Here is a 47775-nt window from a genome sequence, read left to right as displayed (position 1 = left end):
CACACGCCGCAACGACGCGCACAGAAAAGCCGATCACGGCCACTGTCAACCATCAGCTGGGACCGAAGTGTCAAGCATCTACCGGGACCGGACACATCCCAGACGACACCTGAGTAACAACTTTCTTCACGGGTTCAAGGCGGCTCGCTCCGCTCACCGCGCGCGGCCCGGCCCCCGGCCGGGCCTGCGCTCCTGCCTCCGTCCCGCTCCAGCCCGGCCGGCGCCCGTGCCGCGCTCAGAGCAATCAATTACCCCTGATATCAGCGAAGAGCTTCAACACTGAATCTCAAGTAGAGCGTCAGAGGTCTCGCTAACCACTCACTATCCATTGGTCGCCGCCGTCCACCGGAGTCATGCACTGGCGGAAGGACTCGACGACGGGCCCGAAGTCAACATGCTGCAGAAGCTCCTGAAGAGGCCGAACCCCCGGCCACGAGACCCCATCTGCGCCGCCCGGGATTCGCCGCAAATTGCCCTCCTCCACAATCAGTTGACTCGGAAGAGCGGAATCACCCGGAAGGAATTCAAACAAGGAGTATTTCAACCCAAGAGACCTCAACAGGTCCATATCCGTCTCGTAGGCTCCCACAAGCGCCCTTGCCATTCCCCAGTGAGTTACGGTGGGATAGGCAATATGAATGGCTTGCCACAAGTCGTTGATTGGCCTCCCGTCCCATGTCAGAAGGCCATGAATCAGCTTGCCCTCGTCTCCCGTGGCGTCAACAGCCCCAGAAATTTCGGGAACCAATGAGCGCAAATCTCCGCCAAAGCCATGAATGAGGGAGGTCAAGAAGTCGGCGGGATTATACACTTGCAAAACTACGTCAAGGCTCTTCCCTTGCTGTTCCACTTCGTCAAGCCATAGGCTCAACACCTGTGTCCAATCTGGGTTACCTTCAAGGACATAATCGATGCGCGCACGGAACCGCCCCCATGCGAGAGAATGAGAAGTGTTAGCGGACGACCGCAAGAGCACTTGATTCCAACCAGCAGCGTGCTGAGCCATTGCAGCCGCTTCGGAATCATCAATGAGATCACGCCACTCTTCAAAGCTTCCCGCGCGATATACGTGAGCGACCTCCAGTGAGTTTGTTTGCATGTATCGAGTTAGCTTCTCGGGGACTGTAACTTCAGCCTCTGGATGCTCAAACCCGGCAGCGCAAGCTGCACGATACTCAGCCGCATGCAATTCCGGCTCCTCAAGCCCTTCGTCCTCATCGGAATCCGGCAACCTGGGGTCATTAGCATCCGCCACACCAAGGGCTACATGGAGGATTCCCGTCTCATCATGAGGCCTCACAGCAAGGACACCAATTAGATCCTCGATCCCCACCTTCACCAATGACCTAGTAAGTGAATCCCATTTCTCGTCAGCATCAGATCGGTTTACGATGGGCATTCGGATTGCGGCTACAGAGAGATCCCTTTCGTTCGGCACTGGCAACGGCGTGACAGGCTCTACTGTCATAGAGGCAGGGAAATCTGACCCGACATCAATCTTCACCCCCGTAATGGGGTACACACTCGATCGACTTATCTCGCTAAACGGAACGATGAGCTCTTTCCAGTCGGTACTGGCAATCACCGCTCTGACTTGATCGACCCGCATCCCGCGCTCCCGTCGCAGGAGTTCACAGTATTTCAAAACTTCGTGAATTGCCTCCCGGGCGGTGTTGTCGGATTTTTTCACTTCGATCGGAACGAAGATGCCGTGACGATCGCGAGCGAGGATATCCACGAAGCCACGCGTACCGGCACTGTTCTGAAGGTGATAGTTCTCCTTAATCAGCCTCATTCCGGGCTCGATGGCTCCCAAGCGGTCGGCCAGAGCGTTCTGGATTGCCAACTCGGTCTGCTTAGTAGACACCGATAACCCTCCATAAGCGTTGATGATCTGAGGGTACTCGCCTTCCTCTGTGTTGTCCGCGTAACGGACGATTCAAGCGCACACCTCCCTGCTGGAATCCCGCTACCACTAGCCCTCTAGGGACAGGCCCAAGCTGAAATGATCACAGCGTCCACAGTTGAGGGATCTCGCGCCGTCGTCGCGGCCTGCTCTGGCCGACGACGCAAGTCGGTAGCGTGGCTAAGCGCAGTGGGGGTGCAGCGAGACATACGCGTGCGTCGTCGGTCGGCGCACCACCGTCGTGGGCTAACTGTCGTCGGCTGAGGTTCGTGCCACAACCGTGCCGGATGCAGAGGTCAGCCACAGTCAACACCGGTGCCACACGGTCGAGTAGCCGCTCGCTTCCTCGGTCGGCGAAGCCGCAGCTCGGCCCGCAGATCGCTCAGCCTCTCTCCTAAAGAGGTGCTCATCGCCCGCCCATGTATCCCTTTGCAGGCCCCTTGACCTGGCTCTGGTCCCCCAGGTGTCCCCCGGCAGAGGGCGGTACTCGGAACGCCGCAGGTCGTAGGCGGTGAATGGAGCCCGCCGTAAGGCTGCCAGGCGATGAACAGCGGGCGCAGGCGGGGCAGCCGTTCGACCGCACCGTGGTCGAACGGCTCGGACGGCACTTGGGGGTTAGAGAAGGGCCTCTGTGTGCAGTTGCCTTGCAGTAGCAGCGAGGAGACAACGAAGTTCCTCTTTGTTGACGCCGTAGGTCTTGAGCGCGTGGCAGTTGGGACACAGGGCGATCATGTTCCAGGGGACGTCAGGTCCGCCCCTGGCCAGATCTTGAACGTGGTCGACCTGCAAGATTGACTTGCCCGCTGTTGTGCGCTCTTTGGGATGGCCGTCGCACCGGGGACTCTCGCAGCTGTCTTTGCAGCGGCGCAGGACTGCTGCTCGTGCGCTGGGGTCGCGGACGAAGCGGTCGGCGAGTGACGATTTTTTCAGTTGTCCTCGGCGGTTGGCGTTGGCTTCCGCGTTCTGTGCCAGGCGCCGGTACGCGTCCCTATCGCTCTCTGAGGCGTCTTGTAGTTGGGGGTCCACGTCGCTTGGGCGGTAGGTGCCGGTGTCGTCATGCAGAGCGCCTGTATCAGCGTCCAATGCTTCCAATGCTTCAGCGGACCAGGTCTCGCGCTCCGGAGAGGGCACGGGGGCGAGAACCCAGAGGAACTCCCGTCGCCACTTCTTGTCTTTTCCGACCCCCCACCGCAACCGGCGTTGAACGATGACCGCCCAGCTCTCGAAGCTGAACGGTCCTTGGTACGGCTTGTGCCAGAAGCGGAGAGGGCGTCTCGCGATCTGGTATTCGGCCATCAGCTTGTTGCCATCGGTGATCTCCTGGTCGCCCGAGAGCCCGTCTCCCACGTAGGCGATCCAGTTCGTGTCCGGGATGCGGCTGTCGTCGTACGGCCCCTTCTCGTCCGAGAAGGCGCTCAGGATGCCATCAGCAAGGCAGCCGATCCTCGCCATCTTCTGGCTGCCGTAGGCGCGCAAGATGGCGTCGTGGTCCTTAAAGCTCTCGCCTGGTTTTGGGCTTAGTGCGTCGGCCCACCGGCCGGCGAGCAGTTCGTGCAGCCCGAAGTCCTTCAGCAGGTCGGGAGGAAGCGGATAGAAGTAGCGCAGGATGAGGCTGGCTGCGGTAGAGGCTGCTGTTTCAGGCTGCGATCGCAGCCGAGCGTAGTCGTTTTCACGGAGACCGCCGACGGGGTTGACCTGGTCCAAAGACTCCGGAGTGGGGCGTCGCTTGCGGCTGGTGAGGATGAGGTCCTCTGCACGGCCCAAGATCCACAAGTCATCGTGCTTGAGTGCCCAAAATGGGTATCGCGCGCCGTCCGCGCCGTTATCGACCTGGGCGTATTTCTCCAAGAGCGGGGCCAGGGCGTCGCGCGTCGCCGACCATGATTGCATGCGTGGGGCGCCGGCCACAGCCTGTCCGATTGCCCATAGGAGAAGCACGGGCCGGTGCAACGCTGTGCCAGCCGCGCGACGTGCTGGCCGCATGTCTCCCACACGTCGGTAAAACGTTTTGGGCGTATCCACGACAATGAAACCCTCGTCTAAGCCATGTCACCGCGTACTTGAGGCCACTGCTGAGCTTTGGGGATGCGGGCTTGAGCGCTAAGCAAGAAGTCGTACAGGTGGGCAACGCCGACTATGGTTCTGGAGCCGTGCTGCCGCCCCTCGTAAACGAGTAGGTACATTGCTGCCGCGCCGTAGCCGTAGGCAGCACGAAACGAAACGCCTCGGGTCCGAGCCGGTCGTACTCTTCAATCGCTCGGAGAATCCCCGCGCCCGTGATCCCAGATGAGGCCATGAGCGATCCGTGAATCAAGACACTGACCATGCGACAGGTTAGCCTCGCCTCGCCGGGGTGTGTAGGCCTGGTGCACACTGGCCCGCACGCCCCTGGAAAGAGGGACTTGCTGGTGCGGGGATGGTGTCGCTCAGTTGCGGGTCGGACAGCTTGCACCTTGGGGAAGACGGTGACAGATGCGCGGTCGGCGCGGGCCGAATCGTGCGGGCGGCTGGAGCGGTCGTGCAGGCGTCGTCCACGACACACCGGACCAGACGCGGCCTGCCAGTCGGGGTCAGCGGGGCATTACGGTGGGAGAACAAGGGCCTCCCGGAGTCCGGTCGTAGATGTCCAATCCACACCAAACCGAGAGGCCCTCAGCCCCATTCAAGGACCGCTTAAAGCGTGTCGACCGTCACCAACGTCCCCGAACAGCACACCTAGCGGGTTACTAAGGCCACCGTGCGTGCAGCGAGGCATCAGAGGTGGCAGACGGAGCAGCCAGCCTCGTCGTCGTCGGAGTCGAGTGCGTCTGAGAGGACTTCCAGGAGTGGACGGTTGGGCTTGATGCGCTTAGCGGCGCGATCCAGGGCCGCCTGGTGCTTGGCCTCGATCTCCTCCTTGCGCTCTATGAGCTCTGGGAGGGATTCGCCTTGCGACCAGGTGTAGTTGCGGCCCTTCATTGCGGTGTGCCGATAGCGGACCTTCTCCTCGTACTCCACGGCACGGTCGAACAGGTCCGGATGGCGTTCCTTGAGCCCGACCCACTCATGCTTGCGCTGGAAGAAGCAGAAGTAGCAGCCGGAGCGTGTGCGCCACTCGTAGTAGTCAGGTAGGCCGATGCCGGCCTCGTCGAGGATGCGCGTGACGCCGTCCTTGTCGATGCCGTCCTCACGGAAGGGGAAGACGGCATCGATGTTCGGCTTCGTGCTGACGTAGCCGAGGCGGTTCTCGTCGGCGCGGATAGCGACGTAGGAGATGACCTTGTCGTCGCCGACCCAGTCTTCCAGGGGCTTGATCTTGAGGTTCTTCGTGCACCAGCGCATCTGGGGGCTGGGCAGGGTGCCCTGGTAGACCTCCATCCAGTGGTCGAAGTCCCGGTCGGCGTTCAGCCGCACGATGGACTTGCCGAGGGCGGCCTCCAGGCGGTTTAGGTACTCGTAGGTCTCGGGCAACTCGGCACCCGTGTCGCAGAAGAAGTACTCCATCTCCGGGACTCGATTGCGCATGTAGACGGCGAGCGCTGAGGAGTCCTTGCCGCCGGAGATACCGAGCACGTGCCGGACTTTCTGGGTGTCGGCTCCTTCGGTCATCCCTGTGCCTTCCTTCCACTCGCTGCTGTTGCGGCATCAGTTACGCGCTGGGCGAGGGCCGCGAGCAGGATCCTTGCTCCGTCCGGTCCGAGAGCCTTCTCGGCCTGCTTCAAGACGTCGGCGGCGAGGCTGTTAGCCTCGCTGCGGGCCTGTTCCGGCACGTAGATCAGGGTGCGTTGTTCCACGCCGGCGCTGTCGGTCAAGGTCAACAACTGTGCGTCGAGTTTCTCTTCCCTTCCGCGGACCTCGTTCCCGGCGTGGTGCAGGTGTCCGACGCGGTCGAGGGCGGCGGCCATTGACCGGGCCTTCTGTGGGAAGACCTTGGCCTCGTGGTCGTCCCAGTCGCCGAGGGCGGAGTTGGTCAGGCGTACGACGATGGGTTCGAGCCAATCGTCGTCCTCAAGGTCGTCGCTGAGGACAAAGTCGACGAAGCCGCGCAGTTCCGGGGTCAGTACCGCGTCGGCGAAGCCGCGCAGCCGGGCTGCGAGTTGTGCGCGCAGCTCGGGCAGTTCCGCTGGCAGGCGGAACTCCTTGGCGAGAACGTGCACGACCTGGGCGCGCAGTTTGCTGTCGATAGCGACGAGTTCGTCCGCCGCCGCGGCGAGCCGTTCGACGTAGGCGTTCGCTGCTTCCGCGTTGGTGCGGGTGCGGGCCGGGATCTCGGGCAGGCCGAGGGCCTTCGGCAGTGCGTGGAAGACCAGGTCGTCGGGGTCCAGGGCCCGGGTGATCGTGGTCCGCACGGTGCGGGCGTCGGCGGAAATGTTCCTGGTGGTGCGGGCGTACTTGTGCAGGTCGGCCACGCGCATGATCAGGGCGCTGGCCACGGAGAGGAGGTCGGGGTTGCGCAGGGCCTTGGAGCGCGGTGCCTCCACGCCGAGCGAGACCATGAGCTTCTTGATGATGCTGCCACGCTGGCCGTCTCCGGCCGGCGTGTACTTCACCGAGAAACGTGCCGGGCCCTTGACGAGGCGCTCAACGACGTCGATGGTCAGCCGGGGTAGGTAGGTGCCTTCCTCGAACAGGCCGACGTCGTGGCGGCGAATGATCAGGGCCGGGATCAGGAAGACTGGGACCACGCCGGCCTTAAGCCCGAAGGGCGGGCTCATCAGGACGCGGATGACCTCTTCCACGCTGACCCGCTCGGTGGCCCCGGACAGTGCCTCGTTGAGGGCGTTCCAGGCGGGCTGGGCGTGCTCATGGCCCTCGCCGGGCGGGGAGAAGCCGTACGGGAGCAGGCTCTCTTGCTGACTCTCGGCCTGTGTCTCCCCGTTCTCGCGGTGCAGGCCGAGGTAGGCGAGGACACCGTGGTAGATGGCTCGTTCTGCCCTGTACCCGGGGAGGCCGAGGTTTTCCTCGCCCGAGGCGGAGAGCATGGCCGTCAGCAGTATTCCGCGGGCCTGGGCGGCCTGGCTGGTCAGGACGTGGCGGCCGAGCATCTCGTTGCGGATGTGCGGGGTGTGCGGGTACACCGATTCACAGGCGAGGGAGACCAGGCCGCTCAAGCTGCGGGCCGTCAGGCCGGAGGCGGCGGGTTCTTCGCCAGGGGCAATCCCGGTGTGCCACAGACTCCAGGACGCTTGGGAGGACGGCGGGTAGAAGGCGTCCTGCAGCAGCTCCAGCATTTCGGCCTCGGCCTGCACTAGCCGCTCGATGACTTCCCGCCGGGCGACGTGGTCGATGTCCTGCTGGTTGCTGAGCTCCTTGAGCGCGACGAGATAGGTGGCCGTGGTCAGCACCACGTCGGCGTCGGCGGTAGTGCCGACGAGTACCGGCAGGGGTGAGTGGACGGTGGGCCGGTCGGCATCGGTGCCGAGGTGGAAGACGACGAGGCCGTCGGCAGGCTCCCTCAGCTCGTCCGGGGCAGCGACGCTCTTGGTCTCCGGGCCGCTGACCGCTGTGTAGAACACGCGCATCATGCCGGTGATCTGGCTGTGGCGGCTGGCCACGAATGCCTGGGGGATGAGGCTGCTGAGCCGGTCGATGACCGCGGCGTCGTCGAAGTGGCTGATGATCTCCTTGAGCCGACCGTCGATGTCAACGTCCGTGCCCTGCCAGACCCGGTACTCGCCGCTGAACTCACGATGGACTACGAAGCCCCGGCTCACGAGGGCGGCGAGCCGCTCTTCGAGTGCCGTGAAGGCGTCGGGGTCAGCGACGTCGGTGGGGTCGTGGAGGGCAAAGTGGATCATCGGCGCGGTGGCGCTGAGGGCCCCATCGGAGTCGATCAGGTTGAGGACGCCGATGGTCTTCAATACGTCCTGGTCTGCATCGGGGAGGCCGTTGGCGTCCCGGATGCGTGAGTCGACCTCGATCCACCGGCTTGCGTTGGCGGAGGCGAGCAGGGTCGTGCGCCCGGAGTTGAGGAAGTAGTCGTACAGCTGCGGCAACCGCACCGTGCTGGCGTGCTCCGCCTTCTCGTTGCTGTACTGGGCCAGCGAGTGGCGGATGGTGTTGGGCTCCCCGCTGTTGAGGAAGCCCGAAAGGCTGCGGTCGTGCTGGCCGATCTGGGCGGCAAGGATCGGCGCAGCCAGGGCGGTGATGGGGTGCAGCGGGTAAAGGTCGGCAAAGTGGTCGGGGCCGAGTTCGGCGAGAACGCCGAGACCGTGCTGGGTCCAGAGGTTCGCGGATGCCTCGGCGGAGGCGTTGATCAGGGCCTGCCCCGCAGAGTTGACGACCGAGCGGTCGAGGCGGCGGCGCAGCAGGTGCAGGGAGTCGCCGTGGTGGGGAACGAAGGTGATGTCTTCGAAGCGTCCCTGGATCTTGGCCCATTCGCGAGTCTTTAGTTCGCTGGAACGTGAGGCGTAGTCCATGAACGACAGGTGCTGCAAGGTCATCAGGTAGACGGGCAGCCCGTTGGGGCCAGCCGCCTTCTCTGCGAGTTCCTGCAGCAGGAAAAGGTCGTGCTGGGCGTCGGCGAACTCGTTGTGGCCGGCCAGGTGTTCCAGCGTCTTGCCGAACTCGTCGATGACGAGGAGCAGAGGCTGCTGCCCGTCCGCCGTCAGAGCCGTGACAGCGCCGAGAACTTCCTTGGCCCCGGCCCGGTCCGGGTCGGCGCACGCCTCCAGGGCGGTGGCGACGGCCTTCGGGACGCGCTTGCCCCAGCGTCGCGCCGCCGCTGTGTGCAGGGCGCGGGAGAGGGTGGCGACGACGGATTCGCGGCGTGCGGTGGCCACGCCGCCGAGGAATCCCTCAGGAGCGATGGCATCGCGGGCTGCGGCAAGGCGCTGAGCGAGGGCGGGGCTGGCCTCTTCGAGGATGCACTCGGCCTCGCTGCGCCGTTTGACATCCCGCCCCAGCAGAGCGTCGATGATGTTGGAGAGGGTTGACTTGCCGGAGCCGTAGGGGCCGGTGAACGACCAGGCGCGGGTGCGGCGTTGGTCCGCCAGTGCACTCGCGATGCGTTCCAGGACGTCGACGGCCCGGGCGCCGACATAGGGGTCGTGCAGCGCGTCCTCGACGTCGCGCTCGAGGTTGGTCGAACGCATCTGGGAGCCGACGAGTTCGATGCCAGCGGGGAACTCCGGGGCGGAGCTCGCCGGGCTGCTCGGGGTCCGCGTGGGGGTTGCGGTGGTCACGCGGTCTCCTTGGCAAAGAGTGTGTCGGTGGTGTCGTCCGTGTCAGTGGCGTCCGTAGCCTTCATCGCGAGTTCCTTCTGCTCGGCATCGGCGAGCTTAGGGAACTTGGCGGCCCATTCCTCACGGGTGGGGAAGCCGGGGCGGCGGGTGACGAAGTCGTACTGCTCGTCGAGTACTTCCCAAGCCAGCTCGAAGGGGTCGGCCGTGAAGGCGAGGCTGCGCTGCCCCACGGCCTCGGTGAGGTTGAGCTGCGGGTGGTCCGCGGCGACCTTCTGCAGGGCGATGACGATCTCGTTCTCCCGGACGCGGAAGGCGCGCCCCGGGGAGCCCGGCTCGTTGGCGAGGCGGGCCACGGAGATCGAGTTGGCCTGACGGGAGAACTTGGCGGCGTAGTCGAGGCAGGCATAGGCCAGGACCCGGGCGGGCAGCGAGGTGCGGTGCCCGCTGGTGAACTGCCACTCGGCATTTCCGCGCGTCCCGACAAAGGTGAGCAGGTCAAGGTCGCGGAAGGGGCAGGCAAGCAGGTCCTCGTAGCTGCCCGGCGAGCCCGCCTTCTCTGGGGCGCTACGCGCGTACATCTTGGTGAGGCACTCGATGTCCTTGACGATCGACGCCTCCTCCGGGCTTTTGTCGTAGGAGAAGTTCACATGCCGGGTGACCACCTGCGTCATGTCGGCGACCGTGAACCGGGAGAATGGCGCGAGGTGGAAGGCCGTGTACCAGGCCGGCGCGTGGCTCTTAGCCCCGGGACGGTACGACACCAGCCACCAGTGCAGCAGCCACAGGCTGCCGTTCTCCTCCAGATACGGGTCCGCTCCGTCCTCATCGAGGAGCCAGCGTGCCTCCCAGGTGGGATAGGAGAACTTGGCCTGTGTGCCCTTCGTGGGCGAGTGCTCACGGGTCAGCTTGAACGCCCGCGACCAGTAGCGCATGGCGTTGACCATGTTCTTGCCCACACCGAACCGCACGGGGGCATCAGCCGCGAGGAACGCACCCTGATCCCGTTTGACCTGCATGTATGCCTTGTGCAGCCAGCCGAAGCGGGGCGCGAACGTTTCGTGTCGCGCGAAGGCAAAAAGGGCGGCTTCCCCAAGCCGGCTGTCTGACATCCGGGACCTCTCTGTGTCCAATGCGATTGCTCTAACGAGGTGGTAACGGGGTAACGGTCAGTGGAGACCGTCGGCTTCGGCCATCGCGGCGCGAACCTGCGTCACGGCGCGTTTGACGGCCTGCGCGGCGTGCTCGATCTCGGCATCCGTGGTGGCGTAGCCCAGCGAGAAGCGGATCGTGCTGTCGGCGTCCGCTCGAGACAGCCCCATCGCCAGGAGCACGTGGCTCGGGGTCGGAGCGCCGGACGCGCACGCGCTGCCCTCCGAGGCAGCGACGTCGGGCATGGCTGCCAGGACCGCGTCCGCAGGCACCCCCGGGAAAGTAATGCTCATCACGCCGGGCAGGCGCTGATCGCGACGGCCGTTGATACGGCAGTCGGGCAGGGCGCCGGCGACCAGGCACTCAAGGCGGTCACGCATGGCTGTGACCCGCTCGGCCTCCTCGCCGAGGCCGCGCGCCGCGGCCGCGGCCGCTGCTCCCATGCCGATGATCCCTGCCACGTTCAGCGTGCCCGCGCGCCAGCCCCGCTCCTGTCCACCGCCCACGAGGAGCGGCCTGTGCGGGAGGGGGGACCCACGCCGCACATACAGGGCACCAACTCCCTGCGGTCCGCCGAACTTGTGGGCCGACAGAGACAAAAGGTCGACGTCGAGTTCAGCGACGTCCGCGGGGAGGCGGCCGATGAGCTGCGTGGCGTCTGTGTGGACGAGTGCACCGGCTTCACGGGCCGCCTTGGCCACGATGCGGAGATCGGTGAGGACACCGGTCTCGTTGTTCGCCGCCATCAGGGAGACCACTCCCCCACGACGCGCGGCAAAGACCTGTGCCAGGGCGTCCAGATCCACCAGGCCGTCGCCGCCGACCGGTAGGAGCACAAGATCCTCGGGGCTCCCGGCGGTGACCGCGCGGGCTGTCTCCAGCACAGCCGGATGCTCAACAGGGCTTGTGACCAGAGGGCTTCCCGCGGTGAACGCGGCCCGCAGGGCCAAATTGTTCGCTTCTGTCGCCCCAGAGGTGAAGATGATCTCGCCGGGCGAGCAATCGAGGAGGTCGGCTAGCTGCCGGCGGGCGACGTCGACTCGATGAGCCGCCTGCCGTCCGGGGTGGTGCATGCTTGAGGCGTTGCCGACTGATTGCATGGCCTCGACGACGGCTGCGAGGGCCTCAGGCCGGATCGGAGCGGTGGCATTGTAGTCAAAATAGGACGCATCAGGCCTATTCGGCTCACTCATCGTCTGCCACCCCGTCTCGCTCGTGTCGCACACCAATGTACTGCTGGTGGAAACCTCGCCCCGCATCCGGGGTTCCACCAGGAGCTCGCCGTGATCCTAGCCGCGAGCCTAGATCCACTCTTTGAATCACTCGCACGCGTGGTGTCTCAAGCCATTTACCGAATGAATGTTCTATATTCCGCGCCTCACGCGCAAGCCGCATGCTGAAAGATCTGTCTCACGGCCGGGAAGTCGGGCAGTTGTCTGGGCAATTGCCGTCCCCGACTGGGCTTTTAGTCTGATGGTGTTCCTGTGGCCAGTGGTCCCGTTTACTGTGGTCCGCACGCTGCAACGCCGCAGTATCTGCACGTTGAAGCGCTGCTTGGTGTGCGGCGAGCTGGGGGAGGAACTTCACGATGGTGGTCGGTCCTGTGCGAGCGGCTCACGGCTTGCCGTCAGCCGCATCGGTCGGGTGAGGCTGTGACGACGTGGTCACCGGGAATGCCCTTCGAGGCAGTCCTGGCAAACGCCCCCATGGACTACATCCGCCGGCACCTCGGCAAGGAGCTGTGCGGCCTCCTCGACCTCATCGAAGGAGGCGCGGCGGGTGATGAGCGGTTGCGAGCCGTCGCCGCGATCGCGATCGACGCCGAGCTCCTGGTCGCGGACGAGGATGAGCGCGCCGTACTGCTCGCCCTCGTTCCCGGGCCCAAGCAGGCGGAACTGGCGCAACGGCTCGGGGCGCTGGACGAGGGGCAGCCGCTGGAGTGCCTACAGGCGCTGAAGTGGACGCCTGACGAGCGCAGGGAACTTCTGGAGTTCTTCGGCTTCACGGTCGAGCGCGCACAGCCCCAACTGCCCTCCCTCAAGCGGGAGACGACACCCGACTACGCCCTGTTCCCCCATCAGCTCCGCGCGGCGCGCCGGGTCAAGGAGCTGCTGTACGACGGCCCCCGCAGGGCCGTGCTCCACCTGCCGACGGGCGTGGGCAAGACGCGAACCGGCATGAGCATGATCTGCGACCACCTGCGACAGCACGGGCCCGCCCTGGTGGTGTGGCTGGCCCACGGGCAGGAGTTGCTGGAGCAGGCCGCGGCCGAGTTCGAGCGCGCCTGGAGCAAGGTCGGCGACCGTCCCCTGCCGGTCCTCCGCGTGTGGGGCAGCGCTTCCCCGGACCTTGCGGACGTAACCGACGGACTGGTCGTCCTTGGGCTGGAGAAGGCGGTCTCAACCGCCAAGTCGGACCCGCAGTTCCTGCGCACCCTGGCCGCCCGCACCACTCTGACGGTGTTCGACGAGGCACATCAGATCATCGCCCCCACGTTTCAGGGCGTAGTGGACGACCTGACAGTACGTCACGACTCCGGTCTGCTGGGCCTCACCGCGACCCCGGGCCGCACCTGGGCGGACATCGCCAAGGACGAAGAACTCGCCGACTTCTTCTCTCGTCAGAAGGTCATGCTGGAGATCGAGGGCTACACGAATCCCGTGACAGCCCTTATCGACCAGGGCTACCTGGCCAAACCGATCATGCGCACGGTGGCCGCGGAAGCCGGCATGCACCTGTCGGCCCGGGATCAGCAGAGCCTGGCGCGAGCGTTCGAGATCCCGGACAGCATCATCGCCGAGCTCGCGAAGGACGAGCAGTGGAACCTCAAGGTCGTCCAGACAATCATGGAGCTGCTTGAGAAGCAGCACCGCCGCATCCTCGTGTTCGCGGCATCGGTGCAGCACTGCCGACTCATCGCCTCCGTGCTGTCCGCGGCTAGCCTCGACGCGGTATGCGTGACCGGCGAGTCCTCGCCGCGGCACCGAAGCGACGCCATCCGTCGGTTCAAGAGCGCGGCGCGGCGCCCGATGATCCTGTGCAACTTCGGAGTCCTGACCACGGGCTTCGACGCGCCGGCAGCAAGCGCCGCCGTCATCGCCCGGCCGACCAAGTCCCTCGTGCTCTATAGCCAGATGGTCGGCCGGGTCATCCGCGGCCCCAAGGCCGGCGGAACCGAAACCTGCGAGATCGTCACCGTCGTCGACCCGGAGCTCCCCGGGTTCGGCGACGTCGCCGAAGCATTCACCAACTGGGAAGATGTATGGGAGACAGCGTGACCGGCGAAGGAAACAACTACCGGATCGTCAGCCCTTCGCTGACCGTCAAGGCCATGCGCGACAGCGGCTACAAGAACACCGCCTACGCGCTCGCCGAGTTGATCGACAACAGCATTGACGCGGAAGCCACGCTGGTACAGGTCTTCGCCTGCGAGAGCCCTATCGAGGGTGCCGCCCAGACCAGGTACCGGGTCGACAAGATCGCCGTCCTCGACGACGGCAAGGGCATGGACAGCCAACTCCTGCGCCGCGCCCTGAAATACGGAGACGGTCTCGGCGACGACCGCAGCCGAATCGGCCGCTTCGGCATGGGCTTGCCCAACTCCAGCATGTCCCAGTGCACCAAGGTCGAGGTCTGGTCGTGGAAGAACGGCGCTGCGAACGCTCTGTACACCTACCTTGACCTGGACGAGATCACCAAGGGCCAGGACGAGGTTCCCGACCCCGTACCGCGCCGTGTGCCGGAGTATTGGGACGACCTGAGCGAGGTGCCTCTGGGCACCAGCGGCACCCTCGTCGTCTGGACGAACCTGGACCGCGTCAAGTGGCACAGTGCTGGCGCCACCCTGCGTAACACCGCCGAATTGATCGGCCGTGTGTACCGGCACTACTTGAACGATGGCTCTGTGGACATCAAGATGGCGCCCGTTCGCGACGGGAAGGTCCTCGAAGGAAACAACGGCGCCTACTACGCCGAACCCAATGATCCTCTGTACCTCATGGCGAAGACCGGAACGCCCGCGCCGTTCAGCAGCACCCCCATGTTCGAGCCTTTCCCCATGGGCAACGAGGCGGAGCCCGGGGTCTACCGCTATCCCATCACGGTCGATGGCACACAGCACACCGTAACGGTGCGCGCCTCCATCGCCCGGCCTGAAGCCCGCCGTTCCGATGTCTCCGGCCATCCGTGGCCCGACGATGCCAACCCGAACCGGGACGCTGGTGCCCAGAAGTGGGGGCAGCACGCTCGTCGGAACATCGGCGTCTCGCTCGTCCGAAAGGGGCGCGAACTCGACCTCGATACCTCGTGGGCAATCGGTTACGACCCCGTGGAGCGGTGGTGGGGCGTCGAGGTGGACTTCCCACCCGAGCTCGACGAGGTGTTCGGCGTCACCAATAACAAGCAGACGGCCGTCGTGTTCTCGTCACTCGCCGACTTCGACTGGTCGGCTGAGCAGGACCCCGACGAGACGCCCAAGCAGTTCAAGGACCGTTTGCGGGAACTCGGCGACCCCCGGCTGCCGCTGATCGACCTCGCCCAGTACCTCAAGGGTCTCCTGGGCAAGATGCGCAAGAAGCTGAAGCAGCAGACGCTGGGCGGCCGGAAGGGCAAGAAGCGGTACGACCAGGACGTCACCTCCAAGGCCACGGACGCCGTCAAGCGCCGGCAGGAGGACGGGTACACCGGTACGACCGACCTCCTCGCAGAGGAGGCGACGGAAGCCCACAAACGCCAGGAGCAGCTGACCGCGCTGACCGAGAGACACCATGTCGACGAGGACACCGCCCAGACCCTGGTCGACGAGGCCCTGGAGAACGACTGGCGCGTCCGCTGGATCTCCAGCCCCCAGGACTCATCCGCCTTCTTCAACATCGACCTGCTTGCCGGCATGCTCCAGGTGTCCTTCAACACGGAACACCCGCTGCACAGCAAGCTGATGGCGGTTCTTGAGGACGTGCCGGAGGACGCCAACGACGCAGAGCTCCGCCAGCGGCTCGCCCGTGCGACGGAGACCTTCAAGCTGCTCATCTTCTCTTGGGCGCGGATGGAGGACGAGATCCCCAACAAGAAGGCTCGCCGGGTCATCGCGGATGCCCGAAGCGACTGGGGCCGGTACGCCCGTGACTTCATCGAGGACGGGAGCGAAGAGGAGTGACGCAGCCGGACCATGTCTGGCAGCAGATCGCGGACCTGATGGAAGACGCGGCCGAGGAGGTGGTCATCATCGCCCCCTTCATCAAGAAGGCGATCTTCGAGGAGACCATCGCGGCGGTGCCGTCCTCCGTCCAGAAGATCACGTGTGTCACGCGCTGGACCCCGGCGGAGGTAGCCGCCGGGGTCTCGGACCCGGAGATCGTCGAAGCTGCCCAGAGCGACGAACGCATATCCTTTGCCTTGTGTCCGTCCCTCCACGCCAAGCTCTACCGTGCCGACGGCCGCTGTCTGGTCGGCTCTGCCAACCTGACCGGCAAAGCCACTGGACGCGTACCGAACGCCAACGTGGAACTTCTGCTGGAGGTGCCGATCGACCACCCCGAAGTACAGCGCGTCCTCGGCCAGATCAACACCCGCTCGACCATCGCCACGCCCCACGCGGCAGCCCTCGTACGGCAGCAGGCAGAACTCCTGAGAAGCGAGCGCGTCACTCCGCCGTCTGAGGACGAAGCAGCCCCGTATTGGTTCCCGGAGACAAGGAGACCGGCGAACGTCTACGCCCTTTACAGCGGGCGACAAAGATTCACTTCACTGGTCGAAGCCGGCATCGTGCGAGACCTGGCGATGCTCGATGTTCCTGCCGGCCTCCCGGAAGACGCATTCAACAGCGAGGTCGAGGCGCGCCTGCATGCGATCCCGGAACTCGGTCAGTTGACCGCAGAACAGCGTCTCAGCAACATCGAGCTCCAGCGGGCCATTGCCGAGCGGACAGGAGATACAGACGAGCAGGCGCGCAGAACGACCGAGACGCTCGCGGCCTGGCTCCAGCACTTCGGCCGGTACTACACCGAAGTGGGCTCGTGGGAGCTGCGGCCCGGCATAGAGCACGCCTAAGATCACAGCCACGGCGTAGCCTGCCAGCACATCGCCGACGAACACGAGCACAGGGTGATGGGGAAGGCCGTCTCATGGCAGAGGTACGCGTCCCGTGGCTCCTCGGGCACGCCGAGATTGCCTTCCTCTTCCACGTGGAGCGGCAGACATCCCAAAGATGGCGGACCGAGGGCACGCTCGGCGAGCCCGATCTGATCGCATCGGGCAACCCGTACTGGCTGCTGAACACGATCATGCGTCTCGACGGCAAAGGCGACCGCAAAGTCGACCGAGAACGGCTAGCGACGTACAAGGCTGGTATCCCTCTCGGCTACGACATAGAGGACAAGGAGCACCTCCCGGTCGTCGTCGGTATTCAGGAGACAGCGCGCGTGCTCGGCCAAGACGCGCAGGCGATTTCTCGGTGGCGAAACCGGCACAAGATCGTCGAGGCTGACCTGTTCGTCTCCGGTTCTCCGCTCTGGCTTCTTGAGACGATTCTGGACGACGCGCGACAGCGGCAGCGAGCCATCGTGGCCTCCGAAGTCGCCGTGCTCCGTGCAGGACAGCGCGCTCCTCAGAAGCCCCGTGGTCGAAGGCTGAGCGCCCCCGAGACCCGCCCGCCTCGACGGTCACCGCCTGCCGCACGCACCTTCAGCAGCGCTGACCACGGCGCCGCATCTGAGTTTCTGGCGACCGTCCTGGCTCAGGGGTATTCAGTCACCATCAAGCCCGGGCCGTAGCCCACCGTTCAAAACCGGCCCCCGCCCACTCACGTCCTGTGTGGACTCTGCGTCCACCATGATGAGAGTAACACTTGCCTCCATCGCTGCACATCCATAATGTCTCTCACATGTCAGCCTTACAGCAGGCCTACAGAGATCATCACGACGATCCCCAGACCTCCTCTCCCCAAGTCGCGTCCAGCGAGCCCACTCCCTCTCCCATGAAGGTCGTTTCCTACGGAGGCGGAGTCCAGAGCACAGCGCTCCTGGTACTGGCCGCTCGCAGAGAGATCGACTTCCGCACCTTCCTGTTCGCCAACGTCGGGGACGACAGCGAGCATCCGGCGACCCTCGCGTACGTCCGTGAGATCGCCATCCCGTACGCCGTGCGTGCGGGGGTGGATATCCACGAGGTCAAGCGACGCCGACGCGACGGGGCCAGCGAAACGCTCATGCAGCGGCTGAACCGGCCAGACACCCGGTCGATCCCCATCCCAGTCCGCATGGCAAACGGCGCTCCTGGCCGCCGCAACTGCACGGCGGATTTCAAGATCAAGGTGGTCGGGCGATGGCTTAGGCAGCACGGCGCCACTACGGAGGAGCCGGCGGCGGTCGGCATCGGTATATCGCTCGACGAGATTCATCGCGCCAACCGCCGGCGGCGGGAAGCTCATGAGGTGATCGAGTACCCCCTGCTCGATCTCCGGCTACGCAGAGACGACTGCGAGCGGATCATCATCGAGGCTGACCTGCCGGTGCCGCCCAAGAGTTCCTGCTTTTTCTGCCCCTTCCGTACCGTGGACGCCTGGTGCCATCAACGTAGGCACGAGCCCGAGTTGTTCGCCCAATCGGTTCGGCTGGAAGAGACGATCAACCAACGCCGGGCCGCACTCGGACGGGATGCCGTGTTTCTCACGAGGTACGGCGTCCCTCTCACTCAGGCCATTCCCGCGGAGAGCCATGAGGAAGGAGACGAGGACGAGGGGGCGTGTGACTCCGGCTGGTGCATGACCTGACGTTCATCGCGCAGGTCACGATGGGCGGGGCTTGGAAGCCGTAGCTTCCGGCCCGCCCATCGTTCCTCCACCAGGACACCCAAGTGGCCGCCGCAGGCTAATGGGTGTGGAGCGGTCAGAGCTCGGGGGGCTCGCCGGGCTTCAGATGAAAGACAGCCAGGTAATCGCTGTAGGGCATTTCCTCGTCCACCCAGCGGCCACCGCTGGCGCAGTCTGAAAGCGACTTGCCGTCGATAAGGTACTTGTCGTCGAAACGGCGACGCGGTTCTCGTTCACTGCCGCCGCCATCAGCAGCTGAATGCCTAGTAGCACCGTAGAGCCTTCCTTGGCGGCGCAGAGGTCAGCGTGCCTAGCGGCGAGGATCTTCGCATCTGCGTCGGCGACCGGATCGGGGATGCCCGCACGGCCCTGCACTGCCTTCTCATGCAAGTTAATGGCCTGAATAACTCCTGCCGCGATCGACGCTCTGGCGCTCGCTGCGCGGAATGGGTTGTGCGGGCAGAGGTGCTCAGCGACCTCGCGTGCGTGCAACGGCCGTGCTTCGGCGTGGTGTTGCAGCTGCTGCTCAGCCGCCTCGATGGCCCGTCCAGGGCCCGCGGCGTCAGGGCGTAGCCAGTCGGACGAATCCTTCGAGCGCTGCCCGCACTTAGCCGAGACGGGACCTGGTGTAGCTGCCACCCCTCCATCATCTCCGTCCAGACGGCGTCGTGCCTTCGATACGGGTGGTCGTCATGAGCGGACCATCTCACAGGCCACTGCCAATCACACCGCAACTGAGAGCCAGGACCACGCTCACTCGCTGGTGGTCCGCCGTACGAGCCGATGGCCTCGCAACTCGCGTTCACAACGCACGAGTTCTCGTTCCCAGCCCTCCTCCGTGCCGATTAGGTGTGGACTCTCGTACAAGCCGGCCCGCACCTCGGCCTCGGTAAGCCGCCGGTACTTGGGGACCTCGGGATCACCCTCGGCAAGGAACTCGTGTTTCCGGTGCAGGAGGGGACGGTTGGTGGAGTCCGCGTACGAGGTGAAGGAGGACTTGAGGGTCTTCAGGTCGACAGCGTACGAGGCCGCAATGCGCGGGTGGGGATCCGTGTCGAACTCGGGATAGTCGAGCCAGCTGACGCCGCGGCCCTGGTGGCGGAGCTTGACGACGGACCACTCGCCAGGACGGCCGGCAGCGATGCTCGCGCATTGCTCGTACAGGCGCAGCACGGTGGGGATCCGGTGGAGGGCGCGACGGTGAACGTACAGGGCGGTCGCGGTGAACTTGCCGGCGGTCGATCCGTTCATCGCTCGGCGGATGTATGCGTCGTCGCGCAACTTGAACAGCAGGCGATCCGCTCGCTGGCACGCCTCGCTGTACGAGGGGAAGAAGGCACGGATGTCCAGTTGAACCGGCAGGGGCAGACTGCTTACTGGACCTCGGCCGTGAAATAGCTCCAACGCGAGGAACAGCAGCGTGTCGAGGGCTCCGCGCTCGGCACTTCGTTCTACCTTCACGGGGTCGGCTTCGTGCTCGGCAAGGCGCTTGAGTTCAACGGAGCGCAGGTGGCCGAGGAGACTGATGATGGGCTGCGGCATTTCCTCAAGCTGAGGCATCCTGCCGCGCTGTTCGAGATGTGCGACGACCGAGGTGATCGCCGAGGCGGTGTCCTCGGACGCCAACCATCCCCCGTCAGGGGTGACCTGGCGCGCTAGGTAACTCAGGCGGGCCGCATCGTCTTTGAAGGCATAGACAATGCCGGGCGCCGCCGACACGCATCGGACGCCGGTGGCTTCCTCAACGTAGTCGCGAAGCTCGCCGGCGGCGTAAAGGTGCTGGAAGGTGCGGCGCTGAGTGAGGACGCCGTCGCCGTAATCCGTGCCTTTGATCTGGCTGCGCTCCCACCTCAGCCGTGCGGACACCACGAGCACCGATTTGGCGAGGTCCCATGCCCGTAGGAGCGTCTCGCGTCGTTCGGCGGGATCCTCAATTACGTTCAAGACATAGGTGAGAAAGACCACCTCGGCCGGCTCACGCCGACCGTCCGGGAGGTGCACCGGGTCCCACCCTGCGGCATCAAGGCCGAGGTGCTGCAGTGCACGAACATCGCCGCCACGTCCACACCCGTAGTCCAGTACCCCCGTGTCGCGTTCCAGTTGGAGGTCGCCGACGGCGCGACGGGCCGGTAGGGAGAGGCCGACACGGCCGATGGCGGTCTGATGCCTCTGGCTGCTCCAGAGCTGCTGTGTCATCGGCGTCCCCTGATTCCACGGACAGGCCAGCATGCGACAGCACCGAACCTTACGTGATGCCCGATCCGGTGACCCGGCTTACGCGGATCCGCACCTCCCCAAAACGCTACGGAACCGGCTGGACGATATGTGAGACAACCTGGCTTAAGACACCATCCGCTTTCCGAACGTGATCGTTTAATTTGCGCTGGATAGGCATGAACTTTGGCTGCCGGCGGGAGAGATGGGGGTGGTTCGTCTACTCGTCTCGCTTGTGGAGGTGGCTGGTGCCGTCGGTGCTCGGTCTGCTGGAGGCCCGGGAGAAGAAGGTCCGACAAGAGGTGGCACGGCTGCGGGAGGAGGCCGAGCGGGTGGAAGCTGCCCTCGGTGAGGCGGAACGGGCACTTCAGCGTCTGGCGGATGCCCGTGTGACGGTGGCCGAGGTGCTGGCCCAGCTGCCCGTCGCGGTCGCGGAGCCGGCGGTGAGTGCGGTGGCGGGGTCGGTGGTGCCCACACGGACCGAGGGCATGACAGCGACGGTCCTGCCTCCGGACTACCAGCGGATCATGTCCGTGCTGGAGTCGGATGCGGCCTGGGAGGGCATGCGGTGCCAGCAACTGGCCGTGCCCCCGGTCCTTCAGGCGGTTCCGGCGAAGGTCGAGGGGCTGCGGTCGAAGACGAAACGCCTGGTGGAACGGGGGTCAGCGCTTCAGGTGCGGCCGGGGGTGTTCACCCCGCTCGGGACGCCGGCCGGCTGAAGCCGCCCGGTCGGCATCCGGCCAGGCGGCGGCTCATGAGCGTGGTCATGGACCACAGCACCATGGCCTCGTGCATGCCGGGCAGTGTCTCGTAGTCCCGCACCAGTCGACGCGAGCGCATCAGCCAGCTGAGCGTTCTCTCCACCACCCACCTGCGTGGCAGCACCGATCCCCGCACCCAACTCGCAACTGAGCGTAAGAGGGGCGCCTGAAGGCCCACCAGGGCCCGAACCGACCAAAGATGCACGAACGCTCCGTCGCAGGTGATCACTGGGTCTAAGGTATTCAGCGCAGCACCACGAGACTCTCGGTAGGTGGGGACGTAGCAGACGTATGTCGCCAAGGGGGTAGAGGTCACGCAATGGATATTTCGAGCAGCTATGGGTTGCGAGGTCGGGGAGCTCTCAGTAGGTGACGACACCGCACATCAACGCCGTCCCATCACTCGTGGCTACGCCAGGAGCACCTGCGGGGCGTGGCCAGAGTGCGCCCCCCGCATAGGTACTGCAGGAAGAGGCGCCCCATGCTCCGCGATGAACCCACGCTGCGGCCACAACTGTATCGGCTCCCTACCGAACCCCTGGCGGCCGACGTTCTTGTCCCCGCTTTTCGACAGGCTACTTCAGTCCGGGGGGCATTCGGATGGTTCACCGCAGGATGGATACACAACCTTGCCCCGGGTCTGGCGCAATTTCTCGCGCGAGACGACGTGCAGCCGATCGAGTTCACAATCGCCCCTGCACTTTTCCCGAGTGAGCGAGGCGCGGTCGAGCGTGCTGTGGCCTCGCCTAAAGAGGTTGTGCGACGAGTCGAAGAAGAGATCCTGCTCGCGTCCCGACCCGATGCGGGTGCCTTGGCGAACCACGCAATCGACTGCTTGGCGTGGATGGTCGCTACAAATCGCCTCTTCCTGTCGATTGCTATCCCTGTCCCCGGCGCGAACTATCACCCAAAGGTGTGGCTGTTCTCCGATGGGCATGACAGCGTGGCTGTGCGCGGTTCGGCCAATGCAACCGGCCGAGCCTACGGAGCCGCAATCGAGCACATGGATGTTGACTGCACATGGGTCAGCGCTAGCCGCGTGCGAGCGTCAGAGTCAATGGTCAACGACTGGGCAGCAGGACACGACCCTGTCCTCGAACGCACGGTGCCACTCCCTGTCGCACTTCGAGAACACCTCTTGCGTCTGGCGCCCTCAGCCCCTCCCAACGAGGCCGACTACCGGCGGGCCGCACGTCTGGCGGAGCCGACCGTGACGCGCCCAATAGCTCGACGGATCTTTACTATCCCTCCTGAACTACAGTGGCGTTCAGGCCGGTACAGCCACCAGGCCCAGGCTGTTGATGCATGGGAAACAGCTGGACGTCGAGGGGTCCTGGCTATGGCAACAGGTGCTGGAAAGACGATTACAGCGCTGATCTCTGCTTACCGCGCCTGGCAAGAACATGATGGTCCATTCCTGCTGCTTATCGCGGCCCCCACAACAGCACTCGTACTGCAGTGGAATTCAGAGTGCGAGCGATTCGGGCTCAGCCCGATGAACCCGGGTCCTGGAACGAATGCCGGCCGTGACACGATCGGCAACGTGCTGCATCGCCTTCGATCTCCACGAACGGGTGCACTTGAGTGCCTGGTCGTCACAAATGACGCACTGACCAGAAAATCATTCCTGGAAACACTAAGGCACGCACGTGACATCATCCCCGGTCTCACTATCATGCTTGTGGGCGATGAAGTCCACAGCCTCGGTACACCGTCGTTTCTTAACATGGTGCCCGACTTCATTGAACTGCGCCTCGGACTGTCTGCAACTCCGGTACGCCAGTACGATGAGGACGGTACTGGCGAACTCCTCAGTTATTTCGGGGAAACGGTCTATGAGTTTGGACTTGATCGAGCTATCGGTTTCTGCCTCGTTCCCTACGACTATTTCTTCGATGTTGTCCACCTAGACGACACCGAACTCGAGTCCTTCCGACAGCTTTCCGAACGAATTTCACGACGAGTGGCCATAGCAGGGGGCTTTGACGCGCGAGACACAGCACTGAGAACGTGGCTTATTCGAAGGCGCGAGATCCTTGAAAACGCTCAAGCAAAAACTGCTCACCTGGCAGAAGTGATCAACCGAACGCCGCTACTACGCCATCTGCTCATCTACACCACGTCCAAAAATCCTGAGCAGATGGAAGCTGCAGCACAGCTACTCGATAGTCGGGGAATCGCGTTCTCGCGTGTCACCCAAACCGAGTCGAGTAATAAAAAGCGACTCGCCGGCATCTTGGCTGCGTTTGCTAAAGGGGACATTGAGGTCCTGATCGCGAAGAGAGTGCTTGACGAAGGCGTAGACATTCCCGAAGCGAGGGAAGCGATCTTGCTCTCATCCTCAACTGTCGAGCGTGAGTGGATACAACGACGCGGCCGCATTCTTCGTCAAGCTCCGGGAAAGACACACGCCACGATTCGAGATGTGTTGGCCCTACCCCCGCCATCCAATATAAACTACGAAGACTCCGTTCTCGCGGCCATTAGCCGCGAGCTAGATCGAGTCCGCGCATTCGGCCGATACGCCCGTAATGCTCAGGACGTTCTGGCAGCTATCCAGGAGATCCATCATGCCTACTTCGGCTAATCATGATGAGGGTACGTCAAATGTCGAGCGGATTAGCTCGGAGGTCCATACTGCGGCACAGGAGGTGGTCGAAAAGTTTCCGGGCTATGGTGAACTTTTGGCCAAAGCTGCCATCGAATGCTTTGTACTCACAGCCGAGCATATTGAACAAAGGATCAACATCAATCAGAAGTACGACCAGGTAATAACCACCCTGGCACGGGAAATTGGCCGGCACACGACGAATGGGGCAAGTCGATGATCCGCTTTCTCAGCTTGGTCGTACACAACTTTTCCCTGTACCCGGATACCCAGCTTACATTTTCGACGGACGTGGCGCGTCCCCTGACGGTCATTCGTGGCGAGAACGAGTGCGGCAAGACAACCCTCATGCGTGCCTTCCTCTGGGTTCTCTACGGCGAAGAAGGTTTGCCGGCCGTTCCCAACGTGATGCACCCGATACGACCCGTATGGGCCGAAGATGAGCCGATTAGCACTCGAGTCGAGCTTCGGTTTGAGGCGAGAGGTAGTCGTAGAGCACTCAGCAACTACAAACTGGTACGCGAAGCAACTACTGAAGTAGTTGGAGGCCAGGTCGAGTATCGCGACGAAAAGACAACGCTGATACTCAAACAAGCGGACGGAAACTGGGGGGCCGCAGACAATCAGCTCCTCGAGCTCTTGATGCACAAGTATTTTCGTCCCGAGCTGCGCGACTTCTTCTTCATTGATGCGGACAAAGCCGTGCGCTTCGTTGGTGGTCCCGAGGGCGAGCATGATGACAGTCTGATGCGTCGTAGCACAACTCAGGCAATTTATAACTTGCTAGGGGTGGACTCTCTACGTAGATCCATAGATCGACTCGAACAGCGACGATCAGACTTTCTTCGCCAAGCAGGAAGAACTTCTCACGACGTCAACCAACAACAACTGGCTAGCGAATTGGAGGAACAGGAAGAGAAGAAAAATCAAGCTGATACTAACTACGCAAGGTTGCAGGCCCAGTTGACAGCTGCTCAAGATGACCTGCGTAATGCCAAACGACGTCTCGAAAGTGACGTCACCCGAATGACGTCTCTGACCGAGGTAACCACTCGTATCTCAGATGTTAAAGATACCCTGGCTAACGCACGCGAGCGCCGGGCTGAGGTGATCAGCCGCCTTAGTAACTTGATCGAGCAGGATGAGCGTGTAGCTGCTTCCCTGATGCTGCCGGCGATCGAGTCCGTAGTGGACACGCTTGACCCCCTGTATCGAGACGGCAAGATTCCTCCGGCTGAGCTAACCCTTTTGCCTCGCCTACTGCGCGACAGAACGTGCGTCTGCGGTATCCGTTTTGACGAGCATCCAGAGCGAGAGCACGAGGTCGAACGGCGGTACCGAGAATCTGAGCGCCTTGACCAGAACGCACATTTCCTAGGCCACACTCTCGAGGCTGCACGCCAGCTTGGCAATTCTGCCCTCGGGCGGAGTGCTCGTGCGTGGGAAGCTGAGGTTACAGATTGCCAGAATCAACTGGCCGAACTCGATGAGGTTACTAACGGCCTCGATGCCAAACTAGAAGCGCTCGACGCGCAGCGCGAGGCTATTGGCGCGATGAGCGAACCCGTCTATAGAGAGCGCCGGAGCCACGTGGCTGCGCTCGAGCACATTCGCGACCAGTTGTCGGACGACTGCCGGATTGCTGAGGCAAAATTTAACCAGCTCACAAGCGACGTGCGCAGCCTTAGGGAGCGTCTACGGACCGCACAGACTGGAGAACAGCGTTCAAAGGGGCTTCGTGATGCTGCCGACGCCGCTGATGACCTTCGAAAAGTACTTGAAGTAGCACTCCAGGCGATCGAGTCACGGCAGGTGCTCGAGCTGTCCAGCGTCATGAATGACATCTTCCGTAAGGTAATCGGAGCAACCTCCGAGAGCAACTTCAGCGAAGTCGGAGTGCGCGTTGTTCCAGGCTCGACAGGTCCAAGCATCGAGTACGAACCATATGCGCGCGATAGGCAAAAGGAAAAGCCGCTAGCCCTAGCTAACGGAGCATCCCGACGTGCCTTGGCAGTCTCTTTCGTACTGGCCCTGGCGGAAACCACTGGAAGCAGTGTTCCGTTCGTCGCTGACTCATTGTTGCATGCTTTCTCTGGTGGCGTCCTTCGCCGAATGGTTGGCTATCTTGTTGACGGTCAGCGCGTTGGGCAGCCAATCCTCTTTGGGCATACGCATGACCTCCTAGACGAGGAGATTCGCCAGGCGCTCATCAACGCGGCAGGATCTACTTACACCGTGACCAACGAATCGCATGTAGGTGGGGATGTAGTGCGTGCAGCTCCGCAGCGCATCCACTCGCGACAGACAGTAGTTTGCGGGTGCGGAATCAATGAGTACTGCGATGTCTGTGAACACACTAGCTATGCTTCAGATTCACGCTTCACACGTCGCACAGACAGCTCTGTCTACTGCTAGGAGTAGTCGTGGCTATTTTGACATTCACCGGATCCCAGCATCGACTTCTCCTTCCCGACGATATTAAAGAACGCGCAATGGCCTGGGTTCGGCATCAGGCTACAAACAGACACCGAACAGCGGATCAGGCACCGTTCAGACGGTTGATCGACTTCTGGTTTACTGCCATCATCTGGGCTGTACGGCACGAGATACAACCCGCCGATCAGGCGACTGGCAAGCTCTTCGTGAACCTAGGTCCAAACACCAATGACGTCAGAAGCTTCGAAAGTTGGCGGGCCGACCTGTTGGTTATCTTGGCAGTGCACACCTTCGGGGCGGATTCTCCTGATGTGTCGAACACCCGGAAAGTAATCGACCTAGCAAACCGCTACGCCGAGGCTGGTGCCTCACTGCTCCTCGAACGTCTGGAACGGGACATGGATCTCGCGCTGCCACGTCTCTACAAGGTAGCCGATGTACTTACTGAATTGGTTGCCGAGGGAACGGAAAAGCGTTCTGATCAGACATTCTGATGGTCTGGGTCGACTCGCTATCAAGGCACCCTAAACGGTCGCGCTCCCGTAATTGGACTCTCAGCTCTTGTACGCGTGGAGCTTGCGGGCCGTGGATGCATCACCTGCACCCGCCGAAGTCGGCCGACGACCTTCCCAGCACTTAGCTCGGCCATCTCCAGGCGGTACTCCTCGGGCATGCTTCGAATGGCTGCAACGGCCGTTGAGTCGCTGCCGGCGTGTCGCTCGGCATGCTCCGGGCAGGGCGGCCAACGGCGGGCCTGCCCGCAGGTATACAGAAGCTCTGCTCAGCCTATGGCCTGCTCCGACTGTGCCAACCGCAGCAAGTCGAGGGACAGACGCTCCAGGAGCTGCCGCCCCGTCCCAACCAGCTCATAGAAGGTATGGGGCACTGCTGTCTCGCCGCCCAGGTTGTGAAACTTCCGCATCACCATCGACGGCATCGAGCGCACCGCGACCACCGCCAACCGCTCTGTAGCGCTGTCCCTCGTCCAGTGTGGCGGTCGGTGCTTTCCTGGGCGGCGACGGTGAAGAAAACGTTCTCGCCCAACTCGGCTCCGTGCGGCGCCTGGGGCCCCCAGTCAGGTGGCGCACCAGGCCCGGGATGGCGTCCCGCTTGGTGGTGTAGCCGATCAAGGCTAGGGCGTACGCCTGTGGGCGTGTGCGGATAGGGATTCCGCTCCCCGCCCAGCTGGCGGGCCACATGCATGATGGGGCCGTCTGACGATCACCAGGGTGCGGGCGCCCGATGGATGTTGAGGGGCGCCGCACGCTGCTGAGCCCGCGCATAGCCGCAGTCCGTGGACCATCTGTGGACAAGGAAGCGCCACTTGCCCGGCTAAGTGCGCGTGACCTGCACGTACGTCGAGGACTGCAGCGCCCTCCGGAACTGTCGCAGCAGTGCAGGGCAGTAGATCGAACCCGTCGGCCGGCGAAAACCATAGTGTCTGCCGTGAACAGGCTGATCAGCACCTCGAGGTCCGGAGCGGCGGTGACAGATCCCGCCTGGCGGTGACCGAAGATTGCTGCTTTGCGGCCCCACAGCATGCGCTACGGGGCCGCAGGGTAGTCACCTGGGCCGTCGGACGTCCGTCAGAACGTCGTCCAGCAGTCCTCTCACATCGCTTCCGCCCAGGACCAGCTGTCGATCCAGTAGCCGGTTTCCGGTTTCGCAGGAGGTCTCACTCACCAGGGAGCACCCGTGGCAGGCCGAGAGATTCAGCTGTGAGGCTCCCTGGCGGTCGCTTTCGATGCAGACCGGGTCGTTGGAGCAGAAGTCCGCGTCATCCAGGGCTGCCACCAGGAGTGGGATCAGCTTCTTTGGATCCCCGAGCCTGACGAGACCGCCAAGTGTCCCCTGGGCGTCCCCTGCCGCGGTGTAGATGAGGATCCCGGCGGTCTTGTCCGTGCGGTCGGAGTTCGCGTAGATCCTTTCCTGCAGCGAGGCAGACGCGTAGCCACTGGCGAACGCCAGTCGCCGGATGAGCAGGTGCGCCAGCGTGTGCAGGGCGATGTACCTGGGTTCCGGCACGTCGAGGCGGCCGGCCCAGGGAGAGTCCGCCCTTCTCTTTTTGAGGATTCCGGCGCGTGCCTGAACCTCCGGCTGTGCCTCCCATGCGGCGAGCTTCTCCTCGTCGAACCGCAGGAAGATTCCTTCCCCGAACAGTTCGATCGCAGGGTAGGTGGGCCGATACGACTTGTCAGCCCCCAGATCGGCGTCGATCAGCTTCGCTTCCGCGTCGTGGCGTCGGAACCCCCGCAGGGCACGGACCTCCCGCACCCGGCGTACCTGTCCGATACCGCTGATCTTGCCGAGGAGGCTCTGTGGTCCTGCGAGCCCTTCGAGGCTTCTCCCGTCGACGACGAAGTCGCTTCCCGTGCGGTCGCGTCCTTCCTCGAGTTTCTTCAGGAACGCCGACCACTCACCGTCCTTCAGGTCGAGCAGCAGCTCACCCGCAGGGCTTTCCTCCCCCGCCGCGACTCCGAGGACGGTTTCCGCCGTCACTCCGAGATCGTCGGCGATCAACTGCGCCAACACTTCCGACTGAGGTCCCCCGTTGTCGGTCACGACTTTCCCGAAGAGCATGTGACCACGGATCTTGTCGGCCGTCTCCGCGGACTGCGGGCGCTCCTCCGGTATGTCGAGAGCCGAGATTCTGTCGGCGATGTAGTTGCCCGTGGCACCGCGCTGCACGGCGACCAACTCGTACGGGCAGGGCTTCTTGACGGAGCTCTCCGGCTCCCAGGGCTGCCGTCCCGCGCAACGGATCCCGTCCTGGTGCAGGGCCCCCTTCGTCACAAGATCCGCGAGCTTGCGCTCGTTCTTGCACCCGTAGCACTTCACCACCAGGGCCGCGAGGCCTTCGCCGCGGGTGGCCAGCTTGTGAAACCTGAGTGCCTTGTAGTCACGGCAGAAGCGGACCGCTTCGTTCAGGCTCGCCGCGCGCCCACGATGCGCCCACTGGAACCAGTTGATGTCCTGGATGTGGCTGCCCTTTTCACAGACGGCGACATATCGCATCGGTACGAGTGCGCCGCCGCAGTCGCAGGTGTTGCTCCACTTGCCCTTTTTCCTACCGGTCAGCTTCGAGAGCTTGTCGCAGCGCTCGCAGAACCGCCAAGCGGGAAAGCGCCAGTACGGCAACGCGGGGGTTTCCTTTGCGGCGCGGCCCGCGTGCGCCGGCGGTTGTCTCAGGACACCGGCACCGAGGCGGGCCATCAGACGCTCACAGCTGATCTCATGGGCGAACTTCTTGTCCCACCAGGACGTGTCCGGCGCCATGAGCGACTCGCCTCGCACGTCGACGATCGCTCCCACACCGAACGGTGAGATCGTCTCGGAGAGGCGCAGGTCATGCCTGATCTTCTCCATGGTGCACCTCCTCCTGCGGTTCCTGGACCTCGACCGCCACGTTGGGCTCCACGGACCTCATCGAGTCTGCGACGAGCCACCCTTCGCCGGGCTGGCCGAACTTCTTCAACAAAGCTGCCTGGTCTTTCTTCGTCCGCTGGTAGTACAGAGGCTCGCCCGACTCCCGTGCCTGGCCTGCCCGTCGGTCCCAGTCCCTCAGGAGGCTCCATACGGCGGAGCGTGTTTCCGGGGCTTCGAGGCCGTCGGCGCGCGTCACGTAGCCGAGGAACCGTTCCACGAGTCGATCGACCGCTTCGCGGATCCTGTCGTCCCCGAGGTCGAACCGACCCGCCGCTTCGTTCGGGGCGAGAGCAGTGAACGACTGCCGCAGCAGTGCCACGAGCGCGCCGGCGAGCGATCGCTCGCGCGAGGCCAACGACCACGGCGTGACACTCGTGGGCTCCACGCTCCGGTAGAGAGCCTCGTGGTAACCACGGAAGGTCTCGAAGTGCGACCGATCACGGGCCCTTCCCGACCGGAACAGCGTGACGACGACGCCCTTCGTGTCTCCACGTCCGACACGGCTCGTAGCCTGGATGTACTCGGCCGTGGTTTTCGGCTGCCCCACCATGAGCATCAGCGCGAGCCGCGGGATGTCGATGCCCACGGAGAGCATGTTCGACGAAAGGACCACGTCGACAGCCTCCGGCGACTCGTCGGCCCTGACCCTGAGCGCGCGGAGATCGTTCGGCAGCTCCTCGGCTCCGCGACGGCTCGTCAGTTCCAGAACCTTCCCCGCCCTGACGGGCCGCAGCGGGAAGCCGAGCCTCTCGGCTCGCGGCTCCAGACGACCGTTGACGTCGTCGACGACCAGCGTCCCGGTACGTCCGAGCTCGCGAAGACTGTTGTGGTACATGACCAGCGTCCAATACGCGTCCCGTGACGCTGCGGACGGTGCGCGGGCGGCCAACGCCTCCGGCATCTCCACCATGGGGGTGACGGCTGCGATGACGGCCGACGGCTGCGAGACCGACTGCGGCATCAGGCCGACGTAGAGACGTCCTTCTTCGCTTTCCACCGGGCGGGAGAAGAAGGTCCGGTCGTCGTCGAGTCCCGAGGGCGGATACAGGGCGACCTCACGCCCGTAAAGCCCCTCCACCTGCTCCTCGGACGCGCGGATGGTGGCCGTCGAGGCCACGATCTTGGGACTGGAGCCCGACCGGCTCAGCAGGAGCTGGATCACCGCGTCGAAGACGGCGACGGTGGTTCCGAGCGGCCCCGAGAGCAGGTGCAGCTCGTCCTGGATGATCATGGATGGTTGCCTGAAGGTGGTCCCGAGACCGAGCAGCCTGCCCGCTTCCGGCTTGAACTGCAGACGCGCGAACTTGTCGACGGTGGCCAGGAGGATCGTGGGCGGTTCCTTGTACAGCACCTCGTCGACGACCGCGAGCGGGAGCTCGCCGGCGAAGTCGCACGACGTGTCGACACAGTGGAGCACGACGTCCACGCCGTCCAGGCGCATGCCGTAGTCCTCTGGCTTGTCGCTCCTGAGCCTCGGCACCAAGGGCGTCAGACACCAAGGGCAGCTCTCGACCTGGAACTCGTTCGCCTCTTCCGGGCGCGCGGCCCTCTGAAGCCGCTTGAGTGCTTCACGTGCGTCTACGCGCGTGCCGGGGGTGACTTCGTTGCCCACCCACAGACCGATCGAGAACGGCGCCATGCCTTTCGCCCGGTCGTCCGTGTCCCGCAGCCGCTCCATCGCGCAGACCAGTGCCGCGGCCCGTTGGAACTGTTGAGAGGTCAGGAGCCGCAAGGTGTAGCGGGTGATGACGGCGGTTCCCCCGCCGGCCGTGCCGTGAGCGAGCCGTCGGCGGAACACCTCGATCGCGGCGAGACCCAGGTATGCCTCGGTCTTGCCGCCACCGGTCGGGAACCAGATGAGGTCGACGAGGTCCCGGTCCTTGTGCCCCTCATCGATGGTGGAGGCCAGCGACACGAGCAGGAAACCGAGCTGGAAGGGGCGCCACCGGGGCTCCGACACCTGCTCCTCCGGCTTCCCGCGGTTGATGGACGCCTGCCGCATCTGAAGACGCATGGCGGCCATGCCGAGTGAGAAGGCCGTTCGAAGGTCCTGTCGTCCCGGCGCCCGGAGGAGGTCTATGCCTTCCCTCATCCTGTCGACGGCGTCCTGCGAACGCTCGGCGATGCGGACGGCCACGGCCCTGTCGTCGCTGAACGCCTCCGCCCGTTCCATCTGTCGGGAGGCCCAGCCGGCGAAGGCCTCGAGGAAGGCGTCCAACGATCGAAGGACCGCTTCGGGATCCTTGTCGATCTGCTGGAGGTGCCCCAGCTCCAAGGCCTCGGCCTCGGCCGTCCCTTCGTCGAATCCCGTGGTCTCGACGGCGGGCACCACGAAGGCCGGCACGGGCTCGAGGAAGACCTTGGCACAACGGCCCTCCGCAAACTCCCAGTCCGCTGCCATTCCGTGCCCGACCGCGTAGACCTTTCGGTTGCGATATCGCAGGCGCAGCTCGGCGGCTTCCGGGTCGGTATCGATCGAGCGCGTCGTGTCGTACTCCCGGATCTCCGCCCCGGCGGAGGGAGCGGCGGCCAGGTGGACCTGAAACAGCGTCCGAGGGATGTCGTGTCGGTCGTCGCCTGTTGATTCGGTCAGGACCCGTACGTGGACGGTGACCAACGAGTCGCCCTGGAAGTCGCGCCACCGCGTCCCGATCTCGACCGAGACTCCACCCACGGAGAGGCGCTCGGGCCCTTTTTCCCGCCGGAGGTCGAGGCCGTCGACGGAGAACGGAGTACGCCGCCATCTGGGCGGCCCGTCTCCCTCGACAGCGGCGTACGTACCGCACGAGAAGTCGACGTCGACCGAGTCGCCGTCGGTGACGAAGGAGAGCGCGACGGACGAGGGCTTCCAGTCCTCGGCCAGAGGGACACCGGCCCCGCTCTCCTCGACATCGCCGTCGGGGACATCGGCCGATACCTCTTCGTCCGTGTTCCCGTCACCGTGAGAGCCTCGTGCCTCGGCTTCGACCGGGAACAGCATGCCGACGGCGTACTGCCGGTGAGGCAGGTTCGCCGTGACCTCCTCATCTCCGGCCTCGGGCCCCACGTAGGAGGCTCGTAGATGGTGAAGGGCCTCCTTCTGGGCTGCTGTGAGGTTCACTTCCCAACCTGCTTTCGAAGAAGATCCTGGAGCCGCTTCTTGTCGTTCTTGGACGCGACCACGTGGAGCGTGACCCGCGCCCGCGTGACAGCCACGTAGAAAGCGGCGAGTCCCCGGTCGTCATATTCCTGGGGCAGGTCGCAGACGATGACGTGCTCTGCCTCCAGCCCCTTGGCGTAGCGGGGGTTGGTCACGAGGAATCCTGCCTCGCTCCTGCGCGGCTCGGCGTCCTCGGACACACTGATGATCCAGATGTCCTGGCGGCGGGCCCCGTTCGCGACGAGGTCGCGAGCCACGGTCTCGGCCGCGGAGACACCAGCCGTCCCGTCGGACCACCGCCATTCCACTCGGTCGCCATGGACAATGCCCGGGTCCCCGACGTCGGCGCCAAGGTACTCCTGCACGACGTGGACGATCGCACGGGTGTTGCGCACGTTCCGGTCCAGGTCGTACTGGAGCGCCTCCTGCTGGACCAACTCGCAGACCTCCGGGTCGAACTCGCCGTCGACGCGTGCCTGGTTGTTGGGGTCGAGGAACATCCTCCACCGGCCGCCTTCTCGACCCCCGCGGATCACGGCGTCCAAGGCATCCATGCCGCCGGCGTTCATGAGGTCCTGTGCCTCGTCGACGAAGACGACGTCGTACTGCTTGTCACCGGACAGGTCCGCGAACGGAAGGAGATCGATGTCTCTGCCCTCGATCCGCGGGCCGAAGAAGTCGACCAGGGCGGGCGAGTGAAAGGTGATGAGCACCGACTTCCCTTCGCTCGCCTCCTGCTTCGCGCCCTCCGCCAGCACCAGGGATTTCCCGGTGCCCGCGCCACCGAAGACGAGCATCCTCGGGTTCCGGGAGAGCGCGGCCAAGACCCTGGCCTGGCCCTCGGTCGCTCGATTCTGCTCCTCCAGCACGGCGCCCCGCTGCGCGTCGATGACGGGCATCCTGGTGAACTCACCGAAGAGGCGGGCCCGGAGCGTCTCGGACCGGGCGACTCTGATTCCGTAGGGAGCGGTCCTCGCTTCGCCGGCGACCTTCTCGAAGGCTTCGGTCAGTGCGGCAATGCTCATCTGCTCCTTGGCCCACCAGTGGCTCCCCTTCCATTCGACGGCTGCCGGAGGCGCGTCTATGTCGGGGGTGAGGGCAACGGCCTCGGTCGCGAACCAACCGACGCCTTCCTCCTGGAGGATGTCGCGCAGCGCGTACATCGCCGACTGCGCCTGGTCCATCGGCGACTCGCGCAACTTCTTCCAGTCACCGTGGCGGTCGATGGAGTACCAGACACCGTCGTACTTCCTGACGCCCCCGCCCTTGACCTCGATGATGATGACGACGCCGTTCCAGAGCACGACGAAGTCCGCTTCCCCCTGCTGCTTGACCACGTGACTCCGCAGCTTCACGGAGTGGAAGGCGACTGCGTCGGCGGGGCCGTCGATCGCTCGCAGCAGTCGGGCCACCCGCCGCTCGGCGTTGCTGGTGGTGGTCGCCTCGATGTCGGCGAGATCCGGTATGAGGATCACGATCCCTGCTTTCGCCAGAGGCCCTCATAGGCACGGAATCCGAGGAAGTCGTTGACCGCGCCGAAGTTGTCGGCGACGTCCACGATGAGGCACTCCTCCTTGCCACCGTTCTCAGGACCACGCAGACCGCGGCCGGCCATCTGGATGTAGGCGCTGGGACTGAACGTGGGCCTCGCGATGTACAGCGCCCGGACGCCGGGCGCGTCGAATCCCTGGATCAGCAGGTCGCAGTTGGCCAGAACCCTGATCTCGTTCCTCTTGAACCTCTCGATGACGTCACGGCGCGTCTGCCGTCCGGTCTGGCCGCTGACCGCCTCGGCCGCTACCTTCCGGTATCGCAGTGTCGCGGCGAGGACCTGGGCGGACAGGACGTTCGGCGTGAACACGAGGATCGGCCATTCCGGATCCCGCTTCAGGATGTCGTCCACGAGGATCTTCATGCGGTCCTGGTCCCGGCCAATGCGGTCGAGGACCTGGGGCTCGAGCCTGCGCAGGGACCGCACCTGTGCAAGTTCGTCCGGATCCAGCGGGACCTTCACGCCGTCCAGCACTTCGTGTCGGACCCTGGCGAGGACACCTCTCTTCGAGAGCTCCTGGTACGCATTGCCGTCGAAGGCGCTCATCTTGTGGTGCCCGAAGCGGGCCGCCAGTTCCTTCGTCGGCTCGGTGACGTCGCCGCTGCCCTTGAACGGCGTCGCCGAGATGCCCACCAGAGGCCGTTCCCAGCTACGACCGTCGACTCCGAGCCACCTGAGGATCTTCGTGTACATCTTCGACCCGCCGGCCCGGTGCGCCTCGTCGATGAACACCGCGGAGGCCCTGCTCAGCCACTCGTATTCAGGAGTGTCGGCCACTCGGTCGAGCTTGGCGTCGGTGGCCACGACCACACTGAACTCGGTGTCCGGTTCGTGGACGACGTTGGTGTTCCAGAGCCGGCCGATCGTCAAAGGACGCTCGTCCCCGAGCCAACGCCAGACGGTGCCGAACGTCTGCACCGCCTGCTCGCAGAGCTCCTCCGACTGCGCGATCCAGAGCACGGTTCCGCTCATGTCGCCGTCGACGAACAGCCGCAGCACGGTTTCGGTGGCCACCCGGGTCTTCCCGGCTCCCGTCGGGAGCTCCACCATGCCCTTGAGCGCACGACCGTCCCGTCCCCGGGACGTCAGGACCTGTTCCAGTTCCTCCCTGATCTTCTCCTGGAAGTCATGCAGGGGCTTGAGCTTTACGGCGCCGGGCACGACGAACTCATCGTCTTGGTGTCGGGTGCGACGCCCGGCGTACTTGGCGCCGAACCCCATCCTCCGCAGCCAGGCGACGGTCGACGCTCTCCCCGCCCATGTCGTGGGAACGTCCGTGTACCCCTCAGCGCTGAACTCCTCCGCGAGAAGCTTGATCGAGTCGCTGCCGTAGACGGTCAGGAAGAGCTCGGCGACAGACGTGGAGCCGTCCACCAGGCCCTGGCCCTTAAGTGCCTGCCAGAGTCCCTTCGGCAGGTTCTCCTTCAGCGTGTCGTCACCGAAGTAGATCGCCAGCCGTTCCGCGTCACTCGACGCGGCCCGGGCGTCCTGCCGTTGCGTCTCGAGATGTTGGTCGACGCGTGCCTGGAGGATGTCGCTCAGCTCGGCGTTCGACAGGCGCAGGTCGAATGCCTCGTTGACGATCTGTAGGACACGCTGTTCGTCCAGGTCCGCTTGGACCACGAGGCTCAGTCCTTGGAGGTGCCATTCGAGCGACTGGTCCTCGACACCATCCTCCGTGGTCGCGCGCTTCGTGATCTGGACGGCCTTCGCCACGGTCGCGTTCATGACCTTGTCCTCGACGAACGTCGAACGCAGTCCGGTGTACAGGTCGAGGACGCGCTCCTCGACCTGCCGACCGTCGACCAGCAGCGAGAAGGTGAAGCTGTCCTCGAATCGACGGCATCCGACTATGTCGACGAACTGCTCTGCCTCGTCCTGATCAACTTTGAGGTACGGCTTTTGCTTGGAAGTGAGGAACACGCGTTCCTCCTCGGTCGTCGCCAAATACACCGCATCGGGCCGCCTCGTCTCGATGATGCGTCCCACCCGAGCAGGGATTAGTACCGGATGCCCGCCCGGGTAAGCCAACCTACTTGCGGTGAGGACGAATCCCGTCAGCGCCGGGTTGCTGATGGGTGAGGTGACCTCCGTCTGGAGGGCTTCACGCAGTACCTCCGAAGGAACCTCACTCAAATCCTTGGGCAGCGACAGAGCGTCCTCAACATGGCGCAGTCCTCGGAAGAGAGGCAGCAGGGCCTCATACTCGACGAGCGACGCGGAGACGACGCGACCGGGCCCCCGGTAGCCGCGAGTCGACTTCAGCAGGCCGGCTCGGGCCACCGCCCATCGAACAGGAGACAAGACCCGGTGACTGAGCCCCGTGCCGATGTCCGTGCAAAGCCAGTGACCTGCCTGGTCGAGCCTGAGCAGTCCGTCCGTCCACCGCTCGCGAATGAGTTCGGACGCGCCCGCCTCCTGCAACATCAGAAGCGCCGAGAACGGACCGGGGCCGTCTCCCCTGTCGAACTCGACCTGCTCGATGGGGCGCTCACCGGGCCCGAGCCTCCGGTTCAGGTCATCCAGTACGTAGTGGCAGTACGCCTCGAAGTGGACCTCGTCCTCGAGCGAGTACGAACTCACCGGCTCCGTAATGACGCCCGCCGCGTGTGCTAGCTGAGGGACACACTTCGTCCGATCCAGGACTCGAGCGGGGGCACTGTCTCCGAGGCCGTCGATGTCCAGCACATACGTAGGCAAGGCCCAACCACCGTCCCGCGTGGGAACCTTGAGAGCACCCGCCTTGTTGGCCGCCACGACCTTTTGCGCTTGCGCCATAGGGGCCTCAGTTGCGGCCTCCCAGAGCTTCGGAAGTTCAAGTTCCTCCGACTCCGGTGTCAGCATGGCCATCCTGGCCTCGAATTTCGCGAGCGAGTCCAAGTCCCGGAACCCTGCGTCAGCAAGCTTTCTTTCGACACCTGGGATCGCAAGGAAGCCCGGTTCGACGAAGCACGCTCCTTCAACGTCGATGCCGTCCACGCGGTGGAGATAGATCCGACCTCGTTCCCTGAGGGACCGCATACCGTCGGTCGTCGGCACGACCTTTGCAGAGTCGACACCGTTCGGGTTCCGCAGGACAAAGTCGAGAGCCTTAGCAGCAGAGCCCATATCCGGCCCCCCTGCCCACTCAAGCAGCCAGGAGAGGATTCCCCTCTTGTTGCGCATGCTCTCCAACGCCTTCTTTTCGTCTCTCGGCCGCGAGTCGGAGAAAGCGGGAGAGACGCTGCACAGATAAAGCGCCCTCAATCGCGTCAAACGCTGGGGACTGGCGTAACAGCGCCAGTGGGGCACATTATCACCGGTGTTCGGCGACTTGATCCACTCTTCGTGATCACGCTCGGTCACAGCGGTGACACCGAAGTCAAGGGGACGAAGATCCGATGGCGTGCGCAGTGCACCGATCGCGTCAGGGATCAGCGCCTTTTGGGATCCCAACTGCGGGACATGGGCACAAAGCATCTCGTCGCCGTACGAGTGGGTCTCCCGACCACGCGCCGGCATGTAGTCCAGGTGCACTGCGGGGTCGTCGACGGACGAGACGTTCGGCAACACGTCGAGGAACATCTCAGAGAGAGTCACCAGGATCTCTCGGTTGTACCCATTCTGGAGCAGCGTGGTGCGGTCGTCGTTGACGCTCCAAGGCGCATTGAAGAGCGCGGACGCGGACGTCTTGTCCTGGAGCGGAAAATATGACCAGAACTCACCAGTTCTCAGCTGGGCAAGACGTGCCGGCATGGCCACCGTGACCTTCACCTGGTTACGTGACACCGCCTCACCAACCTCAGCCCGCGCCTCGGGACTGGGAGTGTGCATCTGATTCTTGACATACCACTCGTCGTGGTCGCCGTCGGGACGCTCGATCCGGAACTTACCGCCGCCGAGGTCTCGTGACACGTGGCTCGTCACGAAGCCCGCGTCGGTCCCGATCACTCGGAGGCGGACTTCGCGGACCGCGCTGACGAAGAGGAGAAACTCAGAGCGGAAATCCTCGATCTCCTTCTTGAGGTTCCCCAGCTTCGAGGCGCGCGGCAGCTTGACGATGGTCGCCGCCCACTGCGCCAGCTCACCTAGAATCGGGTCCTTCTCGAACTCAGCCTCGGCATCGATTCGCGTCGCCGTTCTCAAGATCGGAAACCTTTTAGCCGTCGACCCGATAGAAGCTATCGTTGTCTTCGCCTTGGAAGAGTTGAACTCGAAGGAAACCGATCGACTGAAGACCTGCGGAGCATCGCTGACGGCGAGGACCGATTTGAACCCGAGGCCGAAACGCCCGATCTCGTCGCCCCTCTTCCCACTGAGGTGCGCGTGAGCGATCGCCGTGAGGCCGCTTCGCGAGAACGGACGGCCAGCGTTCGCGCAGTACAGAGTCTGGTGGTCAAGGTCAAGAACAATTTCGACCCGCCCAGCTCCCTCCTCGTATTCGTCGGCCCCAGACATTGCGTCGGCCGCGTTCTGTACCAGTTCTAGAAGCGTGCGGTTGGAATAACCGCCGACCCGTATGGAATCCTCATGGTTGGCGTGCTCCGTGATCAGGTTCGGATTCGCACGATACGAATCAATCGCCCGCCTAAACAGGTCGTCAACCTCGCTGACCAGCCCCGGGTCAGGGACCCACTCGGCACGCTTACTCATCACGACTTCACCGCCCCAACTGCTGCCACCACACTGCGTCAGTGACATACCCGCATTTACGTGAACTTTTAACTACGATTGTTCTGGTTTTATTTGGCGCATCACATCGCACGCCGTCGACCTGCTGCGGACCGTAAGAGATGCCACCGACCGGCCAGTTTTCGAGGCTTCGCGAACGAGTCCTCGACACCCCCTGTCTCCGAACGCACAACTTGCTGAAGCCCGCAGGAGGAGTTGACCTCTTGACCCTCGCTGCGACAAAGGCGCCCTGACGCCAGCGATCGGGGTTGACGGCCTGGCATCGTGCATTCATTGCCAGGAGCAGCCGAACGTACCTTTGCCTCAGTATGCGGATATGCAGACTGGACTCGGATCTCAAGCCTCTGAGGCAAGCCCGATTGCACTGGAAGCGTGAGCCTTTAACGTCGACCCTGCGTGGACCGGTGCTGTGAGAGCGGCTCTGCCAGACCCAGCCGCCTGCAGCAGGGTCGCCTTTTGCGTGACTGCAGGATCAACGAAGCGCCCGAGCCGCCGCCTGACCTCCCGCCAGGCACGCACAGCATCCTTCACGAGTCCCCCTCATTCGTGGAGCTTAAGCGTTCAACAAAACATCACTACAGGGAACCCCCTGTTACCGATTCGCAATCTACGTGTGGCATGGGGGGGCTGCCGCAGCACAGACCTCACGTCGTCAGAAGGCTTGCCTGCCAGGCAAAATGCCTCACACTGGGAGCCGTGTCGACCGAGCCACCGGCCACCTCTACGGCGATCCACTGCCTGGAGTCTCATCTCGATGGTAAATGAATTGATCTTCACGAATCCTTGGGTTAGCACTCAGTTCAAGAGTTCAGGAAACCCTCGGGAAGCGGAAGCTGTTTGGCCGAATCCACTGAGGCCGGTAGGGCACACCACCGAGTGAGTGCGCCCTTCGTGCGCCCCCGTACCACCCACTGAGCTACGCAACGGCTCACATCGTGGGGCCTCGTTCCGACCCAGCGGGCACGACCTCTCGTGCCGAGCTGAACACCAGCCTTCCCTGGCGTCTGCGACAGTTGCCGTACTCGGAGGAGTAGCGCCCTCCGTCCCCCAATGGGGGTCCCTCCACCGCGAGCTCCAAGGCATGAGCGGTGCGGGCAGCAACGATCCCCCACGGGGGCCCACGGATACGTGGACCCAGGGCTGTGCCCGGCGAGCTCTCCGTGCTCTCGGCACACACATGGTCCCGAACGCCACCGGCGTCCTAAGGCTCCAGTCGTCGACCTGTGCGGCCGCCGTCGACCCGAACCCGCAGAACTTCCAGGTCCAGCTGGTGATCGACCCTCCCGCGTAGCCGTCCTGTGAGCGACATTCCGGGCCATGCCGGACGGAAGGGTCGCTCCCCTTCGTGACAACTGGGGGCGGCGGCACGAGGTCCGGGCGCGCCACCTATCAGATCGCCGACGACGGTGGCCCGTGGGGCGCGAAGCACGCCTTCTGGTTCTCCAGACCCCGCTCCCACTAGGACTTGTCCGGCCGATCATGTGACTACTTCGTGCCCGAGTCGTTGCTGTGGGCATGGGGCGGGGTGATCTGACGGATGCCGAGTGGGAACGGCTTCGGCCGTTCCTGCCGGTCAGCAATGGGCGTTGTGGCAGGTGGCGGGATCATCGGCAGGTGATCGACGGGATTCTGCATCGGGTGCGGACTGGGGTGCAGTGGCGTGATCTGCCCGAACGGTTCGGGCCGTGGAAGACCGTCTACGAGCGCCACCGCCTTTGGTCGGCCGACGGAACCTGGGAACGTCTGCTCCAGCAGGTCCAGGCCGCAGCCGACGCCGCAGGCGAAATCGACTGGGACATCTCGGTCGACTCCACCATCGTCCGCGCGCATCAGCATGCGGCTGGCGCCCGCACCGATCCGCCTCCGGCCCCGGGGTCAAAGGGGGGCGAAGGAATGGAACACCAGGACGAGACGCCGTGGAAGAGTCTCGTTGCCCGCCTGGTGGAGGTGGTGCTGGAGGTGAGGGCCTGGGCCGCTCGCGGGGCGGGTTCACCAGCAAGCTACATCTGAGCGCGGACGGCCGCTGCCACCCGCTGTCCCTGATCGTCACACCAGGTCAGCGGGTGGACTGCAAACAGTTCAAGCCGGTGCTGGAGAAGATCCGGGTGGCCAGACCTGGCCTGGGACGGCCGCGCAAGAAGCCGGACAGCCTCGCAGCCGACAAGGCTTACAGCAACGGCCCCATCCGCGAGTACCTGCGACGGCGGGGAATCCGCCACACCATCCCGGAGAAGACTGACAGTGAGACCGCCCGCCTACGCAAAGGCGCACGTGGCGGACGGCCGCCTGGCTTCGATGACGAGCGCTACAAGAAGCGCAACACCGTCGAGCGGGCGATCAACCGCTTGAAACAGTCCCGGGCGGTCGCCACTCGCTACGACAAACGCGGCTACGTCTTCCTCGGCACCGCCACCGCGGCGGCCGTCGCCACCTGGCTCCGAACATGAACTCTAGGCGACCCAGCAGTAGACGTTCTGGCTCTGGCGTCGGGCGCTGCTGACGAGGGCAGCCACATCACCCACGATCGCGTCGGCGATCTCCGCATCGATGACCTCGCCATCCTCTGCACGCCGCTGAGCCCATGAGACAGCGACGTCACGCAACCTGGAGTGCTCGGCGTCCGCCAGTGCACTGGACAGGCGAGGCGAGATCGCGAAGACGACGCACCCGTCATTGTCCTGACCGGCGACGACACGAGGCTCACCGGCTTCGACGAGTTCCTCGAAGCTGCCGCCCGCCAGAAGGCATTCCCACTCGAGCACGGCCTCCTCGGGATCGAAGCTGCCGAAGGAGAGCGACTCAAATGCCCGTTCCGGCCCGGTCTGGAGGGTCAGAGCCGCTGACGTGTCGTCCGGCGCCACGAAGAACTTGACGATGGTGCTCACACGGGCATCATGCCTGACTGCCCGTGATCGTGATCGGCCGGACAAGTCCTAGCCGTTCTTCTCCAACTTCCCTTCCCTGTACACCCGCCGCCACTACGCTGGCGAGATGGTCGACGTGGGGGCCGGCGAGCTCAGCACCAGCCGTGAGAGGCTCTTGAAGCAGGCGCAGGCCGCCGAGAGCGTTGGGGACACTGCGGTCTGCGGACTGTTGTACTTCTACGCCGCCGAGTGCGCGCTGAAGGCCGAGGTGATGCGACGGCGCTCGCTCTACATGTCCACGGCCCAGCTCCCCGCCGACCTGCGGAGCCACGACCTCCGCAGGCTGGCGAAGGAACTCAACCTGCGCGACCCCGTGACCCGCCCGGACCCGCTCCGCTGCCGCCGCCACAAAAATGGCGGTTGGATCGAAAGTCATCAGCTCCATGAGGCATGGCGCTATGGTGCGAGACTGAACGACGATGATCAGAAAGCAGCGCTCGAAGCGCTGAAACAACTGGTGCGGGATGCCAGGAGAGGATGCTGAGCAGCGTGGCCGACAAGCTGTTCACCTGGGTCGACGTCGACTCACGCCTGGCGGAGGCAGCCGTCGAAGGCGAGTGGCCGTACTGGCTGCTCGAGGCCGACGCCTGGTGGGATGCTCTCGAACTGTCCGTGCGTCCAGGCACCTCCATCGGCGAGGTCCGGGAGTTTTTGGACTACCAGTTCGGCCTCGAGTCCGCCGTGGACGGCGAGGAGGGCCTGGAACTCCTCTTGGACCGTCCCGAGTCCCACACCCCTCGCTCCCTCCCGGTTCGCCTGGCCGAAACCGCGGACGCGCCTCAGGTCGCCCGCCGTCCAAGGCTCAACGAGCGTCGTGTCACCTCGGCGCTAAGCGAACCGCTGCCGCGTCCCGCGTCCCCCGGCCTACCCGGCAACCGCCAGATCATCGCCTTCCACTCCTTCAAAGGAGGTGTGGGCCGAACGCTGCACGCGGTGGCGCTCGCCGACCTGCTGGCCTCCCGCGGGCAGCACGTGCTCCTCGTCGACGCGGACCTCGAGGCGCCGGGCATCACCTGGATGTACCAGGCGCAGGGCGGCCGCTGCGACATCGCGTACGACGACGTCCTGGCGCTCCTCCACTCCTCCGCGGACGGCGAACCCACCGACGCGGTGCAAATCGCCGCTGCGTACCTGCCCAACCAGGAGGTGTCCCGTCACGCGGGAAAGGGCCGGGTAACGATCCTTCCCTCTAGTCGGCGTACCGTGCTCGGCCCCCCTCGGATCGGTCCCTCAGACCTGCTGACCGAGGACCGTTCGCCCTACTTCCTCAGCGAGTCTCTCGCCGCACTCGCCGTCGCCGCAGAGGCCGACATCGTCGTACTGGACCTGCGGGCAGGCGCGTCCGAGCTGTCGGCACCCGTCCTACTGGACCCTCGGGTCACCCGGGTCTTCGTCTCCACCATCAGCAGCCAGTCACTGCACGGCACGGAGGCCATGATCCACCAGGTAGGAACGCGCGCCCCCGCTCGGGTCGGTATGGATCCCGCGCCCGGCGCGATCGTGACCCAGTACCGACTCGACCTCCACGACGGCCATGCAGACGAAGCCAAAACGCTTCTCAGCGACGCCCTCTCCCTGGCCATAGTCCTGCCCGTGGACGACGACACGACCGAACATGACGAGGACCACTTGGCGGTGGACGAGCAGGTACTGACCGAGCCCGTGCTAAGCCCGTTCCGCGAGGAACTGCTCGCGCTCCCCGACAGCTGGGACGCGGTGGTGGATGTGATGCGCCGTTGCGGACTGCCGCGGCTGGTCGCGGAGTTCGCGCCGAGCACGATGCTGGTACCACACCGCCCAGACGAGAACCCGGAGGTCCTCGGCCGCCGACGGTCCGCCTTGGCTGAGTTCACCGGCGCGCTGCTCAAGTGGGAACTGTTCGACGCGGACCCCGACAGTGACTTCTTCGCCATCGAACCGACCCGCAGGCTCATCGCCGCCCACCGAACCGACTTGCCAATCACCGTAGTGACGGGCGAGGCCGGCACGGGCAAGACGTTCACCTTCGCCAGGATGTGCGCGGCGAGAACCTGGGACGCCTTCGCCTTGACAGCCGGGGTGACCGCCCGACAGTCCGCACGAGTCATTCCGGTGCTCGCCCCGCCGGACGCTCCAGAAGGAATCTGGTACGCGCATCCACACCCCGTCGAGGCGGAGGGCCTGTGGGAGGAGAGCCCTTGGGAGCAGACGCCGGCCGGGCCGGAGCGTCGCGACCGGATCCTGGCGTTCATCGAGTCATCCTCCCGGCATCCGTCCGCGGAGAGCATGGGCTTCTGGCGGGAGCGCTGGCTGACATGCCTCGCGATGGCGGCCGGTGCCCCTGACGACGCCGACCCGATGGAGTACCTGCTACGCCATGAGGCGCTCTTCCTCGTCGACGGCCTGGAGGAGTGGCTGCACCGGCGTGACGAAGCCTGGGCGTCCGTTGCCGTCAACAGCCTGGTGGGCATGATTCCCCAGGCTCTGCGCAAGCTTCGGAAGCAGTCGTTGGGGCTCGTGATCTTTACCCGTCCGACGGCGGAGATGGACCGCGCTCTGAAAGGCCCAGCCAACAGAGACGGCAGAACGTTGCGGCGCAGGCCCCCATTCGAATTGCATTGGACCACCGAGGACGCCCTGAAGCTCGCCGTGTGGCTCTCGGTCCGTTCCGGCGCGGTACCGGACCCGGAAGAGCCCATCGCCGACCTGGGGGAGGAGGAGACCGCCCGCTGTCTCCTGCCGCTCTGGGGCTTGAGGATGGGCTCGGACGGCTCCCGCGAGGCTTGGACCGACCGGTGGTTCGCCTCCGCCCTCGCCGACGCCCACGAACGCGTCCAGCCCCGCGACGTCATCCGCTTCCTGCACGCAGCCGCGATCACGTCTGCCGACGACGGACGGTGGAGCGACCGGGTACTTACCCCGTCGGCCATGCGTCAGGCCTTGGCCGAGTGCGGCGCGCTCAAGATCGAAGAGCTCCAACACCGGTTCCCCCACGTCTGGGATCTCCTGTCCACGCTGGTGCAATACTCCGCCGACGAACAGTCCCCCTTTTTCGCGGGGGATGTGGGGCTTACCCACAAGGCCATCCGCGAGCTCCAGGACTGGGGCGCCCTGTCGAAAACCCCCGACGGTCGCTACCAGCTCCCGGAGCTCTACCGTCTCGCCCTCGGTTTCCGAACCGAAGGTCGTTCCCGCACGATCCCTCCGCGCTGACTCGAACCCAAGTGGCGGCCACGGCGGCGAGTGATAGCAGCGGCCAGCAGTCGGCATGGCGCCAGCACCAATCAGTCTGGTTCCGTTGCTGAGCCCGCATCTTCCCAGCGCCTGCGCTCGTAATTCAGCTCGGCGCAACGGCAGTGATTCCTCGGGCAAGTTGCGAGACGTCAGCGTCCGTGAGGCCCTCGGCTGGGTCGACGCGATGAAGGAGCGACGCCCCAGACTGTTCGTCGGCGGCCCAGAAGCGATCCATAGCGCTGATGAAGCAGGTCCCCGTCTGTCACGTGCCGAGCGACACCCAACCTGCACGGGGGCCGTGGACTATACGTGGACGGGACGGCACGGGGTAGCGGACTGCAAGACTTTGAGCTGCGCGGACGGCCCACTAACCCACGGCCTCCGGAACCGTGTGCGGAGGCTCGAATCCTGCCGGGGCACCCCGTATGAGGTGCCCAAAGACCCCGTCACCAGCGGAAACGCTGAGGCCGGGGCTCTCGCGTACAGGCAGGCGTGTTCGGCCCGGTGCTGTTGTAGGTCGAGGGTATGGATGAGGTGGAGCCTGGAAGCGGGCCGGGACCTCGGAGTGGAGGGCAGGCGCTTCTACAACCCCCACCGCAGCCCGTGAGTCTCACCCCGTGACGGGGTGTGGAGGCGCAGATGGATGAGCGCGGATCCGTGCTGAGCGGCGGGCGGGGCGAGTACGGCTCTCAAGTCGGGTGGGGGGTACTCGCGGGCGGCGTGGCCATCGTGGTGTGGATGGTCTTCGGGCCACTTGGGTCCCTGTGGCTCTATTTTCTCGGCTGGGCGGCCGCACTGGCTGCAGCGGACGGTGTTTTCAGGCTGGTGCGACACCGGGGCCTGGCCGTTCCTTCGCCGGGTCGGCTGGTGGCTGGGCTGCTGCGGCTCGGACCGGAGTCCTGGCTGGTGGCGCCCCGCTGGACCAGAGTCCGGTTGGCCGCCGGGGGTTTCCTGATGTTCTCCGCCATTGCTGGAGTCATGGGGTGGCAAGCCGCTCAGGAGTACCAGGTGCTGGCTGGTCTCCGGGCCCAGGGCCTCAGGACCGACGCGACCATAGTCGAGATCACCGGCCGGTCGGAGGAAGGCTGGGTGACCTCCGTGACCGTGCGCTTCAGTACACCGTCCGGTTCCGTGCGCGCGGATGTCGATGTCCCGTCTGGCTCGGCAGACGCCGCGAAGCCCGGGGCGTACATACCCGTCGCATACAACCCGGCTCACCCCACCGAGGTGCGCGACGTTGCCTACCTCGACGGACGTGACGCCGACGGAGTACGGCAGGGGGCGATCGTGATCGGGTTGATCGCCGCGGGTTTTCTGGTGGGGACGGCCAGGGAGGTGATCCGTGTCAGGCGGCGAACGGGGGAGGTACAGGACACCGGGGCCGGGGTCGCTGAGTAGTCCTCGTTACTCCGGCCGCGGCGACGTTCTGTCGTCCGTCCGGGCCGTTCGCGCGACTGTCGGCGAGGCCTCGACGCCGACGCGCGCTCGGACGTGGCCGCGCGGACCTGGCCGAGGCTCGCTCCTTGGCCGGTTGGTGAGCCACCAGCACGGCTCCGCCGAACTCGAGGGCGAGGTCAGGCGGGTTGCCACAGTTCGATGCGGTTGCCCTCGGGGTCGGTGACCCAGCCGAAGCGGCCGACGCCTTCCATGTCCTGCGTCTCGTCGGACACGTCGGCACCGCCGGCGCGTAGTTGGGCGAGCATGGCGTCCAGGTCGCGGACGCGGAAGTTGAGCATCGTTCGCTGAGCGCGGGAGCCGAAGTAGTCGGTGCCGGACTCGAAGGTCGCGAAGACCGTTGGGCCGGCTTCCTGTCGCCACATGCCGTGCTCATCCGTGTCCAGGCCCAGGCAGTCGCGGTACCAGGCGCTCAGGGCCGCGGGGTCGGCGGCCCGCAGGAAGTAGCCACCGATTCCAAGTACACGTTCCATGGCGTCATCTTGCCAGGACGGCGATCGAGTACGGGCCGTATGTGATCAGCCTCCCCTCTCGGTCGGCCTCCTCCCGCGTGTCTCGATCAGGTCGGGAGGTCGTCTTCTCGTGTCGGTGGTCGGTGGTCGGTGGTCGGCGCGCGGCGCAGACGAGGGGCCGGGCAGTGCCCGGGGCCTCGTGGCGTCGGCCGGGGTGCCCGGCCTCAGTTCGTCGTGGCCGGTTCCCTGGTCGGGGCTCGGCGGGGTGCCGGGCGGTCCAGGTGGATCACCACGGATTTGTGGAAGCGGTGTACCGCTTCGTCGACGCTGCGGATGAAGCCCGTCTCCGCGTTGCCGCGGCCGCTTCCCATGCCCTTGAGCAGGGTCAGGCGGAAGCCGGTGATGCGGGTGCCGCTGTCCTTGGGGAGGAGGTCCGCGGGCTCGGGGCGAAGGCGTTCCAGGGTGCCGCGGGGGCCGCCGGTCTCGCCCTCGACGAGGGTTTCGATGTGGAGGTCCGCGGGGGCTTCGGCCAGGCGGCGTACGAGCCGCTTCGCCCATGACAGGGGGTAGCCCTGTTCCGGTGCCGGTACGTCGATGGAGGTGCGCAGTTTGCCTGTGCGGAGGTCCGCGCTGACCGCCAGGACGCCGGGCGTTCCGTCGATGCGCAGCTCCGCGTCCAGCCTGCCGTCCTGGCAGAGCTGGTCGGCGAGGCGGCCGCGGCGTTCGCCCGGGTCCGTTCCCCGCTTGGCGCGCTGGACGGGCAGGACCTTCTGGCCCAGTTCGCCGCCCAGGCCGAGACACACCTGCCGGACGAGCCGCTCCCAGCTCTCGACGACCTCCAGGGCGCGCGCGTCTCCGTGGCACAGGGTCTCGTCGTCGATCCCGTTGCGTACGGGGAC

27 protein-coding genes and 2 pseudogenes (1 of these 29 cut by a window edge) are annotated in these 47775 nt (G+C 64.7%); 14 read left to right on the top strand and 15 right to left on the bottom strand.

Annotated elements, in window-relative coordinates; genetic code table 11:
* Positions 1-310 precede the first annotated feature (310 nt).
* The 6 genes from AB0924_RS10035 to AB0924_RS10010 form a co-directional block, all read right to left on the bottom strand.
* Entirely contained in the window at positions 311-1867 is a 1557-nt protein-coding gene (locus tag AB0924_RS10035; protein ID WP_366911114.1) for an endonuclease NucS domain-containing protein, read from the bottom strand.
* Positions 1868-2521: 654 nt separating this feature from the next.
* Positions 2522-3796, bottom strand: coding sequence for an HNH endonuclease signature motif containing protein (locus AB0924_RS10030; protein WP_366911113.1), 1275 nt, complete (start codon positions 3794-3796; stop codon positions 2522-2524).
* Positions 3797-4660: 864 nt separating this feature from the next.
* On the bottom strand, positions 4661-5494 hold the full coding sequence (locus AB0924_RS10025) for a phosphoadenosine phosphosulfate reductase family protein (RefSeq protein WP_366911112.1): 834 nt from the start codon (positions 5492-5494) through the stop codon (positions 4661-4663).
* On the bottom strand, positions 5491-9069 hold the full coding sequence (locus AB0924_RS10020; protein ID WP_366911111.1) for an ATP-binding protein: 3579 nt from the start codon (positions 9067-9069) through the stop codon (positions 5491-5493). Before AB0924_RS10020 ends, AB0924_RS10025 begins: the two co-directional genes overlap by 4 nt.
* Entirely contained in the window at positions 9066-10178 is a 1113-nt protein-coding gene (locus AB0924_RS10015; protein ID WP_366911110.1) for a DUF4007 family protein, read from the bottom strand. Before AB0924_RS10015 ends, AB0924_RS10020 begins: the two co-directional genes overlap by 4 nt.
* Positions 10179-10235: 57 nt before the next feature.
* On the bottom strand, positions 10236-11411 hold the full coding sequence (locus AB0924_RS10010) for a cysteine desulfurase family protein (RefSeq protein WP_366911109.1): 1176 nt from the start codon (positions 11409-11411) through the stop codon (positions 10236-10238).
* A gap of 291 nt (positions 11412-11702) precedes the next feature.
* On the opposite strand from AB0924_RS10010, the gene AB0924_RS10005 reads away from it, so the two are divergent.
* The 5 genes from AB0924_RS10005 (at position 11703) to AB0924_RS09985 (ending at position 17986) form a co-directional block, all read left to right on the top strand.
* A complete protein-coding gene (locus tag AB0924_RS10005) occupies positions 11703-13496 on the top strand; it encodes a DEAD/DEAH box helicase family protein (protein WP_366911108.1) in 1794 nt (597 codons plus the stop codon).
* Positions 13493-15373, top strand: a complete 1881-nt coding sequence (locus tag AB0924_RS10000; RefSeq protein ID WP_366911107.1) for an ATP-binding protein — start codon at positions 13493-13495, stop codon at positions 15371-15373. The genes AB0924_RS10005 and AB0924_RS10000 overlap by 4 nt, the downstream gene beginning before the upstream one ends.
* Entirely contained in the window at positions 15370-16266 is an 897-nt protein-coding gene (locus AB0924_RS09995) for a phospholipase D family protein (RefSeq protein WP_366911106.1), read from the top strand. Before AB0924_RS10000 ends, AB0924_RS09995 begins: the two co-directional genes overlap by 4 nt.
* A 74-nt stretch (positions 16267-16340) precedes the next feature.
* The gene (locus AB0924_RS09990) at positions 16341-16988 is read left to right on the top strand and encodes a hypothetical protein (RefSeq protein WP_366911105.1); all 648 of its coding nucleotides are present in this window, start codon (positions 16341-16343) and stop codon (positions 16986-16988) included.
* A 203-nt stretch (positions 16989-17191) separates the two neighbouring features.
* Complete coding sequence (locus tag AB0924_RS09985; RefSeq protein ID WP_366911124.1) at positions 17192-17986, top strand: phosphoadenosine phosphosulfate reductase; 795 nt, start codon at positions 17192-17194, stop codon at positions 17984-17986.
* 792 nt (positions 17987-18778) lie between these two features.
* Here the strand turns inward: AB0924_RS09985 and AB0924_RS09980 are convergent.
* Positions 18779-20221, bottom strand: coding sequence for a DNA phosphorothioation-associated putative methyltransferase (locus AB0924_RS09980; protein WP_366911104.1), 1443 nt, complete (start codon positions 20219-20221; stop codon positions 18779-18781).
* Between the two features lie 266 nt (positions 20222-20487).
* Between AB0924_RS09980 and AB0924_RS09975 the strand changes: the two genes are divergently transcribed.
* On the top strand, positions 20488-20958 hold the full coding sequence (locus AB0924_RS09975; RefSeq protein WP_366911103.1) for a hypothetical protein: 471 nt from the start codon (positions 20488-20490) through the stop codon (positions 20956-20958).
* On the opposite strand, the pseudogene AB0924_RS09970 reads toward AB0924_RS09975, so the two are convergent.
* A pseudogene (locus tag AB0924_RS09970) lies at positions 20930-21133 on the bottom strand (hypothetical protein); the annotation flags it as partial. The gene AB0924_RS09975 and the pseudogene AB0924_RS09970 overlap by 29 nt on opposite strands.
* A 348-nt stretch (positions 21134-21481) precedes the next feature.
* On the opposite strand from AB0924_RS09970, the gene AB0924_RS09965 reads away from it, so the two are divergent.
* Genes AB0924_RS09965 through AB0924_RS09950 form a run of 4 tightly spaced genes read left to right on the top strand, consistent with a single transcriptional unit; the run spans position 21482 to position 26538 of the window.
* Positions 21482-23587: a DEAD/DEAH box helicase family protein gene (locus tag AB0924_RS09965; RefSeq protein WP_366911102.1), complete on the top strand. Its 2106-nt coding sequence runs from the start codon at positions 21482-21484 to the stop codon at positions 23585-23587.
* Positions 23571-23828, top strand: a complete 258-nt coding sequence (locus tag AB0924_RS09960) for a hypothetical protein (protein WP_366911101.1) — start codon at positions 23571-23573, stop codon at positions 23826-23828. The genes AB0924_RS09965 and AB0924_RS09960 overlap by 17 nt, the downstream gene beginning before the upstream one ends.
* Positions 23825-26023 carry an AAA family ATPase gene (locus tag AB0924_RS09955; RefSeq protein ID WP_366911100.1) on the top strand — a complete coding sequence of 733 codons (2199 nt, stop codon included), beginning with the start codon at positions 23825-23827 and terminating at the stop codon, positions 26021-26023. The genes AB0924_RS09960 and AB0924_RS09955 overlap by 4 nt, the downstream gene beginning before the upstream one ends.
* Positions 26024-26031: 8 nt before the next feature.
* On the top strand, positions 26032-26538 hold the full coding sequence (locus AB0924_RS09950; protein WP_366911099.1) for a hypothetical protein: 507 nt from the start codon (positions 26032-26034) through the stop codon (positions 26536-26538).
* Between the two features lie 1069 nt (positions 26539-27607).
* Here the strand turns inward: AB0924_RS09950 and AB0924_RS09945 are convergent.
* Genes AB0924_RS09945 through AB0924_RS09930 form a run of 4 tightly spaced genes read right to left on the bottom strand, consistent with a single transcriptional unit; the run spans position 27608 to position 38793 of the window.
* Positions 27608-29410 (bottom strand): DUF1998 domain-containing protein, encoded by a 1803-nt coding sequence (locus tag AB0924_RS09945; protein ID WP_366911098.1) that lies wholly within the window; start codon positions 29408-29410, stop codon positions 27608-27610.
* Entirely contained in the window at positions 29391-32570 is a 3180-nt protein-coding gene (locus AB0924_RS09940; protein ID WP_366911097.1) for a helicase-related protein, read from the bottom strand. The genes AB0924_RS09945 and AB0924_RS09940 overlap by 20 nt, the downstream gene beginning before the upstream one ends.
* Positions 32567-34084, bottom strand: a complete 1518-nt coding sequence (locus AB0924_RS09935) for an NERD domain-containing protein (RefSeq protein WP_366911096.1) — start codon at positions 34082-34084, stop codon at positions 32567-32569. Before AB0924_RS09935 ends, AB0924_RS09940 begins: the two co-directional genes overlap by 4 nt.
* Positions 34081-38793 (bottom strand): DEAD/DEAH box helicase family protein, encoded by a 4713-nt coding sequence (locus AB0924_RS09930; protein ID WP_366911095.1) that lies wholly within the window; start codon positions 38791-38793, stop codon positions 34081-34083. The genes AB0924_RS09935 and AB0924_RS09930 overlap by 4 nt, the downstream gene beginning before the upstream one ends.
* Positions 38794-40347: 1554 nt before the next feature.
* Between AB0924_RS09930 and AB0924_RS09925 the strand changes: the two are divergent.
* A pseudogene (locus AB0924_RS09925) lies at positions 40348-41279 on the top strand (IS5 family transposase).
* 3 nt (positions 41280-41282) lie between these two features.
* Here the strand turns inward: AB0924_RS09925 and AB0924_RS09920 are convergent.
* Positions 41283-41717: a hypothetical protein gene (locus tag AB0924_RS09920; protein WP_366911094.1), complete on the bottom strand. Its 435-nt coding sequence runs from the start codon at positions 41715-41717 to the stop codon at positions 41283-41285.
* A 106-nt stretch (positions 41718-41823) separates the two neighbouring features.
* Here AB0924_RS09920 and AB0924_RS09915 point away from each other — a divergent pair, with 106 nt between their 5' ends.
* The 3 genes from AB0924_RS09915 to AB0924_RS09905 all read left to right on the top strand — a co-directional run bounded on the left by AB0924_RS09915 (position 41824) and on the right by AB0924_RS09905 (position 46367).
* On the top strand, positions 41824-42240 hold the full coding sequence (locus AB0924_RS09915; protein ID WP_366911093.1) for a hypothetical protein: 417 nt from the start codon (positions 41824-41826) through the stop codon (positions 42238-42240).
* 5 nt (positions 42241-42245) lie between these two features.
* Complete coding sequence (locus AB0924_RS09910) at positions 42246-44948, top strand: AAA family ATPase (RefSeq protein WP_366911092.1); 2703 nt, start codon at positions 42246-42248, stop codon at positions 44946-44948.
* A 660-nt stretch (positions 44949-45608) separates the two neighbouring features.
* The gene (locus AB0924_RS09905) at positions 45609-46367 is read left to right on the top strand and encodes a DUF3592 domain-containing protein (protein ID WP_358939606.1); all 759 of its coding nucleotides are present in this window, start codon (positions 45609-45611) and stop codon (positions 46365-46367) included.
* 176 nt (positions 46368-46543) lie between these two features.
* Here AB0924_RS09905 and AB0924_RS09900 read toward each other — a convergent pair whose 3' ends face one another.
* On the bottom strand, positions 46544-46897 hold the full coding sequence (locus AB0924_RS09900; RefSeq protein WP_358939608.1) for a VOC family protein: 354 nt from the start codon (positions 46895-46897) through the stop codon (positions 46544-46546).
* 203 nt (positions 46898-47100) lie between these two features.
* Positions 47101-47775, bottom strand: partial view of a TerD family protein gene (locus tag AB0924_RS09895; protein WP_366911091.1) — the final stretch only. It continues 1368 nt past the right edge of the window; only the last 675 of its 2043 coding nucleotides appear in the window; its start codon lies beyond the right edge, outside the window; the stop codon is at positions 47101-47103.

The sequence above is a fragment of the Streptomyces sp. NPDC047869 genome, assembly GCF_040704065.1.
GTDB lineage: Bacteria > Actinomycetota > Actinomycetes > Streptomycetales > Streptomycetaceae > Streptomyces.
Note: the sequence above shows the minus strand (reverse complement) of the source record. Positions and strands in the feature narration are given on the sequence as shown.

Bases quoted from the DNA above. Each gene is read 5' to 3' on its own strand.
- AB0924_RS10030 (WP_366911113.1), bottom strand. From the start codon at position 3,796: ATGCAATCATGGTCGGCGACGCGCGACGCCCTGGCCCCGCTCTTGGAG.
- AB0924_RS10025 (WP_366911112.1), bottom strand. From the start codon at position 5,494: ATGACCGAAGGAGCCGACACCCAGAAAGTCCGGCACGTGCTCGGTATC.
- AB0924_RS10015 (WP_366911110.1), bottom strand. From the start codon at position 10,178: ATGTCAGACAGCCGGCTTGGGGAAGCCGCCCTTTTTGCCTTCGCGCGA.
- AB0924_RS10010 (WP_366911109.1), bottom strand. From the start codon at position 11,411: ATGAGTGAGCCGAATAGGCCTGATGCGTCCTATTTTGACTACAATGCC.
- AB0924_RS09990 (WP_366911105.1), top strand. From the start codon at position 16,341: ATGGCAGAGGTACGCGTCCCGTGGCTCCTCGGGCACGCCGAGATTGCC.
- AB0924_RS09985 (WP_366911124.1), top strand. From the start codon at position 17,192: ATGAAGGTCGTTTCCTACGGAGGCGGAGTCCAGAGCACAGCGCTCCTG.
- AB0924_RS09980 (WP_366911104.1), bottom strand. From the start codon at position 20,221: ATGACACAGCAGCTCTGGAGCAGCCAGAGGCATCAGACCGCCATCGGC.
- AB0924_RS09965 (WP_366911102.1), top strand. From the start codon at position 21,482: ATGCTCCGCGATGAACCCACGCTGCGGCCACAACTGTATCGGCTCCCT.
- AB0924_RS09960 (WP_366911101.1), top strand. From the start codon at position 23,571: ATGCCTACTTCGGCTAATCATGATGAGGGTACGTCAAATGTCGAGCGG.
- AB0924_RS09955 (WP_366911100.1), top strand. From the start codon at position 23,825: ATGATCCGCTTTCTCAGCTTGGTCGTACACAACTTTTCCCTGTACCCG.
- AB0924_RS09945 (WP_366911098.1), bottom strand. From the start codon at position 29,410: ATGGAGAAGATCAGGCATGACCTGCGCCTCTCCGAGACGATCTCACCG.
- AB0924_RS09930 (WP_366911095.1), bottom strand. From the start codon at position 38,793: ATGAGTAAGCGTGCCGAGTGGGTCCCTGACCCGGGGCTGGTCAGCGAG.
- AB0924_RS09915 (WP_366911093.1), top strand. From the start codon at position 41,824: ATGGTCGACGTGGGGGCCGGCGAGCTCAGCACCAGCCGTGAGAGGCTC.
- AB0924_RS09905 (WP_358939606.1), top strand. From the start codon at position 45,609: ATGGATGAGCGCGGATCCGTGCTGAGCGGCGGGCGGGGCGAGTACGGC.
- AB0924_RS09900 (WP_358939608.1), bottom strand. From the start codon at position 46,897: ATGGAACGTGTACTTGGAATCGGTGGCTACTTCCTGCGGGCCGCCGAC.